This window comes from Bacillus sp. FSL R5-0286 (assembly GCF_038593245.1).
GTDB classification, from domain to species: Bacteria; Bacillota; Bacilli; order Bacillales; family Bacillaceae; genus Bacillus; species Bacillus altitudinis.
Window position 1 is genome coordinate 2699330 of the sequence record NZ_CP151977.1, and the last position, 57671, is coordinate 2757000.

The window sequence follows — 57671 nt, forward strand, 5'->3', positions numbered from 1 at the left end:
CATGACGTTAAAAGGAACGGTGGAGGTTTGACCGCTTGAGCGCTTTGGCTGTGGAGAAGACGGTTTTGGTTCTTCACGTTTTATTTCAGGCGTTTCTTCAGGTGTTTCCTCAAGCTCTTCTGCCATATCCCCGGCGATCTCTGCTTGTCCAGAGTCAGCAAATTCATCTGATGCTTCTTCAACTGGCATGACTTCATCATCTGTTAATTTTTCTTCCGGCAGAGAATCATCATCTTGCGAATCTTGTATGATCACCGGTTCTTCTTGTTCAAATGCTGCCACTGACACGTCTGCTTGACTTTCTTCTATCCATGCAGCCTCTGTTGTTTCCTCCGCAGCCTCTACTTCATTCTCTTCCAGCATCGCAGTTTCTTCTACCGGGCTTTCTATCTCCATGTCGAGTGCTGGTGATGCGCTTAAAGCTGTTTCAAATGTAAAGCTCTCTTTTTTCTCAGTATCATCTTCAAGCGGAATCATCGGCTCTTCTTGTTCAACGGTGACTGCCTGTTCTTGCTCCATCTCTAGAGGCTCGTTAGATGCTTCAGCTTGCTCCATATGTAAGGATGCTTCTCGATCGTCTTTGGTCTGTGACAAAGCTTGATCTTGATCCTCTGTCTCACTGAAAGGCTCGTCATATAAACGTTCCATCGTTGATTGAACGTGATCTTGATAAGCGAGTTCCTCTTGCAAAGTAAGCGGCGTCGTGACAGGTTGCTTCTCTGCTTGTTCTTCTGTTTGGGCTGACATCATGTCTTCCATACGTTGTTCTTTTCGTATAGACGGGATGTTCATTTGCTGTCTTACATTCCGTTCACGCTCTGCTTCTTCTGATAACAGTGTGACACGCTGTGACGTTTCTTCTGACGATTTCATTTTGACAGAAGATGTGTCTTCTTTGGCTGCTGCATGTTTAGGACGCATATCCTGGTGGTAGCCATAGATGGGTGAAGGAATTTGCTCTGGTTTAAAAGGCTTTTTATTGAGATCAGGCTGCACTGTTTGTTTTGGCTGATAGGTCGTCTGCTTTGCCTTTGGCTGACTTGGCCGCGTGCGCCTTCTTTCTTGTTGCTTTGCTGCCTCACGTGCAGGTTCATCTGGAACGAGAGGAAAGCGGAAATTGCCTTTTGGATATTCATAATACACTTTCGTATCTTCAACTTTTTTATATTCTTTATGTTGTTCAACAGCTGGCTGCTTTGGTGCAATCGGACCTGTTTCAGGCCTCTCAGCTTTTTCTTCTTTTTTTTCTTCTCCTAAAAATACACTAAAAAATTTATCTAACCAACTCATCATTTATCACTCACTTTAACTCCCCTTACGTTTTCTTGGGCGATTTTTAGTATACCATTGCTTTTTCATGCAGAAAAGCGAGAAAAGTGCTACGCTTTGCTGTTCATGCTGTCTGTAGATGAAAAAAAGTCACTAAGTACGTACTTAGTGACTTTTGGTATAACACATTCTTCGCTCATTTGTACCCGTTTATGGGAGGTTACGCTTCAAATGGTTCGCCAGCTTGGCGGCTTCCTTCTAGAACAAGGATTCCTTTTTCAGCAGGCGCATTCGGAAGATCTAATTCTTTTGCAGAACAAATCATTCCGCTTGAAGGAACACCTCTTAGTTCAGCATCTTTGATCACCAAACCGCTCGGCATCACAGCACCGACCTTTGCAACCACAACATATTGACCTTGATCAACGTTTGGTGCACCGCACACGATTTGTAAGGTTTCATCGCCAACATCTACTTGGCAAATGTTCAGTTTATCTGCATTCGGATGTTTTTCTTTTTCCTTCACATAACCGACCACAAACTTAGGTGATAGATCCACTGTTAATGTTTCACTGACACCGTTGCGGTTTAAAATTTCATTGATATCTTGAACAAGCGTTTCAGAAAGCGGTACAGATCCGTTTTCTTCAATTTTCATGTAAGTAGATGCATTGAAAATATTAAAACCTGTTGTTTCTTTTGTGTCTTGATTGAAGATTCTTACGACATCTCCAAACGTTTCATTACCTACTTCTTCTCTTGTTACATCTTTCAATGAAATAAGGAGTGTGTCGCCGACACCTTCTGCATTATAAAAAACGTTCATTCTTCAAAATTCCCTTCTACTGCTGTTTTGGTCTGCTTTTTGCAAGAATAAAGATCGGTTCAAGCTTGCCTTCGTCATATAAAAATGACAAGGCCGTAATCGGAACCGTGCCGCTGGCGAAGAAGCTCATCGACATTTGCCCTAAAATATCATAGCCTGATTCATTGCGTACATCTGCAATGATGAACACATCTTGATGGGGAACGGAAATGGCCATTTGCCCCTCTACTTTTTGCGCATATTCTTGTAAAATCGATTCATTTAAAATTCTGCTTGCATCGTACCCGTCGTTTGCACGGAAGAAATAAAAACGGTTGCCCGCCACTTCATCCATTTTCACCACAGTCTTTAGTGAACGGACGTTAAAACTTGCGGTTTCTCTGATTCGTTCTTTTGTCCAGTTTTCCTTTTGCAGCATCTTCTCGTCAATTAATCTGTAGGTGCTTCCAAGGTCAAGTGCATAGTAGATTCTTGTCTCTGCTGTATGCTCATCAAAAACGAGCGGAATCTCATCACTTGATGTTTCTGGAAAGGACGTTGAACGAATGACCGGATAAATGTGCTTCTCTTTACCTGAGATGTGCTGCGCTTCACCTTTCATAGCGCTGAGCGCCTCTTTCACATAATAAACGATCTCATCTAGTGTTTCATCAGGCTTTACTTCCCACTTTGCAATAATCGGTGGGAGCTCAAGCGTGATGCCCTTTCCTGTATGTTTATCTTCCACACGAAGCGTATCTTTTTCCCTGTCAAACTGGTGGGTCCAGCTGTCGTTCGTCAGACGGCTTTTCAATTGATTGGCAAGCTGTCTTGATGTCATTTTCGCCATGATAAGACTCTCCTTTCGTTATTTAGAAAGAGAATCTGTTAAAAATGCTTCAATCTCTTCCTTTGTCTTACGATCTTTGCTGACAAAACGGTTGATCTCTTGTCCGTTTTTAAAGACTAAAAAGCTTGGAATTCCGTAAATTTCCCACTCTGCACAAGTGTCGATGAACTGATCTCTATCCACATAGAAGTATTCAAATTCTGGATAGTTTGCTTCAAGCTCTGGCAAAAACGGCTCAATAAATGTGCAGTCCGGGCACCAATCAGCTGAAAATAGTAATACGGTTAAGTCTTCTTGAATCACTTTTTGTAATTCTTCGTTTGATTCAATTTTTTTCATGTTTGATTCCTCCAGTTTGTATACTTAAATCTCCGAATTGTATATAGCCTTTCTTTCTCATCCATTCTGATACTACCAAACTAATCACTGCCGGGCCAACGATATGCAAAAGAGCAATTGCGAGGAAAACGGATGGATGAAATCCCATGACTGTGAGAGTCATGAGCTGGCCGACAAGACCGCTCGTTCCCATACCCGCTCCTGCCGCATTATTGACCATCCCAAAGCCAATGATACCAATTGGCGCAAGAATCAGTCCTGCAATCGTCGGCGGAATGAGAATGAGCGGATTTTTCACAATGTTCGGCAGCTGTAGCTTTGAGGTTCCAATGCCTACCGCAGCAAGACCGCCAAAACGATTTTCCCTAAATCCTGCAGCAGCAAAGCCGACCATCTGCGCACAGCAGCCAATCGTTGCCGCACCAGCAGCAAGACCGCTTAAATCAAGCATCAGCGCAAGCGCAGCGCTTGAAATCGGTGAGCTAAGAGCAAGTCCAACAATGGTTGCAACCAGCATACCCATGATGAGTGGACTTTGGTCAGTCCCCCATACGATCAGCCTGCCGAGCCCTGTCATCACCGCCTGAATCCCAGGGCCGATGAAAGCAGCAGTGAGAAAACCTGTGATAATGGTCACAAGCGGCGTTAAAATAATATCAATTCTTGTCTCACCACTGATCAGTTTGCCTAATTCCACACCAATGAGAGCAGCCACGAAGCTTCCAGCAGGTCCCCCAAGCTCTGCTCCAGCGGCACCTGAAACAACACTTGCGAAAATAATTAATGGAGATGCGTTTAAGCGATAAGCAACCGCTACGCCAATTGCTGGTCCCATCAGCCCCATTGCGAGCGTTCCCATTTCCACGATGAGAGGAAATGATAACAGGCCGCCTGCTGTTTTTAAAATCAGCCCTACCACTAATGTAGCAAATAGACCTAAAGCCATATAAGAGAGTGCATCAATAAAATACACCTTTGGCGAAAGGGAAATACCCTTTCTTTTTAAATAAGTCATCAACGTCGTCTTCCTGCTTTCTCATAGGAAAGACGAAGAGGCCTGTCCTTCCCATTATATGTAGTCTTCTTACGATGAAAAATAGTCTCTACCATGAATATCATAATCATATTTTTTTTGCTTTATCAAGCACTTCTTGTGTAACATGAAAAGAAACAGGGCAAACCTTTACTAAGTTTGTGCACAAGGAGGAGATTGTTATGCAATTAACGGTTTATTTAGCTGGAGAAATCCATAGCCAGTGGCGCGATGAAATTAAGGAAAAAAGCCAGTCTTTGAAACTACCAGTGACGTTTGTTGGTCCAATGGAGAATCATGACCGATCAGATAACATCGGAGAAGATATTTTAGGCGGGCAGCCAAATGCCATCTTGAAAGACGATGCGGCTTCTGATTTGAACAATTTCCGCACCGAACTATTATTAAATAAGGCAGACGTTGTCATCGCCCGCTTTGGTGAGAAATATAAACAGTGGAACACGGCAATGGATGCTTCTTCTGCCATCGCCAAAGAAAAACCCCTTATTTTAATTCGTCCTAAAGAATTACATCATCCACTAAAGGAACTATCAAACAAAGCAAATATCACTGTCGAAACAGTGAATCAAGCGATTAAGGCGTTGTCATACGTGTTTGAACAAGAATAAGAAAAAGGGCTAAAATGAACTTGATTTTAGCCCTTTTTCTTCTTTTCAGCGTGATAGAAAACCTTTGCAGCCCTAGGAAGATCGAGTACCGGCGCGGAGCGAATTTGACATTCGTGAGCACCGGCACGCAGGACTGACAAAGAATGCGAGGGTTTGTCTACACGCTGAAGGCTGTGCTCTTAAAAGAGGCAGCCTTTTTCTTATCGTTTACACTTGTTGATAAATCGAATCCACCGTGCTTTGATCACAATTTTTCACAAGACGAACAATTAATTCTTTTGCCGCTGCATAATCATCCACATGCAAGACAGAGTGACTTGTATGAATGTAACGCGCACATACACCAATAACAGCAGACGGTACACCTTGATTTGAGATATGGACACGTCCAGCATCCGTACCGCCTGGCGATACGAAATATTGATATGGAATATTGTTTGTTTCGGCTGTATCGAGAACAAATTCTCTCATGCCTCGGTGCGTAATCATCGTGCGATCATAAATACGAAGAAGTGCACCTTTTCCAAGCTGGCCAAATTGTGATTTGTCTCCCGTCACATCATTTGCGGGACTCGCATCTAGAGCAAAGAACAGATCAGGCTGAATCATATTCGCAGCTACCTCAGCCCCTCTGAGCCCTACTTCCTCTTGGACGGTTGCGCCTGAATATAGCTGACATGAAAGAGCTTCGTCTTTTAATTCTTTCAATAATTCAATGGCAAGTCCGCACCCATAGCGGTTATCCCAAGCTTTGGCTAAAATCTTTTTCGGATTGGCCATTGGGGTAAAGACCGTTGCAGGAACGATTTGCTGCCCTGGGCGAACGCCAAGCTCTTTCGCTTCTTCTTCACTGTCTGCACCAATATCAATCAGCATATCTGACGGTTTTACTGGTTTGCTTTTTTGTTCTGGTGTCAGAAGGTGAGGAGGTGTGCTCGATACAACGCCCGGAATTGGCCCGTGATCCGTATGAACATCCACGCGCTGCGCAAGCATCACTTGACTCCACCAGCCGCCAAGTGTTTGAAAACGAATCATTCCGTTTTTCGTAATGGATGACACCATAAAGCCGACTTCATCCATATGACCAGCCACCATAATCTTCGGCGCGTTCTCTGGGCCTTTGCGGACACCAAACACTCCGCCAAGACGATCCTGTATGAGTTCATCGGAATATTTCTCAAGTTCCTTTTTCATAAAAGCACGCACATGGTGCTCATTACCTGGAGTTCCTTGTAGTTCTGTTAAATTTCGGAAAAGCGACATTGTTTCTTCGTTCATTTGACAGTTACCCTCATTTCTATGTAATGACCATATAAATTCCTATAAAAATAACACTCACTTTATACTATAAGAATTCTTTCGGTTTTCCAAGTATCTCTCCAGAAATTTTGAATATGCTTTCAAGTATTCGGATTTCTTAACATCGCTGGACAAGTTTTGTATAATGGAAAAAACAGCAATACGGAGGTGCAGCACGTTGAAGTTAAAACATGTTCTGATTGGTGCGAGTATTGGCGTAGCCGCTGCAATTGTTGCAAAGAAAGTCTTTTTCCCGACGTATATCTCGTCTGAAAAAGCGTTAAAAATTGTGAAATCCGCTTTTAAACAGCGCGGCCCGATTGATGGCTCTTGGATTTATACTGTACCAGAACCGTATACCGTAAATGGTGAAACGATTGATGTGTACAAGTCTGGCATTACACGCTCCGCTTTTGGCGAGCTGGAACAGTATGAAGTCATGATTGATGCTAAAACAGGCATGATCGTTGATGTTATTGATTCTGTTGCTTAATAAGAAAGCTTCGCAAAGACGTGTCCTTGCGAAGCTTTTTTTAGATGGCTTTGATTTTTTTGTATACAGGGTGCCACATGGCGTCTTGCACAGCCTGAATGAGATCATCAGGGGTTTCTTCCGCAATTCCTTCGTCAATCGCTGCTTGTGCCACACGGACAGCCACTGTCGCTGAAACCGTTCTGAGCTGATCAACACTTGGAAGCATCGCAGCACCCGGTTTTCCGACATTGACCATGCTCGCAATCGCTTCAGCACTCGCAACAAACATGCTGTCTGTCATGAGCCGGGCTTTACACACAATCGTTCCAAGACCAAGCCCTGGAAACACAAGGGCATTATTTGCCTGCCCAATTTCATATGTCACACCGCCATATTCAACTGGATCAAACGGGCTTCCCGTTGTGACAAGCGCACGTCCTTCTGTCCATTCAATGAGATCTTCCGGCTTTGCCTCTGAAAGAGGTGTCGGGTTTGACATCGGTAAAATCGCTGGCCGCTCTACATGTGACGCCATTTCTTTCACTATTTCCTCTGTAAATGCCCCACCTACAGTTGAGGTACCAATTAAGATCGTAGGTTTCGCCTGCTTCACGACCTCTAACAAATCAATCGAATGCTTTGGACCATTACGTGCATAATCCTTCACTTCATCAGAACGTCTTGCATACGGCTTTTGGAATGGCTGAATGTCGGGTGAATCATCTGTGAGCAATCCCGTTTTATCAATACACCAGAAATGATCATATGATTCCTCTTCTTTGACACCATCTCTCACGATGGCATCACGAATTTGCTCGGCTATACCAATCCCTGCTGTACCTGCTCCAAAGATCACGATTCGGTGATCTTTCAGCGGAACCTTCGATGCTTTTGCACAAGCCAGAACGGCAGCAAGTGAAACGGCTCCAGTTCCTTGAATATCATCATTAAACGTACAAATACGGTCCTTATATTTTTCCAAAATGGCGCGCGCATTTTTTGTACCGAAGTCTTCCCAGTGAAGAAGTGCATTTGGAAAAGTCGCACGGGCAAGCTCCACATATTGATCAATAAACTGATCATAGCGCTCTCCTCGAACGCGGGAGTGCTGATTTCCCACATAAAGCGGATCATTTAAAAGGCTTTCTTGGTTGGTTCCAGCATCAAGCACCACTGCCAGTACACGACTAGGATCAATACCTGCTGCGGCTGTATAAACAGCCAGTTTTCCGACTGAAATGGCGATTCCACCAACACCCCAGTCACCGATGCCTAAAATTCCTTCTGCATCTGTTGCGACAATGAGATCAATTGATTCATCCACTCCGTAAGATGCAAAAATTTCTTCCATTCCTTCTAGGTCATCAATGGATAAATAAATTCCTCTTGGCTTTCTATACTCGTGGCTGTAACGCTGAATCGCTGTTCCTACGGTCGGTGTGTAAACAATCGGCAGCATTTCTGCCAAATGCTCATTTAATAATTTATAAAAGAGCACTTCATTTCTGTCATGAAGCGCAGTTAAATAGACATTTTTCCCAAGTGCGTCTGGCTGTGCTTTGAACTGTTCATATGCACGCTTTGCTTGATCTTCTAGTGTTAACACCTTCGGCGGCAGAAATCCCTTTAACCCAAGCTCTTCCCGCTCTTCCTTTGTAAATGCGACCCCTTTGTTTAAATAAGGGACAGACATGACTTCGATCCCTCTTAACGGTGTCTCGATGACATCACCATGTACACGATAAAATTGATTCACCTGCACTCTTCCTTTCACAAGTTCATTTTGTCTTTATTTTGTGTGAAAGGCACAAAAACATACAGATGATCTTTTATCTTCCGGTTTCTCTTTTGACCTCATGGGTCATTGCCCCGTCTTCATCCCACTTTACAGCACGGTAGATGGCATCATGATAAAACAAGTACCATGCATTGTTTTCTTCGGCAAATGCCTGCCATTTTTGCTTCGCCGGGATCGAGGTCATTGGATAATCATCGTATGCCAACACCCAAAGCGGGTTTTTATGAGCGTGTGTCGGCATGATATCCGCTAAATGAATAGCTGTTTCTCCCTGACTTGTGAGCGTTAAGATGCTATGCCCATTGCTATGTCCACCTGTATGATGCAGGCGAATGCCTTCTGTTACTTCAATGCTATCTTCAAATGTCATGACTTGATCGGCAACAGGCTCCCAGTTTTCTTTCCAATATGTATTTCTTGAGCGGATGTTCGGCGCTCTCATTTCGTCCCATTCAATTTTGGACGTGATGATTTTGGCCTGCTGAAAAACAGACACAAGCTTATCGCCTTCACGTTTTGTCAGCCCGCTTGCATGATCAAAATGCAAATGAGTCATTAAGACGTAATCTATATCAGATGGGCGCAAACCGAGAGCCGCAAGTGATTCTTCTATTTTCGTTTCCTCTGTGACGCCATAATTGCGTTTTTGTTTCTCTGTCAGCTTCCCTGACCCGATGCCGGAATCTACTAACAGATGAAGACCGTTCCACCGTATGAGCATTGGATCACACCGTAATTCAATTTGATTTCGATCATTCACAGGGTATTTTTTTGACCATAATGGCTTTGGCACCACGCCAAACATGGCACCGCCATCCATGTGTGTATCTCCCCCATTTAACCAGAACAGTTCCATTTCACCTATTTTCATTGTCTCCATTGCTGTCATCCCTCCTTATTCTATCGTAGCAAATACAAAGGAAAATCGCATGTGCTAATCTTTTTATCAAAAAAAGCTGACCGCAATCGTTCGTTGCAGCCAGCTTTGTTCGCTTGTTATTCAGGGAATTTCACTTCTGATCGATAGATCGGTTGTCCCATGGAAGAGAATTTCTCTTCATATTCTGTCATGACATTTCCTTCGAGACCATCCTCATGTAAATCAAGGCTCACATACGTTAAAAGGAGTCCGTAAGACGAAAAGCTTTTCAAGGAATATTCAAATAGTCCGCGGTTATCGGTTTTGAAATGTAATTCACCGCCTGGACGGAGGATCTGTTCATATCGCTTTAAAAAGGCTTTAAACGTCAACCTACGTTTTTCATGCCTTGATTTTGGCCACGGATCAGAGAAGTTTAAATACACCCGGTCAATCTCATTTTCCGCAAAGACATCTGTCAGTGTCTCTGCGTTGATGTTTAGAAGCTTTACGTTTTCTACATCTGTTTCTTTGATTTTATCGACTGCCGTCACAATGACACTTTTAAATAATTCAATGCCGATATAGTTTATCTCAGGATGAAGCTTACCCATTCCGGCAATAAAACTCCCTTTTCCTGTACCGACTTCGATATGGATTGGATGATCATTTGCAAACAGCTCATGCCATTTCCCTTTGTATTGTTCAGGGTTGGCTAAAGCAATATGAGCATTTTCAGCTAAGTAATCATCCGCCCATGGTTTATGTCGCATTCTCAATTTGATACACCTCTATTTTCTTTACATTTTATCAAGATACCATGAAACATAAAGAGCCGCAAGACAGCATCTTATCCGCACATATGAAAAAGACCAGCTGCTAATTGGGCTGGTCTGCTTCATGTATAAAATCAAAGCTGAATGCACAGTTTAACCACATAAATGACACGCTTGAAAGGAGCATACGTATGGGATTAAACCGCCAACATCAGCTTCAATTAATCAAAGATATTTTAACTGATCACCAGCTGGATTGCTGCGGGACTGTTGCAGAATATGAACAGGTGGGACGCGTGATTCAATTAATGCTGGCAAAAGAAGATTTGGATGCTGACGTTCGTCAGCTACTAACAGATATTTATGATTACAGCCAAAAAGGTACCTCTGTCAGTTCAATTGATGCACATATCGAAGCGCATCAATCGCATCTATCTGACTGGGTCGAGAACATTCCACTGTCTTAATGGATGTTTAACCGTTTTAAGAGTGCATGTAGCTCGGCTTGCACTTCTTTTTGCGCCTTTTCATTTCCTTTTCTTTTATGCCAAACGACAAACGAGACGGTTTCAGCCAGCACATACCATGCCATGCGTTTTCGCAAGTTGTCGGTCAGCGGAGCACCATACATAGAGAGCCAGCTTTCCCAGTTCTCTTCTTCAACATAATGGTATAAGAGCGGTCCAAGATCAATCGCTGGATCCGCAATCATTGCCCCGTCCCAATCAATTAAATAGAGCTGGTTTTCATCTGTCAGCAGCCAATTATTATGGTTGAGGTCACAATGGCATACGACCTTATCCTCGAAATGAACTGCCTCCACATGTTTCTCTAAATACTGGATGGCGCGCGTGATATCATGTGAGTCAATCTGCTCTTTTAAGATCGATGCCTTGAGATGCATCAAGATCGATGCCGGGTCAAGCGAGTGCTTTTCTAATCGTTTCAGCATATCGAGCAGCTCTTTTGATGTATGAATTTTTCTTAGCTGCTCCGCTACAGGACGGTCATTCATGTCCTTTGGCTTCAGCTCTCTGCCGCTCAGCCAGTGCTGCGCAGTAATGACATCCCCATTTTCCATCCGTTTTGTCCAGACAAGCTTCGGCACAATGCCTTCAGCTGACAAAACCGCAAGAAACGGTGACGTATTGCGTTTTAAAAATAGCTTTTGGTCATTGTGTGTTGCGAAGTACGCATCTCCCGTAGCGCCTCCAGCAGGAGAGATGTGCCATTCGCTACCTAATATTTGTCCCAACCAGTTCATATCAATTTTCAACCCATCATTTCTTAAAATATTTTAAATCATGCTTTTTTAGTCGACAAAATTCAGCCGATTGAGATCAATTGGCTGTTTATTTTTTATTTATATGATCATAAAAACAAAAAGGACAGCTATTGAGAATGAGATGCTAAACAATAGCCGTCCTATAGATTTTATCGCTACCTTCTTATACTCGTCAAGCAAAACTAGAAAAACAGGACAAGAACCTTATGAAAAGGGAAGTCTTTTTTCATGTTTCTTTTGCTCGTGCGCACACTGGCTGCTTCTTAGCCACGTAATTTTAACGATCGCTCACTAGCCTTAACAAACACTGGAGTGGCGCCAATCACTTCTCCATCAGCGTGAAATAGGATTTTTTCATCTGCCTCCAAGTAGGCTTCTTCATGCTGAAAAAGGGTGACTCCCTCCATTACAAGGTGCTTTTTAAAAACCATTGCACTTAAAAATAAGAGGACTTTCAATGGATTCAAATCCGTGACAACGATTGTTTGAAATCCTGATTGCCTCGCACTTGCTTCCGGCGCTGCTTCCAGCCCACCTCCATAATATGGGTGATTACATACGATCACAAACCACACTTGGCGAAAAACTTTTCTCTCATTTTCAATAAAAAGAGCAAGGTCAAACGGTTTGAAAGACCATAACGAATGTAGAAAGGACAGCGGGTAGATGATAAACCCGAGTTTGAGTCGGTTGAGCCACTTTTTCCCTCTAAAATGGACCGTTCTCTTCAAGACATGCGCATCAAAACCAACACCAATATGATTGAGAAAAAGAACAGATTGCGGACTTTCTGCATGATCTTGAAAGGAACCGAGAGAAAATGTTTTCGTCAGCATCCTTTTTTGTTTTCTCACTTCTTTGATCACATCGTGACGCTGGATGCCCAGCCCCTTCGCAGCATCATTCCAATGACCTGCTGGGACAAAGCTTAGCTGCACATGATCAATTTCTTTCAAACCATTCAGTACTTCATGAAATGTGCCGTCACCGCCAATGACGATCAGCCGTTTCAATCTGTCGTCTTGCATAGCGCTAATCTGTCTCGCCAAAACTTCGGCATGTCCTTCATGCTGGGTAAGAAACGATCTGTATGAGATCTCTACCTTTTGTAATTCTTTCTCTATGCTTCTCCAAGTGCGGAGTCCTTTTCCTTGTCCTGCTGCTGGATTGACGATAAAGTACCATTCATTCATATATTAGCTCCACTCAGGTCTCATTTTTTGGTGACCTTGATATGCCTTTAATCGAGCCATTCCTGCCTTCTTTTGCTGTCTGATTCACCATAAGCGAGCAATGCCTTTGTCGCTTTGAATTGCTGGTGCTTTGTCGGCGCCGTGTTTTTCCGCTGCTTTTCAAACCAATCCTCCGCTTTCTTCTTATCGACAACCTCCATCCCGAATGGAACTTCGGGCAAATCAATATACGAGGTGCGGCTGATGAGGATTTTTTTCACAGGAAGCTCTACACCACTTTGCTGTAAAATTTTTGACACAACAGTTCCAGAGCGCAGAAGGCTTGCGCAAGGGTTTAAAACGGATTGAACAGCTTTCCCCGTCGCCCGTTTTTCCCAAAAACGTTCCTTCGATCCAATATATACACTGTCTGGCTCTGCCTCTAAGAATGATAAGCAGATGACTTCAAGCGGTGTAATGAGCACTGGACACAATTCCATCTCAGCTTTTTGAATGAGCAGCACCGGCTTGTACATCACAAAATAAGAATCTGGCAGCTGCCTTGCAAGCATCCGCAGCTTTTCATCATAGCGAATGTGATGGGAGACAGTTGAAATATGAGAGATCGTCGAGCTGGCCCATTTTAACTGAACATCGTAAAGATGATCTTTAAAAAAGTGAATCAGCTTCGTTTCATCGGTAGGAACGTTTGTAAAGACACCTTGTTCTATATCTGTTGGCTCGTTAAAAAGACTCAGGTCCCGTTCCTTTTTCATATCGGCTTCTTTTTGCTTTCTTTTTAAGGAGAATTTCTTTCTCTTTTCTTCCTCTTGTTCAGGTGCTTGCTCGATGGCTTGGTCAGCCTGCTTTTGCACCTGCTCTTTGGAAGCCTTTTTTAACTCGTCCCATCTTTGTTTTTTCAACCGAATAAACTGATTGATGTAATGATGCGGGTCTTGTTCATATCGTGATATATAATCTTGGATTTTAATAATTTGCGCCATCTGCTGCTCACTCCAACCTCTAGAATCATTTATGTAGTGTAAATTGTTTGATCGCGTGATAACGCGGGGTTTCTTTTAGACGGATTTCAAATAAAGCGATACTAGAAACCTCCATCGAATATGGTTCTTTCCGTAAGGGTGCTTGTTCTATATAGGACTGTTCCCTATTCCATTTGCGCGCAATCGTCATATGTGGATGAAAGGGTCTCTTTTCGACAGGATGACCTGCTGTCAAAACGGCTGCTTTCACTTTTTCTCTTAGATCCATCAAAGGCTTACTTTCACTAGGCTTTGCAAAAAAGACTCTCGGGCGCTCCTTTTGGCCAAATATCCCTACTTCATTCAGCTTCAGCGGGAAAGCAGACACCTCATGAGACAGCTGTGCAAGTAGCTCAGATATCTTATTTAAACGGTCCTCTGGAATCGCACCTAAAAACACAAGGGTGACATGATAATCAATGGGTGCTGTCCATTTTTGAAAAGACAGTCCGCTCCTCTTGTCTATATCCGCTTTTATTTGATGCGCAAGTTGTTCAGGGATTGGAATCCCGATAAAATAATGACGGCTTTCGGCCATATTTTCACCTGTCCTTTTTAACAAACTTTACGAATCCCCATTGATGATAGTATAACTAAAGTAATGCGGAATGAGAAGAAAGGGTGTCACATGATGAAGGTTGCACAAAATATAGCTGAATTAATAGGTCATACACCACTTGTAAAATTACAGCGCCTTCAGCCAGAACATGGCGCTGCTATTTATTTAAAACTGGAATCATTTAATCCTAGCGGAAGTGTAAAAGATCGGGCTGCTTACAATATGATCCTTGAGGCAGAAAAACAAGGAAAGCTCACAAAAGGGGCAACGATTATTGAACCAACAAGCGGGAATACAGGAATTGGCTTAGCGATGAACGCTGCTGCAAGAGGCTACAAAGCCATTCTGATCATGCCTGATACGATGACCCAAGAAAGAATCAATATTTTAAAGGCATACGGCGCACAGGTCGTCTTAACCCCAGGGGAGGAAAAAATGCCAGGCTGTATTCGCAAGGCAGAAGAATTAGCTGCTCAAATTCCTAACAGCTTTATTCCCATGCAATTTGACAATGGTGCGAACCCCGATGCTCATAGAGGAACAACGGCTGTAGAAATTATTGATGCAGTGCAACAGATTGGGCAGCCGCTTGCCGCTTTTGTCGCAACTGCTGGAACTGGCGGAACCATTACAGGCACTGGAGAGGAACTCAAAAAAGCATTCCCGGAATTGACGATACATGTGGCAGAGCCAAAGGGGTCACCTGTTTTATCAGGCGGGAAACCTGGCAAACATAAGCTTGTTGGCACAAGTCCAGGATTTATCCCACATATTTTAAACGAACAGGTGTATGATGAGATTGTGCAAGTGAGTGATGAAGATGCTTACGACATCACACGAAAGCTCGCCCGTCTTGAAGGTATTTTAGTCGGTCCATCATCTGGCGCAGCATGCTATGCAGCCATTGAAGCAGCCAAACAAATGCCAAAGGATCACATTGTCATTTGTATGACAGCAGACACGGGTGAACGTTATTTATCAAGTGATGTGTTTCAAGATTAAAAAAGGAACAGGGCATATGCTCCTGTTCCTTTCAGATTGTTGACAAAGGGCTAAAATGAACTTGATTTTAGCCCTTTGTCATCTTTTCAAAAACCTTTGCAGCCCTAGGAAGGACGAGTACTGGCGCGGAGCGAATTTGACATTCGTGAGCACCAGAGCGCAGGACTGACAAAGAATGCGAGGGTTTGTCTACACGCTGAAAGGAACAACTCAGACCGTCTTGACCTCAGTCTGTTCGCCTGTCACAAGTAAAACTTGTTCATCAGTGAGCGGGCATAAAGAGAGCGTATTTTGATCTTTCTCTATGATATGCTGCGCGGCTTCACCTAAATAAGGATTGTTTATATGCGGTACCGGATAGCTGTTGATCTCATTGAATCCTTCAAAGGAAGATAACTCTAGCGCTTTCTCCTGATCATCCATCAGTGAGATGTATTCAATGCTTGGCGCCATGATAATACTCCCCGCAGATTCTCCGATATACAGCTTGCCTTTGCCGATCTCTTCTTTCAATACACGATCGAGCCCGTGCTTCCTTAATTCTTGCAGCAAATAAAAGGTATTGCCGCCAGATACATACATGACATCATTCTTTCCAATGATCTGTGTGATTTCCTGAACCGTTTGCCCGGTCAGCTGAACAGTCTCTACACGCATTTCTAATTGATGAAAGGCTTCTTTTGCTGCATCGACATAGTGCGTGACTTCTTCCACATCACTGGCTGCCGGAATGAATGTCACACTTTTTCCTTTTAAGGTGTCGCCTGCAAAGTCAGACAAGAGAGAATAGCTATCTTTGAATGAAGAGCATAAGAACATTTTTTTCACGGTGAATCCCCTCTTCTCTTTCCTTTTTTATTTCGCCAATTCATACATGGCTTGTGCATATAGCGCAGTTGCTCGTAGTAAATCATCGATTTCGATATATTCATCCTTTTGATGTGCACAATCAGGTCTTCCAGGGAATAGAGGGCCAAAGGCAACGCCTGCTTCTAATGACCTTGCATACGTTCCTCCCCCTATTGCAATAAGGTGAGCAGGATCTCCCGTTTGTTCTTCGTATACCTTCTGTAAGGTTTTCACAAGTGGATGGTCTTTTGAGACGTGATGAGGAGGACTGTCATCAAATTTCTCAATCGCTGCCCCTTTTATTCGTTCAATCCCTTTTTTGACTTCCTCACCGTCCGCTGTTACGGGATAGCGGACATTCAGCCCAAGCTTCGCTTCTTCGTTTTGCGAATAGCGGATTGTGCCAACATTCAAGGTCAAGTCACCACTAATATCATCTTTACAAGCGATGCCGAGTTTTTGTCCTCTTGTGTCTTGATCAAATAAAGCATTTATTTGTGATGTAAAAGCGAGCCCTCTTTCATCTAATTCATGCGCACATAAGAAATTCGCCATATGAATGCCCGCATTTGTGCCATTCGCCGGCTCCATTGCATGAACTGATACACCTTTTAATGTGAATGTCAGTCCATCTGCTGTATGGTTTGTCTCACCGGTTAACTGATTTTCCGCAAGATAGGCTGCAAAAGCCGTTTTTAATGCTTCAGCATCGTGATCATTTGCTGCTGCCACAATCGCGCGAGCCTCATCTGGGACCATATTGAGACGCATGCCTGATGTGAATTGCTTAAGGATGTAACGCTTGTTTTCTTCTGATTGTTCGTATGTAAAGGATACGATGGCATCTATGATCCCTTTTTCAGCATGAATAATTGGAAAATCAGCATCTGGCGCAAACCCAATTTGCGGCATCGCCTCATGCTTGAAATAGTGATCGACGCATCTCCAATCGCTTTCTTCATCTGTGCCAATGATGATTCGAATCTTTTTCGACAGCGGCAGACCGGCATCTTTTAACATTTTCAATGCGTAAAACGCCGCCATGGTTGGCCCTTTATCATCAATGGCTCCTCTTGCAAAGATTTTATTTTCTCTTATGTCCGCTGAAAATGGCGGGGTTGTCCAGTCGTCTCCCGCAGGCACGACATCCACATGGCATAGCACACCGACGATATCTTCGCCTTCTCCATATTCAATATGACCAGCATAACCATCAACATTTTTCACTTTGAAGCCCTCGTCCTGCCCTTTTTTGAGCATATACTGAAGAGCCTCATCCACTTTTTCACCAAACGGTTTTCCTGCTATGCCGCCTTCTTCATCCAAGACACTTTCAATTTGTAAAAAAGATTGTGTATCCTGAATCAAATTGTCTTTTTTTCGTATGACTTCTGCTTCCCAATTCATTTTTCCATTCCTCCTTGAAAAAAGGTTGCAATCCACCCTTAAAACGAATATTATATTAAGTGTTTTGTAATAATGTTCGTAAATGGAGGATTTTATGTTTCAGTTAAAAGAGAACCAAACCAACATAAAGAAAGAATTACTCGCTGGTATGACGACATTCTTTACGATGGTATATATTGTAGCCGTCAATCCAGGAATCCTTTCAGATGCAGGCATTCCTTTTGACCAAGTCTTTACTGCAACCATTATCGCTGCTGTTGTCGGTACACTCTGGATGGCACTCTTTGCAAACTATCCGATTGCCATTGCACCAGGTATGGGGCTGAATGTCTATTTCACCGTCACTGTTGTCGGTGGTGGGGGTCTCAGCTATCAAACAGCATTTAGTGCGGTATTTGTTGCTGGAATACTCTTTATTATTTTATCGTTAACATCCCTTAGAAAACAACTCATTGAGGCGATTCCAGATAATTTAAAGTACGGGATTACAGCAGGTATCGGATTATTTATTGCATTCATTGGGCTAAGACAGTCTGGAATCATCACTGCTGATCCACAAAATCTTGTGAAGCTTGGCAATTTAAGCTCACCTGTTGTCATTTTGACACTCGTTGGTTTAATGATTTCTGTCATATTAATGGTTCTTCAAGTGAATGGAGCGCTGTTTATCGGCATGTTAGCAACCACGTTAATTGCACTTGCAACAGGTCAGCTTCATTTTCCTAAAGTGCTAGTGGATACCCCAGCACTGCCTGAAGGAATGCTGATTACAAATCCATTCGCTGCGTTTGGCGATGTATTTTCCCATCACTTGTATGCTGTTGTCTTCTCCTTTTTACTTGTGACGATTTTTGATACAACAGGAACAATGATCGGGGTTGCGGAACAAGCAGGTTTAATGAAAAATGGTCAGCTCCCAAAAGTACGCAGAGCCTTACTTGCTGACTCTGCTGCAACGACAATTGGCTCAATGTTTGGAACAAGCCCAACCACAGCTTACATTGAATCTTCATCAGGAGTGGCTGCTGGCGGAAGAACTGGACTGACCTCTTTAACCGTTGCTGCATTGTTTATTGTGGCTTTGTTTTTTGGTCCGCTCGTTCAAGCCATTTCGTCATTGCCGTCCATCACTTCACCTGTCTTAATCATTGTCGGCTGTTTGATGATGAATTCAGTGTCACGTATTCGCTGGAATGAGCTTGACGAAGCATTTCCTGCTTTTCTTGTGATTCTTTCCATGCCGCTGACATCTAGCATATCTACAGGAATTTCACTAGGATTTATATCATATCCACTTGTGAAGCTGGCAAAAGGAAAATGGAAAGAAGTGCATATTCTTGTGCTCATTTTTGCCGTCTTATTTTTCGTGCAGCTCTTTTTCTTAGAAGGATAACCAAAATAAAAAGACACATTTCTCATTTGAATGTGTCTTTTTTGTATGAATGATTTTTTATTTTGTAAATTTTCTGTGTTTATTTTTTGCTCTTTCTTAAGTGGCAATTTTCTTTATACGCCTTGTGTTTATTGGGTTGTAACCGGATTCAAATCATGATATATACCATAATTTCATTCATGAAGACAAGTTTAAAAACACGTAAAGTTGACTTTTTGGTGGAACTAGATGCATAATAACGTGTATAATAGAATAAAACATTAAGAAACACGAACATTTACCATTGTTGCATGTCCTTATGTCGCAGTTTTAGTGTAGTAAGTTGTGGTTAGTCAAGTCCATCCGATCTTATTGATAGGGAGTGGTTTTTTGAAACCTTCAACAAACCGTATGATGACTCGAATAAAATCAGTTTATATGTTCATTCAAGAGAAAGGTCTTGTGACGACACAAGAGCTGGTTGATGAATTCGGGATCACACCTAGAACCATCCAAAGAGACTTAAACGTGCTTGCCTATAACGATCTTGTTCATAGTCCAAGCAGAGGCAAATGGGAAACAACGAGAAAAAAAGTAAAAATATCATCATAAGCGAATAATGAACTTCCATATAACAAAAAGAACCGGCGATATGCCGGTTCTTTTCATTTTGCTGACAAAGGGCTAAAATCAAGTTCATTTTAGCCCTTTGTCTTCTTTTTTTCAGCGTGATAGAAAACCTTTGCAGTCTAGGAAGGACGAGTACTGGCGCGGAGCGAATTTGGCATTCGTGAGCACCAGCACGCAGGACTGACAAAGAATGCGAGGGTTTGTCTACACGCTGAAAGAACCGGCAAAATGCCGGTTCTTTTCTTTTTCTCTATATTAATCACGATTGATTAAACTGTCTAACTCTTCCTCCGTCAATTCACGGTATTCTCCTGGCGCCAAATCTTCGTCTAATGAAACAGCCCCCATCGAGAGCCGTTTTAAAAAGATCACTTCATTGCCCACGGCTTGTGCCATCAGCTTCACTTGATGGTACTTCCCTTCAGTAATCGTTAAACGGATTCGTGTATCTGCCTCTTGGTTGGCATCTACTTCAACCTTCGCTGGCTTCGTTCGGTAGTCGTCTAAAATCACAACTCCCTCTTCAAGACGAGTGATGTCTTGATCTCCAAGCGGGTATTTTAGATGAACTTCATACGTTTTCGGGACATGCTTTTTCGGAGATAACAATTGATGAGCAAGCTGGCCGTCATTTGTAAGGAGGAGGAGACCGACTGTATCCTTATCCAGTCTCCCCACAGGGAATGGCTCCCTTGCAATATCCTCTGGCTCTAGTAAATCAACAACCGTCTCATCTCGCAGATCCTCCGTTGCTGAAATGACACCGTCTGGCTTGTTCATCATGAGATAAATGAATTCTTTATACTCTACACGCTCTCCATGCACGAGCACTTCATCATTTGTTGGATCGACATGATCTTTCACCTGCTTCGCCACTTCTCCATTCACTGTGACAGCCCGGGCCTTGACCAGCTTCTTTACATCTTTCCTTGAACCAAAGCCGGTATTGGCCAGCAATTTATCAAGCCTCATGCTTCTCCACCTCTTCTTAACTCTTTTTTCTTAAAAATGATGGCATCCGGCTGCCAAGTACACGCTCTAACAATCCAACTTTATAAGATAAGAACATATACACACCGCCGCCAGTGATCATTGAAATCAAAATAACAATACCCGCTTGTATGATTCCGCCTTCATATGAAATGACTTGACTCACAAGCTGACATGTCACATAAGCCACTACAGCCATGATTGCCGTTAAAATACCAATTAAAATAAACCGTTTGAAAATCCTGCGGAACGAATAGCCTGCATGGCGCTTGATCATGATGAACATATACAAAATCGAGGCACTGTAGCCTAATGCCGTTGCAAGCACAGAACCGTTTCCTTGCAGCCAGCTAATCAGCGGGATATTGAGAACCGTTTTAATGATAATCCCTAACAAAAGACTGACGATCGCAAATTTTTGTTTGTTAATCCCTTGTAAAATCGCTGCGTTAATGGTGAATAGAGAAAACAGTAACGCAACAGGTGCATACCAAAACAAAATAGAAGTCCCAATCTCAGGATGCACAGACGGATAGAAAAACCAATAAACTGGTCCAGCCAATGCCGAAATACCAAATGAAGCAGGCAGAACGAAGAATAAAATGACCTGCATCGTTTGATCAATTTGTCGATTCAGCAGCTTGTAATTTCGCGCTGTAAAGGATTCCGTTATGGTAGGAATCAATGTTAAACCAAATGCAGTTGCAAGTGACACAGGAATCATGACAAGCTTCGGTAAATATAACGTCACAATAGACAGAACCGCTGTACTAATATCCTGATGTCCTGATGCAATCATCGCTCTGTTAATTGTATTTGTATCAATATAAGAATAAATCGGAATGGCAAGCCCAACAAACACATAGGGTGCTGCATAACTGAACAGCTCTGTAAACATTTGCTTATAAGATAATCCAGAATAGTCCCCTGTATTCGGCTGCATTGCCAAAAGCCGATCTTTCCGCTTCAGCCAATATAAATAAAGCGTAAATAGACCGCCAAACGCACCAATGAGTGCGGCAAATGTGGCATAACCAACCGCAATAACAAGACCGCCGTCAAGCACTTTTAAAATGATAAACGTCGCTGTTAATAGGAAGATGATTCTGACAAGTTGTTCGATGACTTGGGAAACAGCTGTCGGGCCCATCATCGAGTGCCCTTGGAAAAACCCTCGCACAAGACTCATAATGGGTACAACCAATAGACCCAAACTGACCATCCGAATCACATAAACCACTTGATCGACCGTCAAACCGCCCGTTTCATTCGATCCTCCAAGCTGAATCTTGGCAAAGATCGGTGCGGTCAAATATAAAATAGAAAAGGCGATAATACCGGTGACAAGCATGACCGACATACCCGCCCTGAACATTTTTCTTGTTGTCTCATAATCGCCGATTGCATTATATTTAGAGACGAATTTCGATACCGCTGTTGGAAAACCGAGCGTAGCAATACTTAAAAAGATCGTATACTGATTGTATCCATATTGGAATAGCGCACCACCAGTCGCTCCGACCATTGCGCTAAATGGAATTAAGTAAATCATACCAAGAATACGAGAGAGATAAGTCCCTATCGTTAAAACCAACGTACCACGAAGCAGTTTATTAGACATGCGCTTAACCACCATTTTTCTAATGAATATTCAACTTAACTATTTTAACACATCATTTCATCGCACAGGTAACAAATCCAATACAGAAGTCACAAAACCAATCAATTCATATTTCAGCCTTCCCCAATCTTCGTTATAATAGAGAAATGACTGAAAGTAGAAAGAGGAATGTAACATGAAACATTATGATGTCATTGTCATTGGCGGTGGACCTTCTGGACTGATGGCCGCGATTGCATCGGCAGAACACGGTGCATCGGTTCTGTTAATTGACAAAGGAAACAAACTTGGCAGAAAGCTCGCCATTTCTGGCGGTGGACGCTGCAATGTGACCAATCGCCTTCCAGTAGAAGAAATCATCAAGCATATTCCCGGAAACGGCCGTTTTCTATATAGTGCATTTTCTGAGTTCAATAACGAGGATATTATTTCGTTCTTTGAAAATCTAGGTATTGAACTAAAAGAAGAAGACCATGGACGTATGTTCCCTGTCTCAAACAAAGCACAATCTGTTGTGGATGCCCTATTAGATAGGCTCCGCGTGCTCAATGTGACCATTCGAACGAATGAAAAGATTAAAACCGTTCTGTATCAAGACGGACAAGCAGCTGGAATTGTTACAAATAATGATGAAAAAATTTCAAGTCATGCCGTTGTCATTGCTGTTGGCGGGAAAAGTGTGCCGCATACAGGCTCTACTGGCGATGGCTATGCATGGGCAGAAGCCGCTGGTCATACCATTACAGAGCTCTTCCCAACCGAAGTACCCGTCACGTCAGACGAGCGTTTTATTAAGGACAAAGTGCTTCAAGGTCTTTCATTAAGAAGTGTTGCCGTGAGTGTTTTAAATAAAAAAGGAAAACCCGTCGTCACTCATGTCATGGATATGATCTTTACACACTTTGGCTTATCAGGTCCTGCCGTTCTGAGATGCAGCGGATTTGTTGTGAAGGAACTGAAAAAGCAACAGGCCGTCCGTCTTCAAATTGACTTATACCCAAAGCTCAATGACGAGGAGCTTTTCCAAAAACTTCATCGTGATTTAAAAGATGAACCAAAAAAAGCCATTAAAAATGTCCTGAAATCTTGGATGCAAGAGCGCTATTTATTGTTCCTTTTAGAACGAAATGGCATTGATCCGCAGGAGACATTTTCTGGTCTCGCTAAAGATAAACTGCGCGCTTTTGCTCATGATTGTAAGCATTTCATCGTCCATGCAAATGGGACGCTTTCTTTAGATAAAGCCTTTGTTACAGGTGGCGGCGTTTCTGTCAAAGAAATTGAACCGAAGAAAATGGCATCCAAAAAAATGGCCGGTCTTTATTTCTGCGGAGAAATTTTAGATATTCACGGTTACACAGGCGGTTACAATATTACGTCAGCACTTGTGACAGGCAGGTTAGCTGGCATGAATGCCGCACTAGAACTAAAGGAGAGATTTCAATGATTAGACGCGCACTTCCGATTGTCCTTGCAGTTGTCATTAGTTTAACAGCCGCTTTCTTTATGAAGCTGTCCATTACCCCGTTAAAAGTCGCCATTGTTTTAGCGTTTACGATTTTCGCTGTTTGTTTAAAAGAATATGTCTACCGTCTGCGCAAACGAATTGAAGAAAAGTCATCTTCACATATCGATGGTTGATAAATGGAAGCAAAACATGTTACGGTAAAATAGAGGTCGAGTGAGAAACTCGCCTCTTTTTGTTTGAAAATAGTTGAGACAGGGGATATTAAATTAAATCCTCTGCTTAAACGTGTAGAACAACAGGAGAGTGAGATGGTGTGAAAAACGTATCAAGTGTATTTTGGATTGTGATTGCTATCACATTTATTGCCGTTCTATGGGGAGCCCTTTCTCCAGATACGCTGCAAAATGTGACAGATCAAATTCAAACATACATTACAAATGACTTTGGCTGGTATTATTTATTAGTCGTATCGCTGCTAGTCGGCTTTTGTCTATTCTTTATCTTTAGCCCTATCGGAAAAATTACGTTAGGAAAGCCAGGTGAAGAGCCTGAATTTGGTCTTTTTTCTTGGTTTGCGATGCTATTTAGTGCTGGAATGGGCATTGGGCTTGTTTTTTACGGAGCCGCTGAACCGATCAGCCACTTTGCCATTCAATCCCCAACAGGCGAGACGGAAAATGCACAAGCCTTCCGTGATTCCCTTCGTTATACCTTTTTCCACTGGGGACTTCATGCATGGGCCATTTATGCAATTGTCGCCCTTTGCATTGCATACTTTAAATTTAGAAAAGATGCACCTGGATTAATCAGTTCCACCTTATACCCAGTATTCGGAAACAGAATTCATGGATGGATTGGAAAAACCATTGATTGCATCGCAGTATTTGCAACGGTGGTCGGTGTAGCTACTAGTTTAGGACTAGGTGCCGCACAAATTAATGGCGGATTAAACTATTTATTTGGAATTCCAAATAACTTCCTGACTCAGCTCATCATTATTGCAATCGTCACGGTCCTGTTCCTTCTCTCTGCTTGGAGCGGTATTGGTAAAGGGATTAAATATTTAAGTAACACAAACATGATTCTTGCTGCATTACTCATGATCTTTTTACTTATTGTTGGACCAACTGTGTATATTTTAAATTCATTTACTGATTCAATCGGACAATACTTATCAAATATTGTACAGATGAGCTTTAGATTATCACCAAATGATCCTGAAAAGAGAGAATGGATTAATGGATGGACCATCTTCTATTGGGCATGGTGGATCTCTTGGTCGCCATTTGTCGGTATTTTTATTGCAAGGGTTTCACGCGGGAGAACCATTCGAGAATTTTTAATTGGTGTCTTAGTGGCTCCTTCCATCCTCGTGTTCCTTTGGTTCTCGATCTTTGGTGTATCTGCAATGGACTTACAACAGAACAATATCGTCGATGTTGCAAACATGTCTACTGAAACGATGCTGTTTGGTGTTTTAAATGAATATCCACTTGCCATGATTACTTCCATTCTGGCACTGATCTTAATTGCGGTATTCTTTATCACATCAGCAGACTCAGCTACATTCGTTCTCGGAATGCAGACAACCTATGGATCATTAAATCCAGCGAATAGTGTAAAGATCAGCTGGGGTATTATCCAGTCAGCAGTTGCGGCAGTGCTCTTATTTTCAGGCGGTCTTGAAGCCTTGCAAAACACAGCCAAACTTGCTGCTTTGCCGTTCTCTGTTGTCATCATTTTAATGATTGTTTCACTGTACAAGTCATTAAATGAAGAACGAAGAGCGATTAAACAAGCAAATAAGTACAATAAACCAAGAAGTCCAAGAGTAAAAAAAGCATAATCATCACAAGAGAAAAGTCGTTCCTCATCCGAACGGCTTTTTTTCTCGTTGAAATAATTGAAGATTGTCATGACATCGTGTATTCCGATAAAATAGTGTTGAATCATCACTTTTCTACATAATGGAGGTTTATATGACGTTACCTACGTTCAAGTACAACCCAGACCCAGTTTCATTACATGTGATTAAAAAAGAGCAGACGATATGCCCCGTTTGTGAGAAAGAACGAGATTATGTATATCATGGTCCTTTTTATTCTGTTGAAGACGTTTCTGGCATTTGTCCTTGGTGCATTAAAGATGGATCAGCTGCTCAAACATATAATGGAATGTTTCAAGACGATGTGAGTTGTGATGACGTCGATCATGAAGAATATATAGATGAACTGATCTACAGAACGCCGGGTTACCGCGGATGGCAGCAGGAATATTGGTTAAGCCATTGCGGGGATTTTTGCGCGATTGTGCAGTATGTTGGATGGAAAGAGATTGAGCATTTAGAGGAAGAACTCTCAGAGGATATTGAAGAGATTTGCAGCGGTGGACATTTCACAAAAGAGAACCTGAAACAATGGCTCGTGAACGGAGGAGACTTGCAAGGCTACCTCTTTCAATGCGTTCACTGCAAAAAGCATCGTTTACATATTGATGCTAGTTGATCATGTCAAAAGGACCTTTATTTGAGCCCTTTTTCTTCTTTTCAGCGTGATAGAAAACCTTTGCAGACTAGGAAGGACGAGTACTGGCGCGGAGCGAATTTCACATTCGTGAGCACCAGCACGCAGGACTGACAACGAATGCGAGGGTTTGTCTACACGCTGAAAGGACCTTTCAGCAGGTCCTTTTATTTTTTATATAAAATGAGCGCTGAAAAACAGTAGAGCTGCTCTCCTCCTTGCTCACAGATCACCGCCACATTGTATTTGATGTCAATAATTTGGTCGTCGTCCATTCCTTTTAAAAAAAGATTGATTTCGCTTTGCAAATCTTTCTCGTGTTCTTCATCAAATACAGCTACCTTCAGCACATATGCCACTCTCCCTTCTCTTGCTACTCTATTTTTATGCAAATAGAGACGGACATATGAACAAAAAAAGCCTTCCATCTTGTCGATGAAAGGACTTCTTTTTACAGCTTCGGTTTTGTTTCTCCTGTCCATGCAAGCATGCCGCCAACGACATTGGTTGCTTGATAGCCTTGGTCTTCTAAGAAATAGCAGACATTCTCACTGCGTTTACCAGAACGGCAAATAATATAATACTCTTGCGTCTTATCAAACGCATCTAGCTTCTCAGGAATATCGCCCATTCGAATATGGACTGCCTCTGGAATCATGCCTTCTGCTACCTCTTCATCCTCACGCACATCGACGAGTTGAGTGGCTTCTTCTTGCTCTAGCTTTTGCTTTAATTCTTCTATTGAAATTTCTTTTACTGACACGACTCTCATCTCTCCTTTTATTCACGGTGACACCATTATAGCAAATCATACACATCACTGCGTATTCACCCGCTTGGATTGAAGGAAAGACGGGAAGCGTTTCTTCACATCAACTGCCGGCTGCTCGCTTTCAAACTCTATCTTTTTAAACACTTGATAGGCTAGCCACATGTGGCCATATGCGAGAATGCTGATGCTAAAAAACGGTACGATCCCTGGCAAATAAGCAAATAGGATAAAGAGAACAGACGAGAAAACGAGCATAGAGAGCGTATATTGCAAATACGAGATGCCAAGCAGAAGGGAAAATTTCAAATAAAGACGCTTTTTCCACTCATAATGAGCCAGCAGCGGAAAGATATAAAACAAGCTGACAATAAACAGAAAACCAAAGATATAGATCGCAAAGCGAAGCACGTGTAAAAACCAACTCGTTGGATAAATATAAGCAAGGTCTACATAAATAATTGTCCCGATGATGACCAGCACCACTCCAATGACATTAGAGCGTACAAATTCTTCGCGGTATACTTTCCAAAAGGTTTGAAAGACGCTGACTTGCTCATGCCCTTGTATCCACTTTCTCATCACAGAAAATAACGCTGTTGTTGCAGGCATGAAGCCAAAGATTCCAAGCCCAAGTAAAGTGAACAAAAGCCATAACAAATTCGTATAGGCAAGTCTCATCACCCACTCACACATGCGCAACATTCTGCTCATTGATCCATCATGATCCATCTCTCTTCCCTCCTCTCTTTCTCGTTACACCGTCTCTTTTTGAAACAATTCTTCTATTTCAATCGGACGTTTTTCTGCAACTGAGCGCCACATGCCTTCGCCAAGTGCAATGGAATAAGCCCCCGCCTCTGCTCCTGCCGAAATGTCATAAGGAATGAGCGGATCTTTTCCTAAAAATAAATCTGCTAATAATAGCGGATCTCCGCCTCCATGACCTCCTGATTGCTTCACAACTTCAATCGTTTCTTTTCCACCAAACATCGGGTAGTATGCAATTGTCTGTTCAGGGAATTGAAAAGGGATTCTCGATGGCACATGAAACTCATTTGTTTCAATCCGTCCCTTCGTCCCGTTAATCGCAAGCCGGTAGCCTTCATATGGCGCTGAAAATTGAATCGAGTAACTTAACAAAGCCCCCTGATCATAAGCCACTGACGCCACATACGTATCCTCAATATCAATTTCTTGATCAAAAATACAGGCATCCGGGCGATAATTTGAGTATTGCTTTGACTGCTGCTCACCCGATTCAATATGGTCATCCTCCACCTTTGTGCGCTCTACCCGCGGATTCCACCTTGCTTCATAATGACAGGTATCTCTTACATAACAGGTTCCACAATATCGATTCTCTTCACCCTGCAAAGGATTCCAAGGACTTCCATCCCCATAATAATTCAATGCGCCATAGGCAAATACTTGCTTCGGCTTTTGATCAATCCACCAGTTGACCAAGTCAAAGTGATGGGTCGATTTATGAATAGACAGACCGCCTGAATATTGACGCGAGCGGTTCCACCTTTTAAAATAACTGGCTCCGTGATACGTATCAATGAGCCAGCTTAACTCAACAGACGTGACCCTTCCAATCTTTCCATCTAAAATGAGCTCTTTTATCTTTCGATGGAATGGATTGTAGCGATAATTAAAGGTGACGGTGACCTTCCCTTTGCTTTCTGCCTCTTTTTCCATCACCTGTTTGGCGTCTTTTGCTGTTGTGACCATCGGCTTTTCCGTTATGACATCCAGATCATGATCCAGTGCCTGCAGGATATATGTGACATGTGTATCATCTCGCCCCGCCACAATGACGATATCTGGTCTTGCTTCCTTCACCATCTGACCAAATGCATCCTCATGAAAAAATGAGACGCCCCTTAGTGATGGAAAACGCTCCTGACAAAGTGTATACCGCTTCTCATCTACATCTAAGAGCCCTGTAATCCTGTAATGCTCGTTGAAATCCTCGGTGAGCGGTTTGATAAACATATTGAAAGCACGGTGACTGAGCCCGCAAACGGCGACCCTTTTCACATTCCCCCACCCCTTTTTCTAATGGTTTTCACGAAGCTGTTTCATGAGAGACAGTGCCTCTTTAGATTTCTCCGTATACACAGGAATAAAGGCGACCATATCTCGGTGTAATCGAAAGGTATAGCCATTTAGCTGCTTTGTTCCTTTCTTGATTTGGACCGCATAATCGACTGTATTTCCCGTCTTTGCATCTTCCACCGTATATGGTCCTGCCCCTTCGCCATCTACCCGCATCTCTTCAAGCAGCTGAAAGCTTTCAGGATCATCATATGTTCTAAACATTTCTTCCGGGACAAACATCACGTCCCCCTCTTTTGCAGTTATTTCAACAAGAAGTTTTTCAGGAATTGCAGGGAAGATGTGAACGTCGTATGTCTCCTGATTTGGTTGAAAAGCTTTCTCCACTAATTGGTCTTTCATTGCTTTTGACATGTCAGAAAAAATAAGGACATCAATCCCCTCTGTTTTCCCCTGACAGGCGGACAAATAAAAGGCAGCGATGAAGCTGAGGAGCCATGCCGCAGCCCTTTGATGCCGCCTCATACCTTTTGAAACACAGACAGCTTTTCTAGTTCAGTTAACGCCATAATAAAAGCGCCTGCTCCATGCAAATCATTCGTGCTCCGCTCTCTGCCAACGTAATAGTCATAAAATCCCGCAGATGTTCCAATACAAATATCGTTCACCGTAAAATCGCCGTTGTCTTTTTCCTCCGTTTTATACTGAATCAATCCTTGATACGCTTTGACCACATGATCAACATATCGAAGACTGACATATCCTTCATTCATGGCTTTTGCCATCGCATATATGAATAGACATGACCCTGAGCTTTCAAGCCAATTGTCGCTATGACTTCCTTTATCAATGATTTGATGCCATAGACCCGTTTCGTCGTCCTGATATTTTGCCACACTTTCCAGCATATCTGTCAGTGTGTCCTTCCACACTTTTCGTCCTTCATGTCCTTCTGGTAAATCTTCGATCATATCGGCTAACGCAAGGACATACCAGCCAAAGGATCTTGCCCAAAATTCTGGGGAACAGCCCGTCTGTTGATCAGCCCATGGCATCACTTTCCGTTCATCCCATGCGTGATAGTAAAGGCCCGTTTTTTCATCTTTGGTATGCTTTCTCATGAGATGCTCTTGATGGATGACCATGTCCACCAGCTCCGATTCTCCTGTCAACTGGGCATACTTTAAAGCAAAAGGCCCACCCATATAAAGACCATCTAGCCACATTTGATAGGCATAATTGTCTTTATGCCAGAAACCGCCCTCAGACGTGCGATTCAGCGTCCGATAAAGCCCCCGAAGCTTTTCTGCTGCCTTCACATACCGCTTCTCTCCTGTTCTTTCAATCAGCGGGAATAAAATGAGCCCTGCTTGAATGGCATCAAGCTCGTCTCTGCGGAATAACAGATTCCCATGGTCATCAATGAGTGAGTCAGCATAATTTTTCACATAATCAAAGTACGCCTCGTTTTCTGTTGCTTCGTACAGCTTCATCACTCCGCAAAGGAAAACCCCTTGATGATAGTGCCACCTTCCAGCTGGCGGAAGTTCAATTGGTGTATACGCTTTCATTATTGTTTGTGCTAATTTCTCTGCATGCTCAAGCGGTGATCCCTTTTCAATCGATAATGTCATTGGTCTTCATCTCCCCTTTTAATAAATCCCTTCTTCTCCAAACTTCTTCGCTAAACGGTTTGCCATCATGACCAAAATAAGTCCAACGGCTGCTTTAAATAAACCAACAGCGGTACTATAGCTGAATTGTCCTTGCTTCAGACCAGCTGTATACACATACGTATCAAAAATCTCTGCAACTTCCCTGTTGGTCGCATTGAGTAATAAATAGACATGTTCAAATCCAAGCTCTAATGTATCACCAATTTTTAAAATGAGCAGTACAACAATGACACTTTTAATCGCAGGAAGGGTGATGTGCCACATTTGTCTGAGTCTGCCGGCTCCATCCATTTTTGCTGCTTCATATAGCTGCGGATCTACTGCTGTAATCGCTGCAAGATAAATAATGGTTGACCAACCCGCTTCTCTCCAGATTACCTGCAAAATGTACATGGGTCTAAACCATTCTTGACTAAGAAGGAAGTTAATCTTTTCTCCTCCGAAGAAAGCAATCAATTCATTGATTAACCCGCCATCTACCGTTAACAAAACAAAAGATAAGGACACGACAATCACCCATGACATGAAGTGAGGAATATAAATCATTGTCTGAACAAATTTCTTAAACAGTGCCAACCTGACCTCGTTTAAAAGAAGGGCTAATAAGATTGGAATCGGAAAGAAAATCACGACATTCATGGCAAATAAAATGAGCGTATTTTTTAATAAGATGAAAAATGTTGGTTCTGTAAATAAGCGAATAAAGTGTTTGAAACCAACCCACTCACTGCCAAGAATTCCGAGAAACGGCTGGTAATCTTGAAAGGCAATGATCAGCCCCCACATAGGGACATATTTAAAGACAAGAAAATAAAGGAGCCCTGGCAAAATCATTAAATACAGAAATTTTTGACTAAGTAATTGGTTAAGTAAGCGCTTTCTCTTTTCTTTTTTCAAAGCTGCCGCAGGCACACCCTTGGCAGTGACATCCTGTGTTTTCACAGATAAAGCCTCCCCTCATGCTGATGCATGTGTTAACTGTATCTTAAGGATGAAAAATCCGTCTACAATCATATCATCAGATCATATTTACTCAGGGGAAGCTACTCAAAACGTTACATAAAACATAAGAAAATGATCCTAATCTCAGAAAATGATTATTGACAAACCTACCAGATTTTTGGATTAATAAACTAAGGGGAAAAGATTGTTTCGTTTGAAATGGGGGGTTTTATGAAAAGAAAGCAGTATAAATTTTATTACAAGCTGGTGACGTTTTTTTTCGTGCTTAGTACAATTCCTGTTATTATTGTCGGTATTTTTTCTTATCAGCATTCGCAAAAAACTGCACTCGAAAATATTTCAAATGAAAAGCTGGACAGCGTCAAACAAACGCAATCCAATATTGAGCATATTTTAAAGACAGTAGATCATTCTCTCACTCACTATGTCAGTTCGCCGCCTCTCCTTCAAACACTGGCAGAACCTTTAAATCCAGACCAATTCCAACTTTATAATCAAGTCCAGCAAGAACTGAATTACCTGCAAACCTTCGACACCGATCTCTCCAATATTACACTTGTTAGTAAAATGGAAGATTGGTATATGAACAATTCTGGTCTTTATCATGTCTCAAACGGAGATCAAGAGAAAGCGTTAACCTCTTACCTCAATATTCCGAGTCATTCCAGCTGGGCACTTGAAGAAAATAATCCACTTGTCTCAACAAAAGAAGGAAAGACATCCTTTTGCAAATACAATGTGAATTTAATCAAGCAGCTTCCGATGAATAGTGTCCAAAAAAAGGGGATCGCCGTCGCCAGCATTCCAAGCTGCGTGATTGCTGACAACATGCCTGACTTCTCTCAATCTGATAGTATGTTTGTCATTGATACAAACGGAAAAGTGCTGCTACATAATCGAAAAGAACAAATTGGTGACTCGTTAAAAAATCAAGATTTCGTCAAACATGTCCTGTCACTTGAAGAACGATCCGGACAATTTGATATGAAAATCGATGAACTAAACTATCAAATTACGTTTCAAAAATCAGATTATAACGAATGGACATACTTATCCTTTGTCTCCATTCCAGAACTAAAGCAGCAAACGAAATCAATCGGGTGGATCACCTTTATTATTTGCTTTATTTTGTTAGCGCTTTCATTATTATTTTCATGGTTTGGCTCTAGACACTTTTATAAACCGATTCGCTTATTATACGAATCCTTTGCACGTAATGAGTCGTTTTTGCATAAACAGCCTTTCCAAAATGAATTTGAGCTCATCGAATCGAGCATTAAACAAATGAAAGATCAAAACAATGATCTAGAGGAACGGATTGAGCAGCAAGTGACCCACTTACAGCAATACTTTATGGTGCGGTTGCTGCTTGGCAAACTGACGGAAGAAGAGATTCACAACCGATTTCAAAGTCTAGGCTTTCCTCGTGACTGGTCCCATTTGTCCATGCTTGTGACCCAAATCGATACACTAAAAGGAACGCCGTATGAAAAAAAGGATGCAGACTTGCTTTTATTTGCGATAAATGGACTGATTGAGCAGATTATTCCGCTAGAGGAGCACCTTCAGCCGACCGTTGTCAATCAGCATCAAACGACGATTGTCCTCAATCAATCGAAGTCAGAAGAGGAATTTACTGAATATTTAAATCAATTAGCTGAAACAATTCAGCAGCGGATTGAGGAAGAGCTGGGCTTATCGATCAGCATTGGGATCAGTCGCTCATTTAAAGAGCTCTCTATGGCCAAACATGCTTATATTGAGGGAAAAGAAGCCTTAAAATATAGGCTCAAGGCAGAGAAAAAATCCATTCTTTTATACGAGCATATTCAGCAAGGAAAGACGTTTAAGACTCACTTCCCAAAACAGCTGCAGCATGATTTATTTGATGCCATTAAAGCAGGCGATCAAGGCAAGGCAGATCACTATTTACATGTGCTTCTGCAATCCATTTTTTCTAAAAATGCTGGACCACATGAGTACCAGATTGCTCTCGCTCGTTTTTTAAACAATCTCATCGAGCTGATGCATTTACTAGGCATTGAATTGTTTGAAGTCGAAGATAATAAAATGCTCTATGATACGATCTTTGAGTTTAAAACGTTTGAAGATACAGAAGCGTGGCTGAAACATGAGATCATTCGACCCATCATTGATCAGCTCGGCGCGCGTGAAGACTCTCAATATAAAAATATCTCAGAGAAAATCATTCATATCATTCATCAAGAATTTGACTCAGATCTGACATTGGACGAAATCGCTACACGCCTGCACTACAACCCAAATTATTTAAGCAGTATTTTTAGAAAAGAAATGGATATCTCCTTTAGTGAATATCTCTCGTCTTACAGACATCATGTCGCCAAAAACTGGTTGGTGGAGACAGATATGTCGGTGAAAGAAATTTCGGAAAAGCTAAAATATAAAAATCCGCAAAATTTCATCCGCTCCTTTAAAAAGCTGGAAGGCACAACACCTGGGAAGTACCGTGATCAGAAAAAAGGCATATAAAGCAAAGTCCCGCTCTCACAAGAAGCGGGACTTTTTTATTTAAACTGTTCATTTAGAATACTGTCTTCCAGCACTGAAAGCGGCTCGCCATACACTCGTTCAATATGGGCTGCCCCCCAATCACATAACGCATTCAAAATTCGCTCAAGTGACTGTCCGTATTCACTTAATTCATACTCCACTTTAGGCGGCACTTGTTCATATACAATGCGGTTAATCACACCGTCATTTTCAAGCTCTCTCAGCTGCTGTGTGAGCATTTTTTGCGTGATATTTGGCATGAGGCGCTTCAGTTCACTCGTCCGCTTTTTCCCATGTGTTAAATGACATAAAATGACACACTTCCATTTCCCGCCGATCACTTCAAGCGTTGCCTCCACAGAGATATTATATTTCTTCTTTTCCAACGTCTCTTCACTCCTTTTGATGCTGTACAGGCACTTTTTAGTACCTATATTACAAAAAAGTACGTACTTTTTTTTCTGTCATCTATGTTAGATAATAACTCTTGCCGATCGGCTTCGTCTATTAAAATGTCATGAAAGAAGGATGTGAATCACTATGCAAAACAAACAAAATCACTTTGCCCTTCTCGCACTAGCGATTAGTGCATTTGCTATAGGTACAACTGAATTTATCTCTGTAGGTCTCCTACCGATGATCTCAGAGGACTTTGGCGTGAGTGTCAGTCAGGCCGGCTGGACCGTTTCTTTATATGCGCTCGGTGTTACCTTTGGCGCACCAATTCTAACCTCTCTGACTTCCGCTATGAACAAAAAGACATTGCTTTTGCTCATTATGCTCGTCTTTCTCATTGGAAATACACTTGCCACGATTGCCCCGACTTTTTCTGTGCTCTTAATCGGACGAGTGATTTCAGCCCTATCACATGGCGTATTTATGTCGATTGGCTCGACCATTGCCGCAAGCCTTGTGGTGAAAGAAAAGCGGGCAAGCGCTATTGCCTTTATGTTCACTGGTTTAACAGTCGCTACTGTGACCGGTGTGCCATTCGGTACGTTTCTTGGTCATGAGCTCGGCTGGCGGACGTCATTTGGTGTGATTGTCATGATTGGCCTAATCGCACTGATTTCTAACTATTTCCTTGTTCCGTCTCAATTGAAACAGGGTGTGAAAACAACGTTTAAGGATCAAGCAGCCTTATTAAAGACGAAAAGAATTTTGCTTTTATTTGTCATTACTGCTACAGGGTATGGAGGAACTTTTGTCGTCTTCACCTATTTATCCCCTCTCTTGCAGCATGTGACAGGTCTTGCGCCTGGAACAGTTGCCTTGATCCTGCTGTTATACGGGATGACCATCGCCGCTGGGAATGTCATTGGCGGAAAAGCAGCGAATAAACAGCCAATGAAAGCACTGATTTATATGTTTATCATTCAAAGTCTCATCTTGTTTATCCTTAGCTTTACTGCTGGATTTATGACACTCGGGATTGGAACTGTGATGCTGATGGGACTGTTTGCTTTCATGAATGTACCCGGCCTTCAAGTTGCCGTCGTTGATTTTGCAGAAAGGTATACACCTGGAGCTGTCGATGTTGCTTCCGCTCTGAATATCGCTGCCTTTAATGCAGGTATCGCCATTGGTTCATTTTTAGGCGGTATCGTGACAGATACCCTTGGGCTTGTGCATACCGGCTGGGTTGGGGGCATCATGGTGCTCATGGCGGCCATACTCACGATGGTGAGTCATCAAATCGAACAAAAAGAATACAAACAAACCATTTAAAGGAGTCTTTCATATGAACGATTTACAAAGTACAAAAACATTAAACAACGGCGTCCGCATGCCAGGATTTGGTCTTGGGGTCTTTCAGGTTGAAGAGGGAACGGAATTAATTGAAGCTGTTAAAACAGCCATTCAATTAGGATATCGCAGTATTGATACAGCTTCTATTTACGGCAATGAAGAAGGTGTTGGACGAGGCATACAACTTGGTCTAGCAGAAACAGGCCTTCGCCGCGAAGACATCTTTGTGACATCCAAAGTGTGGAATGCCGATTTAGGATATGAAGCGACACTAAAAGCATACGAAGACAGCCTGAAAAAACTTCAGCTTGATTACCTTGATCTGTATTTAATTCACTGGCCAGTTGAAGGGAAATACAAGGAAGCCTGGCGCGCGCTTGAAACGCTGTACCGTGAAGGAAAAGTTAGAGCCATCGGTGTGAGTAACTTCCAGCCGCATCATCTAGATGAATTATTGAAAGATGCGGACATCATTCCAGCGATTAATCAAGTCGAGTTTCATCCAAAACTCACGCAGGAAACGTTGTTTACGTATTTGAAAACACATGGTATCCAAATGGAAGCCTGGTCACCACTTATGCAGGGAGAGCTGCTGCACCACCCGCTGATCACGGAGCTTGCGGGCACATACAGCAAAACACCTGCTCAAATTATTTTGCGCTGGGATGTGCAAAAAGGCGTCATTACGATTCCTAAATCAACGAAAGCCCATCGTTTAAAAGAAAATGCCGATATTTTCGATTTTGTCCTATCTGATGAGGATATGAAGCGCCTGTCTGCCTTAAATGAAAATAAACGAATTGGTCCTGATCCAGACAACTTCGACTTTTAATGAAAACACCCCCGCTTTTTACTAAGCGGGGGTCTTCATGTTCATCATTTTGATTTTTTAAAGGAAGCTTCATATTCTTCTATGATTTTATTTCCACCATTTGATTTCCACTTCTCTACATCTTTCTTAAATTGTTCTTCGTTGATATCACCAAGAATGAACTTATAGGTCGCATCATCGATGATTTTCTTCAATTCATTTCCTCGCTCTGATGCTGTTTCTGAATACAGGCTTTCAGCAGGGTTAGCGACAATGATGTTTTTATTGTCTTCTTCTAGTTCTTCATATTTTGTACGAACTGCATCGCCTTTATTTTTCAAGTAACGTTTATCAATCCCTACGAGGCTGACAAGCGGCTGTACATCTGTCTGCCAGCTTTTCACTTGGCTTTCTTCCCTCACAAATGTATTTCCATCTTGTTTGTTATAATGCTTTCCATCAATCCCGTACGTCATGAGACCATACACGTCTTCTTCTGCAATGCGGTCAAAGAAAGCCAAAATTCTCTTTAACTCTGCTTCTGATTTGACGCTTGTTTTAGGGAAGGCGAAGATGCCATTATGGCCGCCTGATGCCCATACACGTTCTTTGCCATCTGGGCCTTTGATTCGGTTGATAATATCCACTTCCATGTTCTTATCTGTTGCATCATCTCTTAAGTTCACTGCATCTACCATATTTCCAACATAGATACCCGCTTTTCCTTGTGAGAACAATTCTTGCTGCTGCGTTTTGCTTGTGACTGGGAAGTCTTTGTTTATATAGCCATTGTCACGCAACTTTTTCATATATTTCATTGTATTCATATACTCATCTGTCATAAAGTCTGGCGTAAATTTGCCGTTTTCTTCTTTCCAATCTGTTGGCATTCCTTCATAAGAACCGAGCGTTTTAAATGCACCGTAAATCAAATCGTTACGGTCTGTAAAACCAATTGTATCGTCCTTACCATTTTTGTTCGGATCTTTTTCAGTAAATGCCTTGGCTACTTCATAAAGGTCATCCAGCGTTTTTGGTGTATCCAAATTTAAATTTTCAAGCCAATCCTTTCGAATGACAATCCCTTGTCTTGAAAGTGGTCTCTCTCTATAAATGCCATAAAGCTTCCCATCGATAGAGGCATTTTTATTAATCAGTTCGTTCATCTTACTTAAATTTGGATAATCCTTTAAGTATGGACCGATTTCCCAGAACATGCCTGATCTAAACGCATTGATAGCAGATGAATTCTTAATGTCTTGAATCGTCACAATTTGCGGGAGGTTCCCTGCGGCAAGTGCTGAATTTAAACGGTCTTCTTTCACCGCATCAGGCACCCACGTAATATCAAGCTCTGTATTTGTGAGCTTCTCAATCTCTTCTAACACTGAATCTTTCGGCGGCTGCTGATGATATAAAATCGCCATCCATGTCAGCTTCACCTTTTTGTCTAAATCAACCTTTTCATCTGATGAACTTGCCCCTTTACTTGAACAAGCTGACAGAATACCACTTGCGGCAAATAACAAAACAAAGGCAATCAGCCATAATTTCTTTCTCCCCATAAGATCCCTCCGTTATTCCATCTTTTTAACCCTTTACAGAACCTAGTAATGCCCCTTTGTTGAAATGCTTTTGAATAAATGGATAGACAAGCAGAACGGGAATGGTCGCCACGACGATGACCGCCATTTTAATGGTTTGGTCTGGCGGCGGTGTTGATGAGCCCATATCTGACATATCTCCCTGCATACCGCTTGATACAATGACGATTTGTCTTAACAGGACCTGAATTGGCCATTTCACCGAATCGTTTAAATATAAAATGGCTGTCATGTACGTATTCCAATACGTCACGGCATAAAAAAGTGAAATCGTCGCAATAGCTGGCAAAGAAAGTGGCAGCACGATTTTAAAGAAGATCCCTAAATCGTTACAGCCGTCCATCTTCGCTGATTCTTCAAGGCTAGCCGGTATGTTTTGAAAGAAGTTTTTCAAAATGATCAAATTGAATGCATTGATGGCCACTGGCAGAATGAGTGACCAGTAAGTATCAAGCAGCCCAAGTGTTTTCACGACGATAAACGTCGGAATCATCCCTCCGCTAAACAGCATCGTAAAGACAACGAGAAACATGAGGGTTCTTCGGCCCTTTAGCTCCTGACGAGACAGCCCATACGCCATGAGTGAGGATAAAAACATGCTGACCGCTGTTCCAACGAATGTCACAAGAATGGATACAATCAGGCTGCGATACACAATATCTGTAGAAAAGATATAGCGATAGGCCTCTAGAGAAAACGTCGTTGGAAACAAAATAAACTTCTTTGAGATGACCTCTTCTACTGTCGCAAAAGAGGCGGCAATGACATGGATGAACGGGAGCACACATATTAATGCGAACATGAGTAGAAAAGAGTAATTAAATACATTGAACAATCGGCCTTTAATAGAACGATCTATGTTCATCACGCCCTTTCTTTGTAAGCGTTATCATTTCGTCTGAACATAAGCTGCAGCCTTTGACGATATCGTGATTAAAATGTAACAAACGGGGGAAGAAAGCGTCTATAATCATCATGACAGACCACAGAGATGATCATGCCATTCGTGCTTTTAGCCTCATCAATGAAAAGAAAAAGATCATCAGCTAATGTCATGATTATGCCCTATGCCTGATCACTTTCTTTCAGAATTTCTGCCGTATTGACATCTGGCCTGTAGCCTAACTCCTGCTTCGCTTTCTCAGTAGACCAAGGTTTTCCTTCATTTTCTGATACGGCATAATAAGTCCCGAATGGAACGTCCGTTTCGATGGCAGCCTTGATCATGCCGAAAAGGTCTTCATGTGAAAGAAGCGTTCGTTTCGTTCTTTTTTTGGTGTGCAATCCTTCCATCTCATCTGTCACGACGGTTCCAATTCTCAAATTGATGACAGACATACCTGTTTGATCGTGAAACAAACGCCCAAGCTGTTCGGAAGCAAATTTTAAAATGCCATACACATTTTTCGTTGCTGGTACATCATCAGTCGTAATTTCTCGCCCTAGTAAGGAGTGCCCATCTTTTTCATAGCGATCTGTCACATGGTTACTGCTTGCAAAAATGACTTTTGGAATGCTTAACCTGGCCGCTGAACGAAACATATTATACGTGCTTATCCAAAACACCTCATTCATTTTTGCAAACTCCTTTTCATTCATCACATCATGCGTCATGTCTATGTTTAAAAGATGAATGATCACATCTGTATCTCTTGGAATGGCTTGAAACAACTCCTCATCATTCGCCGCATTTGCAAAAATGACTTCTTCTACACATCTTGTTTGATCAATGATGGTCAGGTCATACTCCGAAGAGAGCTCTTTAGTTAATAAACGTCCGATGACACCACATCCGCCAATCATGGTGATTTTTTTCATCTGTTTCCTCCTTCATCTCTATCGGAGTAGTATGTCCATGCCGTCTATTGATTACAGCCACTTTTTCAAAAAACGTGTAGCCTCGTGGCGCATAGCAGCCGTTTCAAAATGACCTGCATGTAAACCTACAAGCTGATAACGTTCCTTTAAGGAAGCAGCTTGATAGGCTTGACTTAATGTCTGTTGAATTCGTCCAACACCTTCAGCAGGTGTAAGCTGATCATGCTTTCCAACTAAGCTTAAATGCGGTCTTGGGAAAATCATTTCTTGGATGTCAGCTGCTGTAAAGTGCTTAGCTAAGCTCGGTACATAATAGTAAAAACCGTGTCTATCTAAATGATTTGTTTCAATCAATGTGTGATGATCAACCTGTGCGCAAAGATCCACACACACACTGACCCTCTCATCAAGTGCTGCCGTCCACCATGAAAGAAGGCCGCCCATTGACATCCCAAAAACAGCTAAACGCTCTGGAAGCACATCAGAGCGGGACAGCAAATAATCAATTGCACACATGCTCTCATACAGCATCATGCCCCACATCACTTTTCCTGTTAACAGCATTTCTTTGAAAATTTCACTTTCTGTTCTTCCCCTTCTTTCACCAAATCCCGCGTGATCAATCGCCAACACACTATAGCCCTTTGAAGTGAATTCTTTTGCGTATGAAGGCGTTTGCAAATAATGAGCCCCCTTCAATAACTCTTCTTTCCCATCCACATAATTCCCACCATGAGAATGCTGAAACAAGACAACAGGCCTTTTTTTTACTGTATCTTTCGGCTTCACAAAATAAGCCGGAACTTCCTCCACCCCATGAATAGAGAGAATGAGTGTTTCTACTAAGTACGATTCACGTTCCTCAATCTTTAACGTATACGCCTCCACACGATGGCGCTCCGGCATTTCCCCTAATAAACTGAGCAGTTGTTCACGTTTGCTTTCCTTTTCCATTGACGTCACTCCTCATTTTCTTGATCAACTTGTTAAATACGAGATTGATGGAGGAATTACCTTGTTTTCGACAAAATTATGTCCCGGGAAATAAACAACACCCATCGGCTGATACCGATGGGTGCGTTCATTAGTTTGCGACAATATTGACAAGTTTTCCAGGAACCGCAATCACTTTGCGGATTGTTTTCCCTTCAAGCTGTTCTTTTATCCGTGCATCATTTTTCGCAAGCTCTTCTAGCTGCTCTTTTGTTGCATCAGCAGGGACCGTTAATTTTGCTTTCACTTTTCCATTTAGCTGTACGACAATTTCCACTTCATCATCGACAAGTTTTGACTCATCATATTGCGGCCATGCTTCATAAGAAATAGACCCTTCATGACCAAGTTTGTTCCAAAGCTCTTCCGCTACATGCGGTGCAATCGGAGAAAGAAGTTTCACAAATCCTTCTGCATATTCTTTCGGCAGTGTGTCAGCCTTGTATGCATCGTTGATGAACACCATTAATTGTGAAATCCCAGTATTGAAACGTAAGCCTTCATAATGATCCGTTACCTTCATGACGGTTTCATGGTAGCTGCGCTCTAATGCGCCGCCAGATTGCTCTGTCACTTTATCACTGATGGAGCCATCTTCATTTGTAAACAGACGCCATACACGATCTAGGAAACGACGAGCACCATCAAGACCTGTTTCAGACCAAGCAATCGATGCATCTAAAGGTCCCATGAACATTTCGTACAGTCTTAATGTATCTGCACCATGAGATTCTACGATATCATCTGGGTTGACAACATTCCCTTTTGATTTACTCATTTTTTCATTATTTTCACCAAGAATCATTCCTTGGTTGAACAATTTCATGAACGGTTCTTTTGTTGGAACAACACCAATATCATACAAGAATTTATGCCAGAATCGTGCATATAGCAGATGAAGCACAGCATGTTCTGCTCCACCAATATACACATCAACCGGAAGCCATTTCTTTAGCTTTTCAGGCGATGCAAGTTCTTCTGTGTTATGTGGATCAATATAACGTAAGAAGTACCAGCAGCTACCTGCCCATTGTGGCATCGTATTGGTTTCACGGCGTCCTTTTTTACCTGTCACTGGATCGACGACCTCTACCCAATCTTTAATATTCGCTAAAGGTGATTCACCTGTTCCGCTTGGCTTAATCTCAGTCGTCTTAGGCAAAATCAGTGGAAGCTCTTCCTCTGAAACAGCTGAAGATGTTCCGTCCTCCCAATGAATAATTGGAATTGGCTCTCCCCAGTAACGCTGACGGCTGAACAGCCAGTCTCTTAAACGATAAGTGACTTTCTTTTCACCTTTTTGATGTTCTTCCAGCCATGCAATCGCTTTTTCAATTGCTTCTTCTTTCCCTAAGCCGTTTAAGAAATCAGAGTTGATGTGCTTTCCATCACCTGTGTAGGCTTCTTTGTCAATGTCTCCACCTTCGACAACCTCTTTGATTGGAAGATCGAATGTTTTGGCGAATTCATAATCACGTTCATCATGAGCAGGAACTGCCATGATCGCTCCAGTGCCATATGTGGCTAACACATAATCTGCAATCCAGATCGGCATCTTTTCCCCATTCAATGGATTGATGGCATAAGCACCTGTGAAAATGCCCGTTTTCGTTTTAGCAAGATCTGTTCGCTCTAAGTCACTCTTAGACTGAATTTCTTTGATATATGCTTCAACAGCTTCTTTTTGAGCAGCTGTTGTAATTTTTTCAACTAGTGCATGCTCTGGTGCAAGAACGGCATATGTTGCACCAAATAGTGTATCAGGACGTGTTGTAAACACAGTAAACTGTTCGTCATGTCCTTCTACTTCGAAGTGAACATGTGCACCTTCAGAACGTCCAATCCAGTTGCGCTGCATGTCTTTGATGCTTTCAGGCCAATCAATGTCTTCTAAATCTTCTAACAGCCTGTCCGCATATGCTGTAATTTTTAGCATCCATTGCTTCATTGGACGTCTTTCAACAGGATGCCCTCCGCGCTCACTTTTCCCATCAATGACTTCTTCATTTGCAAGGACTGTACCGAGTGCTGGGCACCAGTTTACAGGTACTTCATCAATATACGCCAATCCTTTTTCGTACAATTTCAAGAAAATCCACTGGGTCCATTTATAATAATTCGGATCTGTCGTGTTAATTTCTCGATCCCAATCATATGAGAAGCCCAATGATTGAATTTGGCGGCGGAAATTATTAATGTTCTCTTCTGTAAATGCAGCTGGATCATTTCCTGTATCCAGCGCATATTGTTCCGCTGGAAGACCAAATGCGTCCCATCCCATTGGATGAAGAACATCGTATCCCTGCATACGTTTCATACGTGATAAAATATCCGTTGCTGTGTATCCTTCAGGATGCCCTACATGAAGCCCTGCTCCTGATGGATAAGGAAACATATCTAGCGCATAAAACTTTGGTTTATCTTCCGAGTCAGATGTGGCGAATGTTTTATGTGTCAGCCAATAATCCTGCCACTTTTTTTCAATTTCCCGATGCTGAAAACTCAATGTGAAAACCTCCTTTAATATGTACGGCTTTATCTGCTCAGATGACCACTGCAAGAATTCAGATTTTTCTAAAATCAACAAAAAACCCTCATCCCTGGAAAGGGACGAGAGATTTTTTGGTTCCCGCGGTACCACCCTTGTTAGCGTCATGAACTGTTCATACGCTCACTTAATATCTTTAACGCAGACATGCGACAGAAGCTTTAACGCAACTGCAACTCTGAGGCGAGTTCAGAAGCAGATTTGATTGACTTTCACCAGCCGTCAATTCTCTAAAGACAAATGCTGCTTTCCTACTACTCCTCTTCACTGTTCTTATCGTAACCGTCATCTAAGTAGTATTTTATAGAATTATGATCATAAGTGCAAGCAGGTTTGTATACAATGGGAATGTACCCTAGACTAGGGTAAAGTGAGGATATTATTCGTGTGGAGATCGGTTATGACGGTTGGAGCCTGCATCCTGTGAACGTTCTTCTCTCACAAAATCGAAGCTTCGCAGAACTGCTTCTCCTCCGTAACCTGAAATAATGGATAAGATGATCAAGTGCAGACTAGATTCGGGATTTGAGGATAAGACAAGCAGTGTAGCAGCAATCATCCCAACGAGCCAATCTTCAATAAACCCTAGATAAATAAACTTCTTTGTCATTCTGGGCTTCTCTAGCCTGCCTTTTTTCTTTACGTGACCGAGAATGCCCATGACCCCTCCAATGGCGCAAGCAATAATGACTTGTTGCAGCATTTTCATCACCTTCCTAAAGCCCTTAGAATAGTAAAGCGACTTCAGGCTGTCCAGCCCCCTGTAATGCCATTCTGCTGTTCCGTCATAATCCATGTAAAAGGTCTATTCTCTCTAACGAAGAAAAAAAGCTTGTTTCTTCCATTATATGTGAATGACCCAAAAACAATCTTGATGCATTGGAATCATTTTTACCTAATCCATATTAACTATTTTTGTCATTTTATGAATTATCCTCAAATGATCCCTTCTTTTTCTAATGAAAAGTCTCCTTACTTACTCTATTCTAATGGAGGACAAACTATGATGACAAATTTAACAAAGCGATTGCAATCATTGAAACAGAACATATGTTATGTTACGTTTAAAAAGAATTCATTTGGTTTTAAAAAAACCATCTTAAATGTCTGATAGCAGCAGCAAAGGAGGGTAATATGGTCAGCTCGAACATCTTCGGCTTGCAAAAACAGCTTGAACTCATAAAAAAAGCGCTGGATCATGCGCGGATTGGTGTTGTCATTACAGACCCTTCTTTAGAGGATAACCCTATCGTTTATGTGAATCATGGCTTTACACAAATGACTGGATATAAACCAGATGAGATTCTTGGACGTAATTGTCGATTCCTCCAAGGAAAAGACACAAATCAAGAGCAACTTGCCTTAATACGTCACGGAATTCAAAACAAAACACCTATTACCACACAGCTCAAAAATTATAAAAAAGACGGTACTTTTTTTTGGAATGAACTCAATATAGATCCTCTATACATTGAACAAGATGACAAAACATTTTTTATTGGCTTTCAAAAGGATATTACAAAGCAGAAAGAATATGAACAACTCCTAGAAGATTCCTTACAGGAAGTCACCTCTCTGTCGACGCCAATTGTCCCAATCAAAAATGGTGTTTCCGCTCTTCCACTCATCGGAAAATTATCAGAAGAACGCTTTGATGCTATCGTCGCGAAGTTAACTTGTATATTAGAAGATTCAAAGGATGATTATTTAATTGTCGATCTTTCTGGTTTAATTGATGTCGATGATTCCGTTGCAGCGCGAATTTTCAAACTGCATCACCTGCTGAACTTAACTGGAACTGAACTCATCATCACTGGGATCAAACCACAGCTTGCGATGAAAATGAAAGACTTAGATACAGACTTTCAGAATACGATCACTTATTTAACGGTAAAAGAAGCAATCAAAGGATTAGCATTAGCTGAAAACCCTGTTTAAACAGGGTTTTTTTAATTGAACCGCTCCCCGAAATGGAAAAATGAGGTATGATAGGTATAAATAGCGATATAGGGGGGCTGCCAAATGATGATGTTACTCATCATAGGTCTTTTATGTATTTGTTTCGCCATTGGATATGCCGTCAATTTCTTATTACTTAAACACCAAAATCAACAAATCTTTTCAAAAAAACTCTTCTATCCTTTTTTGACCATTGGTCTTGTTTTTTCTATTATGTCATTACCGTTTGCCGGCACAGGTGCTCCGAAAGCACAAGCAGATCCATCTTCTGAACAGCTGCTGAAAGAGCAAAAACAATTAGCATCTGACATTTCTCGTCTAAAGGAAGACAAAGAAACGCTGACGGCCTCTTTAGAAGACGTGACCAAAGAAAAAGAAAAGCTATCCAAGAAATTAGAAACCATCACCTCCGAAAAGAAGACAGTCAAACAGCAAGAAAAAACCATCCATGAGCTTGAAGAGAAAATAGACAAGCTCACCTCTACAAACGAAACACTCAAAAAAGAACACCAGAAAGTAAACAAAGACACCACGTCATCGGCCCAGCGATCTGCTCCTAAAGATGATGGGTCGAATACTGGCGGTCATGAGTCACAAAAAGAAACAAAAAAAGAATCTGCCGCCTGTAATATTAAAGGAAGTGTCAACGGCATATATCACACACCGAGCAGCAGATACTACTCACGGACAAAAAACGTGACCAAAATGTTCTGCTCCGTAGAAGAAGCTGAGCGTGCAGGGTACCGGGCACCAAAACAATAGACATCTTTTGACGATAAAAAAACCTCCTGTCAGCCCAATATAGGTACAGGAGGTTCTTCTTTAAATTTCTCTTCTTAATGCTGTTAATACATTCGTTTTTGTCGCCTTACGTGCTGGATTGAGTCCAGAAATAATGGCGACTCCTGCACTAATCACTGTTGCTGTGACCACAAGGCTTAGCGGAATATAGGAGAAGGTGATCGAGAATTGATCACTGGATCCCCCTTCAGACATAGAAGACAAAATCGCTGGAATGATTAAATTCACTGCAAAACTAACGATGTACGAGATGATGATCCCGATGATCGATCCAATCACCCCAATATAAGCACTTTCCATGAGGAACATTCGCTTAATAATGGAAGGATTCGCACCGATGGCTTTCATGATCCCAATCTCTTGTGTCCGCTCTGTTACGGCCATTGTCATCGTATTGAAAATGCCAATCGCCGAAATAATTACCGCAATACATCCAACAAAGATGAGTCCAATTTTAAAGACTGTAAAGAACATATCCATTCCTTCAAGCTGATTCGTCACAGAGATGACTTGATAGCCGTCATCTGTCAGCTTATCTGTGAGCGCACCGACATTGTCGAACTTATCAGCATAGACAGACGTCATTTTTTCGACATTTCCTGCATCAGGAGACAGATCGAGCACTTGACTAAATTCTTTTTCATAAGCATTCGGAATAAGAATTTTATGATCTTGCTGCCACTCCAAATTCGGTTTCTTCAATACACCGACGACACGGAAATCGAACGTCTTTTCTTTCACCACTTCATTTTTTTCATTAAATTTTGGTACCTTGATTTGAATGACTTTGTTTAAAATTTCCTTCGTATAGCCTTTTGGCTCTTCCGGTGTCTCTTCACCATTTGATATCTGATTCATTTCTTTTTCATAGTCTTTTCGTTCTTTTTCCGTCCAAAGTTGTTCTGCCATATGATACCCAACTACAATTTCATTCGCCGATGTTGGGACTTTTCCACGGTCTAGTTCAAGGCCTGCCTCTTTTTCTTCTTTCATATCTGTCAGTACAGCCTGCGTATCACCTGAGCGATTATCGAGCTCGACGTGAACCGATGGAATGATTGACGTTCTTGCAACGACAGATTTCGCATGATCATATTTCTTTAAATCGTCGACCTTGACGTCACCTTTTTCTTTGCCTAACACTTTAATTTCTGTAATAATTTGTTGTTTCATGATTTCATCTTGAGCCGATTTTTGCAGACCAAAACCAACCGACGCTAGAACGATTAAGAAAGAGCATGCCATTGTCGTTGCAAGTATGGTCATAAACACACGCAATCTATTTTTCTTCATATTTCTTCTGATGAATTTGACCTGATCTCTAAATTTCAATGGACTGATCCCCTTTCTTTAATACACCATCATGAAGCTGGAACGTTGTGTCTGCGATTGAAGCGACTTCATCGTCATGTGTAATGATGACAAATGTAATTCCTTTTTCACGATTAAGCTGCTGGATAAAAGCTAGAATTTCTCCTTCAGTTTCTGAATCCAGACTGCCTGTTGGTTCATCTGCTAAAATAATAGACGGATTAAGGATCAAGGCTCTTGCAATACTCACACGCTGCTGCTGTCCACCTGATAGTTCATTAGGATAATGTCCTGCGTGATGTTCAAGACCAACTCGTTTCAGCATTTCCTTTACTTTCACTTTTCGCTCAGACGGCTTCACACCTTTTAAAGTGAGCGGAAGTTCAACGTTCTCATATGTTGTTAAACTCCCGATCAATTGAAAGCTTTGAAAGATAAAGCCAAAATGATCTAACCGAAAGTCTGCCCATTCTTTCTCATTAAAGCCGGTCACATTGGTGCCATCAACGATAATTTGTCCGCTTGTTGGCGTAATATATCCCGATATTAAATTCAGTAAAGTTGATTTCCCCGAACCGCTTCGTCCGACGATACATGCAATTTCGCCTCTTTTAATAGACAAGTCAATGTCTTTGAGCACAGGAATCTCGTTCTCCCTGCCCTTTTTCCCAATTTTAAACACATGATCTAACGATTGAATTTGAATCATCTCTACTCCCCTGCTCTCTGTTTATCTTTTTCGATAGATTAAAAAATAACTCGTCAGTGCACCTACAGCTCCACCGATGCACATACCAACAAAATATCCAATTAATGAATCTGAGGAGAAACCAACCCAGCCAAACCCTAAGACGCCAAACACGATCACCATAATTTGAATTGGGCGATCCATTATTGAATAAAGGAAGAATCGGCCATTTCGTTCAATTGGATGTTTAATAAAGCTAAACAAGCCAATAAGGTAAAATAGCAACATCATGACAATTGGAACGATGTATTCTTCACCATTGAACCAAAGCGGATATTCCTGATAAAAACTGTTAGCTGTAATATAAGTAATGGGGGAAATGGGCGTGATCAAAAAATTAAAGATTTTATCCAGCCACATCCCGCTTGTTTTAAAGATAAAATCTAAATGAAGGATTGGTAAACCAATCACTAAGTAAGGTAAAATAGCTGTACTAAATCCAACGATTGCTTGAGAAATAGCACTCCCTGTTAAAGCACCTGCTGCAAAAAACAAACTATAGATCATCAAGGCTGACAACAGTGCAGAAACATAAAGACTGTTAAATCCAGGTGTCTCTATTGGCCCAAGACCTAATTTTAATAAATAAATGAGAAGGTATGAAACAGCATGAACACTTGTAATGATTCCTGCACCTAAGAAAAACTTTGTATGAAAGATGGAACTTCTACTAAACGGCAAGGATACGGTAAAGTCCATCTGCCCTTTATTTCTTTCAAATCCTAGCTGAATCACAGCAAAAAATATTCCCATGACCCATGAAAGTGAGAGAAATGCGTCCGTCTTAAAAATATAAGTGAATGTTGTTGTATCCATTAGACAGTCTCGGTTATTCAAACAATCTTGAAAGGTTGAGTACTCCATTAAGAGGGATAATGGCGTCGCAAAGACCGCAACAAGCATCACTAAAATGAAAGTCAGCTCAGACTGCTTCCATTCCTTATATAACAATTGCCGCTTTACCATCTACGTTTCCCTCCAAACTTCGCAATGAATACTTCTTCTAAATTCACAGGCAGTTCATGCCAAACTTTTGGTTCAAGCGATTTCAAATACTCTTTTGCTTCTTCATCTGTTTTGAGTACAAGTGCTGTATAGAACACACCTGCTTGATCTAAAATGGCAACGCCTTTTTTTCTAATACTTAAGTTCATATCCTCTTCAAATGCCATCTGGATTTTAACGTAGTCATTCTTTAATTCATCTAAATCCATAACACTTGTGAGCTGATTTCCTTCCAAAAACCCGATTCGGTTACACATACGCTCAATATCCTCTAAACGGTGAGATGTAATTAAAATCGTTGTTTGTCGTTCTGCCACCTCGTCAATCATCAGCTGAAGAACGTCATTTCTTGTGACTGCATCAATCCCGTCTGTCGGCTCATCTAACAAAATGACTGCTGGTTTGATGGCAAAACTTAAAATGAGAGACAGCTGTTTCTTTAAACCTGTCGACAATTCACGGTATTTCACTTTTTCCGGAATCTCATACCGGTTCACAAGCTCATTGGCATATGTCACGTCAAACTTTGGATACAGTTGTTTTAACAGCTTCACAAGCTGTCCATAATTGTACCGGTCAAAGTAGGGATTTACGACTGGCATATACACAATATTTTGCTTCACTAACGGGTGGTCTTTTACGAGTACATCTTTAAAATAAATCTCTCCTTCATCTGGAAGAAGAATTTGCTGAATCAAGCGAAGAAGTGTTGTTTTACCAGAGCCATTCCGGCCAAGCAGACCAAAGATCTCTCCTTCGCCTATCTTGAAGGAAACGTTGCTGAGTACTTCGCGTCCATTTAATTTCTTTGATACATTTCTGACCTCAATCAACTTGTTTTCCTCCTTTTAGACTTGAGCCGATCTCCTCCAGCCACTCTTTGAGTTGATGAATATCAATACCGGCATAATGAGCTTCAATAATGAGTTGCCTTAATTGCTCCTTCATCTCTAACACCTTCCCTTCATTCAGCTTTAACTGTGCACCTTCTGTCACATACGTTCCACGGCCTCTTAATGTTTCAATAATTCCTTCCCGTTCAAGCTCTTTATACGCTTTGCTGACGGTGTTTGGATTCGCAATAATAATGGTGGCAAGCTCTCTCACAGAGGGCAGTTTGTCACCTGGTTTCATCACGCCTTTTAAGCACAAAATTTTTAACTGCTCAATGATTTGTTCATATATTGGTGCAGCGCTTCTTGGATCTATTTGAATCATGATGGCTCCCTCTTTTCTCATTCATGCTTTTGCAGTCCTATCGCTTGATCATGTCCTTGCATTAAAGGGACCGAATTTGGAATAAAATCTTTTTGAACTTCAAAACCAATGAAAACGAGAACGAAAAAAAATGTACATGCTAACGCAACAGCCAGCACCATCCACTTTAAATTGATTGGTTTTTTTTCTTTTTTCATGGTTAAACACCTTTCTTCACGTTTAAGTGTCTATAGTGTATTAGTTGATGTAGTACACTTAATACAATATAGACACTTGATTGAAAAGTCAAGGGACTCTAGAAAAAAATAGGCAGACGAACCAGATAAAATTTACGAAACTACTCAAAAGCATTCGTGAAGTCAGGTTTTCTTCTGATTTAGGGTGTTCAACACGTTAATAACTTTCATAATCGCCTGAAAAAGTGGATGGAGCGTTTTAAGGAGTTGCAACAAAATATTCGGAAAACTACCTCTGCTGGTTCCGATGGCTTGATAAGGAAAAGAATGTAGCATTTGAAAAACGAGTAGAGCAAATGCTTGTTTTAGCGTGTCAAAGTGCATAATAAAAGACCCCGAATATTGAGGTCTCTACAATGTTTTAATTAGATACTATTACTTTGTTTTTGGACTTGCTTTTGAACAGGATTAGCACCCACCATACTAATAAAAATATATAGCCTATAACTGTAAAGATAGACCAAACTGCACCCTGTCGCAATTGACTAAATAAGTGTTCAAATTCATTCATTCCTTCTACTCTACCAATGCTATTTATCAGGCTAATAATCGGAATTGTAACAGTAAATACAATGGTTAGAATGGACAATCCCCTATGTTTATTTTTCACAACACTGAATATTGCGGTTCCTAATGTTGCTAAGAAAAACAAGTAATATAATGCCCAAAACCAATCAGGAAGAGTCTCCCACATTTCTTCTACCCCCTTGAAGATATTTGCAATTTCTATATATAACATACTTTAACAGAATAAAAACCTATTTATCCAAAAACAACTTTGCGAAAACAGCCAAAAAATAAAAACAGACCCTTAAAAGAAGGATCTGTTCATCATTCGTTCTCGTATGAAATACCTAAAATCATTTGGTTTTGCAGACTTTGAATTTGTACACGCGTTCTGTCTAAACGTTCTCTTTGCTGATCATTGGCGACATCTTTTAACTTTTCTAATTCATTCACCGCATCCTCAAGCATGAGCTGCGCTTTTGAAAATTCTTCTACGTTATAATGTTCTTGGCGAGAGCTCAAATCAAACTGTTCGCTTGCAAACTCAAGAGTCTCAGTGCTTTTTTGGACAAATTCATCGATTGATTTTCTAGTTGCCATCTAGCCATCCCTCCATTTCATCATTGCTCTCGCCTATTTTGCCCACGTAAAGCTTTTTCACTAAAGAAAATGTTGGACAGATTCAATTGTCCTCTTTCGTGATTTTTGTTAAACTTTATGGATGCCTATTATTATGCAAGGAGGTTACTGACTTGGATCAGCATAACCCTTTTTTATATTCAAACAGCGAAAAACGTTATCACACATGGAATTATCATTTGCGTGAGCACTTTGGTCATAAAGTATTTAAAGTCGCATTAGACGGCGGCTTTGATTGTCCAAACCGTGATGGTACTGTCGCACATGGAGGCTGCACATTTTGCAGCGCAGCAGGATCTGGTGATTTTGCAGGGAACCGGGCGGATGATCTCATCACTCAATTTAATGAAATCAAGGACCGGATGCATACAAAATGGAAAGATGGAAAATACATGGCGTATTTCCAAGCTTACACAAACACACATGCGCCGCTTCCTGTTTTAAAAGAAAAATACGAAACCGTCATGAATCTGGATGGAGTGGTTGGTTTATCGATTGCCACAAGACCTGATTGTCTGCCAGATGACGTCGTGGAATATTTAGCTGAGTTAAACGAACGGACATATCTATGGGTTGAACTTGGTCTACAAACTGTACATGAGCGGACAGCGATGCTCATCAACCGTGCCCATGATTATGAATGCTACGTAGAAGGTGTAGAAAAACTGCGAAAACATGGCATTCGAGTCTGTTCACATATCATCAACGGTCTTCCTCTTGAAAACCGAGATATGATGATGGAGACAGCAAAAGCTGTCGCTGATTTAGATGTGCAAGGAATTAAAATTCATCTACTTCACCTGTTAAAAGGAACACCGATGGTAAAGCAATATGAGAAAGGCAAACTAGAGTTTCTCAGCCAAGAGGAATATGTCCAGCTTGTCTGTGATCAGCTGGAGATCCTGCCCCCAGAAATGATTATTCATCGTATTACAGGCGATGGTCCCATTGAATTAATGGTAGGTCCAATGTGGAGTGTGAATAAATGGGAAGTGCTCAATGCCATTAATGCTGAGCTTGAAAGACGTAACAGCTACCAGGGCAAACGCTTCGTCAGATTGGAAGAAGCGGCAAAATGATTTTAAAACGGATGCTCCCTTTTAGTAAAGAACTGTTAGAACGTGCTTGTCAAAAAGGCGATATTGTCATTGATGCAACGATGGGAAATGGCCATGATACACGCTATTTAGCTGACCTTGTCGGGAGAGATGGACAAGTTTTCGCATTCGATGTACAGAAGGAAGCCATTGAGCAAACAAGCAAAAGACTTGGTGAGCACTATCCAAACGTTCACCTGATCCATGACGGACATGAACAACTTGCTGAGCATCTGCCAGCGGATGCTTATGGTCACATATCTGGTGCAGTGTTCAATCTTGGGTACTTACCAGGAGGCGATAAAACCGTCACAACTCAGGCCCATACAACCATTGAAGCGATCAAACAGCTCATGGATTGGCTTAAGCCTGGAGGTCTGATCGTTCTTGTGATTTACCACGGGCACCCCGAAGGAAAAAAAGAGAAGGACATCCTTCTTGATTATTGCAAAACACTCCATCACGAAGAAATACAGGTGATATCTTATCAATACATGAATATTCAAAACGATCCGCCCTTTGTGGTAGCCATCGAAAAAAAACTCAAATCCTCTTAATGGATTTGAGTTTTATTATTTAATAAGCGTATTGGTCAATGATTTCTTCAAGCACTACTTCTAGCTCTTCTGCATCTGCAAGCTCTGATCGAGTAAAGCGGACACGTACAAGCTGTTCTCCGTCATTATACATTTCTTCCAGCCAGCCACGCAGCCCTCTTGCTCTGCGGTCAACTTCAAAAATGATATCTAGCCCCTCTTTATCAATGAAGAAAATCACCTCTAACTCATCAAGCATTTGACGATAATAATCGGAAGTCGGTATGAACTCAAACTCTTGAACAAAGGGAAGGCGGCGCCTGAAATAAGGTGCTTCTTCACAGTCTGCTTCATGAAGGTGAAAGCCTAAGTTTCCAACAGCTTCAAGCACACGTTTCACCCACGGGTGCGCGCTTACAAAAATGCGGTCATGATCAGATTTATCAATACCACCTTGAATATCAAGGTCTGTCACAACAGCCACCTCTACTTTACCTACAGTCATTGGTGTATCAAGAGGAAGGTGAAACGAGAATGTAAACTGATGAGCTTCCGCAGGCTGAATCGTGAATGATTCAGTCACTCGGACAGAATGGATGGTTGTGTGTTTTCGTTGCTCTTCATCATCTTTTACAATGGTGTACCATGTTTTCAACTTTAAATCAATATAGCGAATATCTTGAGGCACTTTTCCGCCCTTCACATGGACTGTTCCCTTTACTTCTTCTCCCGGTTCATACGCATCTTTCTCCAAAATTGTATCCACTTTTGCTGCACCGATTCCTACACTTGCTACAAACTTTTTAAAAAACGACATATTCGACCTTCCCCTTTTTTAAGTTTTTCAACAAATATACGTCATAAGGAGTAGATACGATTCATTCAATTCATACTTTTCTCCTATTTTTCGTACACTAAGAATAATATCGGCAGCAAATAAGAGGATTGTAATCATAAAAGAACTGTACATGTTCCAAAGCGAAACAGTTCAAAACAAAAAAGCTTGTAGAAAAACATTTTCTACAAGCTGATGAGCTTATTTTATACGTTAAGAAGATTTCATCCAAGGCATTTTCTGATAGGTTCGATAGGCTCTGCCATTGATATAGAAAAAGAACGATGTTTTCCCGCTTGATTTGATCAACCGCTTTGCCAACTTGTTCATCTCTTTTTGAGCTGTCACTTTTTCATCAGACAAATAGACCGCAAGTAACCCTCTATTGATTAGTTTGTGAAAATTCTCGTGTGGAATACCTTTCAGCTGTTCATCCGCTTTTTCAATAAAATGCTGTAGTCTATCCATCATCTCATGATGAGAGTTGTAGTACGAGCAAAAATTCAAATCGCCTTCCAGCCTGTCCTCTTCTTGGTCGATTAAATAGTCCAGTAAGATGTGCAGACCTTGAATATAAGGGAAATAGCTTTCGTAAATTTGCTTCGCCTGCTTCTCTGTAAAATCAGGCTGCAGTGCATAAGCCACAAGACAGAAAATGCCCAGCGTTGATCCTGCACATGCGGAAAACTCATACCACTCCATCTTCGGTAAATCCTTTTCATACTGGCGGAACCATGACTCTAATCGAGGTTCACGCTCATGAGGAACCACATGCTTATGTACTTGTAAATCACTATAATAATCACACAGCGTATGTAAATAGGGCTGAATGATCGGATAATGTGCTAGACGTGACAGCACATCTTGGCACGTCCTGACTAGCGCATGCAGGTACCCATGATCCTCTTGATCATCACGGAATTGATAATACGGCTTAAGCTCCGCATGAATATCGAGTGCATCTCTCATCGCTTGATGCAGCATATGAAAATCCTTTGGATCAAGTGATGTACTGCGGTCACACAAATTATCTAAGTAATCGCTAATCGTTTGGTACGCCACAATGAATTCAATACACGTTTCCTTCGCTTCACCTGCAAGAAGAGATAAAATTCCCCCGCCTTCACAGTGGAAGGTTTTACTGGATATGCTCGCTAGTGCCTGCGTTCTCAGTTCTTCGTTTTCAATCATTTCTGCATGAGCCCGCCACTTTTTTAGCTCCTGATGAACTAGCGGAAAAATATCTTTATACACCTTCGTCATCAGTGCAAAAGGACGTTCTGGTACTGACAAATCAATCCACCCCCAACTTAAGCTCACAATCAAATATATTGATCAGTAAAGGCTCTTGCCGCCTTAAACACATCTTCTCGCTCGGGCTCATTAAAAATTTCATGATAAAGCCCTTCCCATTCACGGTATGATTTATTGGTTGATTCAATGCCATTGAACCATTTCATCACTCTTGTTTTATCTACAATCTTGTCATCGCCTGCCTGCATGAGCAGGAGTGGAATCGACCGAAAAACATTCGTAGGCTGCATCGCCGCATCGATATTTTTCACCAGTTCTCGATACCAGCGAACCGACACCTTCGTCACATAAAGCGAATCATTCGAATCTGCCTCTATCACATCTTGATTCCGTGTGGCAAGTTCAATCGACAGCCCAGATTCGACTTTAAAAGACGGCGCCAGCACATTTAGCCCTTTTGACGCAAAATCCATCAGCTTCTTCGGTTTAAATTGCAGACCTAAACAAGGTGATGATAAAATAAGGCCATCAATCTTCGTATGGGTATACTGCTTGAACCATTCAATCGAAATCAGTCCCCCCATACTATGTCCAAGTAAAAATGTCGGAAGTCTGAACGACTTCGCATGTTCAATCCATTCATCGACTGTATCAATGTATTCTTGAAAAGAACGAATGTGGCCTCTCGCACGTGTCGATGTCCCCTGCCCAGGCAGGTCACCCATGACGACGTGATAGCCTGCATTTCGCCACATTTCGATCAGCCATTTATATCGGCCATGATATTCACTAGCACCATGTACAATGACAATTGTACCAACCGGTCTTTCAGCATGCCAAGTCCACAAAGTAAACACCTCACAAATGTTGTATTAAGAAAGGAAGTCGAAAAAGTGATTTATCCATATCATCAGTTTACACCTGAGATTCATGAATCGGTCTTTGTTGCAGAAAACGCCACCATTACAGGTGATGTCACAATTGGAGAATATTCAAGCGTTTGGTTCCAAACGGTCATTAGAGGCGATGTAGCTCCTGTCAGAATTGGAAAAAACGTCAACATTCAAGACTTATCCTGTCTGCATCAAAGTCCTGGAAAAACACTTCTTATTGAAGATGGTGCTACCATTGGACACCAAGTCACATTACATAGCTCTATCATTCGAAAAAATGCCCTCATTGGCATGGGATCCATCATTCTCGATGGTGCGGAAATTGGCGAAGGAGCCTTTATTGGTGCAGGTAGCCTTGTCCCGCAAGGAAAAGTCATCCCAAAAGGTTCACTTGCTTTTGGCCGTCCAGCCAAAGTCGTTCGCCAGTTAACAGATGAAGATATCCAAGACATGGATCGTATCCGCAGAGAATATGTAGAAAAAGGACAATACTATCGTTCCCTTTTATCGCGTTAACATCATACATGTATCTTCACTTTATCATGTTTTTTTCAGGATATTAAGCAATAACTGTGTACCGCTTGTTATTTTACCCTTTTCCACTACTTTCTATCATGACAAAAAAGGTTTTCAGCACAAAGCTGAAAACCTTTTTCATTAGCTAAAAATAACTTCTTTCGGCTGGTGATTCAACTGCTCTGGATCAATGCTGCGCTCTACATAGATGCTATGCCAGATCATAAAGATCAGGACAGTCCAAATCTTACGACTATGATCTGCTTTTCCAGCACAATGATCATTTAATAAATCAAGAACATATGCCTTGTTAATGTATTCATCTGTCTGACTGTTTTTAATGATATCTTTCGCCCAAGCGTTCATCTCATTTTTCAGCCAATGACGAATTGGCACAGGGAAACCTAGTTTTTTACGGTTTAACACATGGTCCGGCACAATGCCTTCTGCTGCTTTACGCAATAAATATTTCGTTGTACCGTCTTTCGTTTTCAACTCTTCTGGAATTTTAGAAGCTGCTTCAAATACGACCTT

The 57671-nt window shown here is 41.6% G+C and carries 61 protein-coding genes, 1 pseudogene and 1 other annotated feature (2 of these 63 running past the window's edge); of the genes and pseudogenes, 19 read left to right on the forward strand and 43 right to left on the reverse strand.

Annotated elements, in window-relative coordinates; translation table 11 throughout:
* The 5 genes from NST24_RS13850 to NST24_RS13870 all read right to left on the reverse strand — a co-directional run.
* Positions 1 to 1293, reverse strand: the start of a protein-coding gene (locus tag NST24_RS13850) for a DNA translocase FtsK (RefSeq protein ID WP_342461901.1). Its footprint begins 1461 nt before the window's first position; only the first 1293 of its 2754 coding nucleotides appear in the window; it begins with the start codon at positions 1291 to 1293; the stop codon falls past the left edge of the window.
* A gap of 196 nt (positions 1294 to 1489) precedes the next feature.
* Positions 1490 to 2095 carry a YtpR family tRNA-binding protein gene (gene ytpR / locus NST24_RS13855; protein WP_342461902.1) on the reverse strand — a complete coding sequence of 202 codons (606 nt, stop codon included), beginning with the start codon at positions 2093 to 2095 and terminating at the stop codon, positions 1490 to 1492.
* A gap of 16 nt (positions 2096 to 2111) precedes the next feature.
* Positions 2112 to 2924: a DUF1444 domain-containing protein gene (locus NST24_RS13860; protein ID WP_008343044.1), complete on the reverse strand. Its 813-nt coding sequence runs from the start codon at positions 2922 to 2924 to the stop codon at positions 2112 to 2114.
* Between the two features lie 18 nt (positions 2925 to 2942).
* The gene (locus tag NST24_RS13865) at positions 2943 to 3263 is read right to left on the reverse strand and encodes a thioredoxin family protein (protein WP_003217665.1); all 321 of its coding nucleotides are present in this window, start codon (positions 3261 to 3263) and stop codon (positions 2943 to 2945) included.
* Complete coding sequence (locus NST24_RS13870) at positions 3250 to 4278, reverse strand: PTS sugar transporter subunit IIC (RefSeq protein ID WP_019743715.1); 1029 nt, start codon at positions 4276 to 4278, stop codon at positions 3250 to 3252. Before NST24_RS13870 ends, NST24_RS13865 begins: the two co-directional genes overlap by 14 nt.
* Positions 4279 to 4478: 200 nt before the next feature.
* Here NST24_RS13870 and NST24_RS13875 point away from each other — a divergent pair, with 200 nt between their 5' ends.
* On the forward strand, positions 4479 to 4925 hold the full coding sequence (locus NST24_RS13875; RefSeq protein WP_342461903.1) for a YtoQ family protein: 447 nt from the start codon (positions 4479 to 4481) through the stop codon (positions 4923 to 4925).
* Positions 4926 to 5132: 207 nt separating this feature from the next.
* Here the strand turns inward: NST24_RS13875 and NST24_RS13880 are convergent, their stop codons facing one another.
* Complete coding sequence (locus NST24_RS13880) at positions 5133 to 6206, reverse strand: M42 family metallopeptidase (protein WP_017358321.1); 1074 nt, start codon at positions 6204 to 6206, stop codon at positions 5133 to 5135.
* Positions 6207 to 6405: 199 nt separating this feature from the next.
* On the opposite strand from NST24_RS13880, the gene NST24_RS13885 reads away from it, so the two are divergent.
* Positions 6406 to 6720, forward strand: a complete 315-nt coding sequence (locus NST24_RS13885; protein ID WP_003217759.1) for a PepSY domain-containing protein — start codon at positions 6406 to 6408, stop codon at positions 6718 to 6720.
* Between the two features lie 40 nt (positions 6721 to 6760).
* Here the strand turns inward: NST24_RS13885 and NST24_RS13890 are convergent, their stop codons facing one another.
* From NST24_RS13890 to trmB, 3 genes are all read right to left on the reverse strand, one after another.
* Complete coding sequence (locus tag NST24_RS13890) at positions 6761 to 8458, reverse strand: NAD-dependent malic enzyme (protein WP_035391093.1); 1698 nt, start codon at positions 8456 to 8458, stop codon at positions 6761 to 6763.
* A 73-nt stretch (positions 8459 to 8531) separates the two neighbouring features.
* A complete protein-coding gene (locus tag NST24_RS13895) occupies positions 8532 to 9380 on the reverse strand; it encodes an MBL fold metallo-hydrolase (RefSeq protein WP_024719284.1) in 849 nt (282 codons plus the stop codon).
* Positions 9381 to 9496: 116 nt separating this feature from the next.
* Positions 9497 to 10138, reverse strand: a complete 642-nt coding sequence (gene trmB, locus NST24_RS13900; RefSeq protein WP_342461904.1) for a tRNA (guanosine(46)-N7)-methyltransferase TrmB — start codon at positions 10136 to 10138, stop codon at positions 9497 to 9499.
* A gap of 188 nt (positions 10139 to 10326) precedes the next feature.
* Here trmB and NST24_RS13905 point away from each other — a divergent pair, with 188 nt between their 5' ends.
* A complete protein-coding gene (locus NST24_RS13905; RefSeq protein WP_024719286.1) occupies positions 10327 to 10602 on the forward strand; it encodes a YtzH-like family protein in 276 nt (91 codons plus the stop codon).
* On the opposite strand, the gene NST24_RS13910 is transcribed toward NST24_RS13905, so the two are convergent.
* The 4 genes from NST24_RS13910 to thpR all read right to left on the reverse strand — a co-directional run bounded on the left by NST24_RS13910 (position 10599) and on the right by thpR (position 14173).
* On the reverse strand, positions 10599 to 11399 hold the full coding sequence (locus tag NST24_RS13910; protein WP_025207816.1) for a phosphotransferase family protein: 801 nt from the start codon (positions 11397 to 11399) through the stop codon (positions 10599 to 10601). The genes NST24_RS13905 and NST24_RS13910 overlap by 4 nt on opposite strands.
* A gap of 284 nt (positions 11400 to 11683) precedes the next feature.
* Entirely contained in the window at positions 11684 to 12613 is a 930-nt protein-coding gene (locus tag NST24_RS13915; protein ID WP_007501831.1) for a YegS/Rv2252/BmrU family lipid kinase, read from the reverse strand.
* 47 nt (positions 12614 to 12660) lie between these two features.
* Complete coding sequence (locus NST24_RS13920) at positions 12661 to 13596, reverse strand: hypothetical protein (RefSeq protein ID WP_024719289.1); 936 nt, start codon at positions 13594 to 13596, stop codon at positions 12661 to 12663.
* A 25-nt stretch (positions 13597 to 13621) separates the two neighbouring features.
* Positions 13622 to 14173 (reverse strand): RNA 2',3'-cyclic phosphodiesterase, encoded by a 552-nt coding sequence (gene thpR, locus NST24_RS13925; RefSeq protein WP_045034206.1) that lies wholly within the window; start codon positions 14171 to 14173, stop codon positions 13622 to 13624.
* A gap of 90 nt (positions 14174 to 14263) precedes the next feature.
* Between thpR and cysK the strand changes: the two genes are divergently transcribed.
* Positions 14264 to 15196 carry a cysteine synthase A gene (gene cysK, locus NST24_RS13930; protein WP_161630746.1) on the forward strand — a complete coding sequence of 311 codons (933 nt, stop codon included), beginning with the start codon at positions 14264 to 14266 and terminating at the stop codon, positions 15194 to 15196.
* Positions 15197 to 15406: 210 nt separating this feature from the next.
* Here the strand turns inward: cysK and NST24_RS13935 are convergent, their stop codons facing one another.
* Both NST24_RS13935 and pepV read right to left on the reverse strand, forming a co-directional pair.
* Positions 15407 to 16024, reverse strand: coding sequence for a Type 1 glutamine amidotransferase-like domain-containing protein (locus tag NST24_RS13935; RefSeq protein WP_342461905.1), 618 nt, complete (start codon positions 16022 to 16024; stop codon positions 15407 to 15409).
* A gap of 27 nt (positions 16025 to 16051) precedes the next feature.
* Positions 16052 to 17452 carry a dipeptidase PepV gene (gene pepV, locus NST24_RS13940; RefSeq protein ID WP_342461906.1) on the reverse strand — a complete coding sequence of 467 codons (1401 nt, stop codon included), beginning with the start codon at positions 17450 to 17452 and terminating at the stop codon, positions 16052 to 16054.
* A gap of 94 nt (positions 17453 to 17546) precedes the next feature.
* On the opposite strand from pepV, the gene NST24_RS13945 reads away from it, so the two are divergent.
* Positions 17547 to 18845, forward strand: a complete 1299-nt coding sequence (locus tag NST24_RS13945) for an NCS2 family permease (protein WP_017358329.1) — start codon at positions 17547 to 17549, stop codon at positions 18843 to 18845.
* 369 nt (positions 18846 to 19214) lie between these two features.
* Positions 19215 to 19436 (forward strand): DeoR family transcriptional regulator, encoded by a 222-nt coding sequence (locus NST24_RS13950; RefSeq protein WP_008356419.1) that lies wholly within the window; start codon positions 19215 to 19217, stop codon positions 19434 to 19436.
* A gap of 273 nt (positions 19437 to 19709) precedes the next feature.
* Here the strand turns inward: NST24_RS13950 and NST24_RS13955 are convergent, their stop codons facing one another.
* Positions 19710 to 20426 carry a pseudouridine synthase gene (locus tag NST24_RS13955; RefSeq protein WP_017367874.1) on the reverse strand — a complete coding sequence of 239 codons (717 nt, stop codon included), beginning with the start codon at positions 20424 to 20426 and terminating at the stop codon, positions 19710 to 19712.
* A gap of 16 nt (positions 20427 to 20442) precedes the next feature.
* On the reverse strand, positions 20443 to 22065 hold the full coding sequence (locus tag NST24_RS13960; protein WP_017358331.1) for a polysaccharide biosynthesis protein: 1623 nt from the start codon (positions 22063 to 22065) through the stop codon (positions 20443 to 20445).
* A 175-nt stretch (positions 22066 to 22240) separates the two neighbouring features.
* Between NST24_RS13960 and NST24_RS13965 the strand changes: the two genes are divergently transcribed.
* From NST24_RS13965 to NST24_RS13980, 4 genes are all read left to right on the forward strand, one after another.
* Entirely contained in the window at positions 22241 to 23512 is a 1272-nt protein-coding gene (locus tag NST24_RS13965) for an NAD(P)/FAD-dependent oxidoreductase (RefSeq protein ID WP_144667093.1), read from the forward strand.
* A complete protein-coding gene (locus NST24_RS13970; RefSeq protein ID WP_019743705.1) occupies positions 23509 to 23706 on the forward strand; it encodes a hypothetical protein in 198 nt (65 codons plus the stop codon). Before NST24_RS13965 ends, NST24_RS13970 begins: the two co-directional genes overlap by 4 nt.
* A 140-nt stretch (positions 23707 to 23846) precedes the next feature.
* Positions 23847 to 25379, forward strand: coding sequence for a BCCT family transporter (locus NST24_RS13975; protein ID WP_079919390.1), 1533 nt, complete (start codon positions 23847 to 23849; stop codon positions 25377 to 25379).
* Between the two features lie 133 nt (positions 25380 to 25512).
* Positions 25513 to 26037 (forward strand): CbrC family protein, encoded by a 525-nt coding sequence (locus NST24_RS13980; RefSeq protein ID WP_017358334.1) that lies wholly within the window; start codon positions 25513 to 25515, stop codon positions 26035 to 26037.
* Positions 26038 to 26222: 185 nt separating this feature from the next.
* Here NST24_RS13980 and NST24_RS13985 read toward each other — a convergent pair whose 3' ends face one another.
* The 7 genes from NST24_RS13985 to NST24_RS14015 form a co-directional block, all read right to left on the reverse strand.
* Entirely contained in the window at positions 26223 to 26405 is a 183-nt protein-coding gene (locus NST24_RS13985; RefSeq protein WP_003217582.1) for a sporulation protein Cse60, read from the reverse strand.
* A 101-nt stretch (positions 26406 to 26506) separates the two neighbouring features.
* The gene (locus NST24_RS13990) at positions 26507 to 26818 is read right to left on the reverse strand and encodes a rhodanese-like domain-containing protein (RefSeq protein ID WP_342461907.1); all 312 of its coding nucleotides are present in this window, start codon (positions 26816 to 26818) and stop codon (positions 26507 to 26509) included.
* A gap of 54 nt (positions 26819 to 26872) precedes the next feature.
* Positions 26873 to 27556 carry a YesL family protein gene (locus NST24_RS13995; RefSeq protein ID WP_342461908.1) on the reverse strand — a complete coding sequence of 228 codons (684 nt, stop codon included), beginning with the start codon at positions 27554 to 27556 and terminating at the stop codon, positions 26873 to 26875.
* A gap of 24 nt (positions 27557 to 27580) precedes the next feature.
* Positions 27581 to 28870 carry a Gfo/Idh/MocA family oxidoreductase gene (locus tag NST24_RS14000; RefSeq protein WP_342461909.1) on the reverse strand — a complete coding sequence of 430 codons (1290 nt, stop codon included), beginning with the start codon at positions 28868 to 28870 and terminating at the stop codon, positions 27581 to 27583.
* 18 nt (positions 28871 to 28888) lie between these two features.
* Entirely contained in the window at positions 28889 to 29413 is a 525-nt protein-coding gene (locus NST24_RS14005; protein WP_249855645.1) for a lipoprotein YteS, read from the reverse strand.
* On the reverse strand, positions 29410 to 30522 hold the full coding sequence (locus tag NST24_RS14010; RefSeq protein WP_039168377.1) for a glycoside hydrolase family 105 protein: 1113 nt from the start codon (positions 30520 to 30522) through the stop codon (positions 29410 to 29412). Before NST24_RS14010 ends, NST24_RS14005 begins: the two co-directional genes overlap by 4 nt.
* An 18-nt stretch (positions 30523 to 30540) precedes the next feature.
* Positions 30541 to 31506 (reverse strand): sugar ABC transporter permease, encoded by a 966-nt coding sequence (locus tag NST24_RS14015; RefSeq protein WP_008343019.1) that lies wholly within the window; start codon positions 31504 to 31506, stop codon positions 30541 to 30543.
* Between the two features lie 231 nt (positions 31507 to 31737).
* Here NST24_RS14015 and NST24_RS14020 point away from each other — a divergent pair, with 231 nt between their 5' ends.
* Positions 31738 to 34038 (forward strand): helix-turn-helix domain-containing protein, encoded by a 2301-nt coding sequence (locus NST24_RS14020; protein WP_144680029.1) that lies wholly within the window; start codon positions 31738 to 31740, stop codon positions 34036 to 34038.
* Positions 34039 to 34073: 35 nt separating this feature from the next.
* Here NST24_RS14020 and NST24_RS14025 read toward each other — a convergent pair whose 3' ends face one another.
* On the reverse strand, positions 34074 to 34445 hold the full coding sequence (locus tag NST24_RS14025) for a helix-turn-helix domain-containing protein (RefSeq protein ID WP_008343017.1): 372 nt from the start codon (positions 34443 to 34445) through the stop codon (positions 34074 to 34076).
* 154 nt (positions 34446 to 34599) lie between these two features.
* Between NST24_RS14025 and NST24_RS14030 the strand changes: the two genes are divergently transcribed.
* Together NST24_RS14030 and NST24_RS14035 are read left to right on the forward strand one after the other, a co-directional pair.
* Positions 34600 to 35787 (forward strand): MFS transporter, encoded by a 1188-nt coding sequence (locus NST24_RS14030; protein WP_024719303.1) that lies wholly within the window; start codon positions 34600 to 34602, stop codon positions 35785 to 35787.
* Positions 35788 to 35800: 13 nt separating this feature from the next.
* Positions 35801 to 36640: an aldo/keto reductase gene (locus NST24_RS14035; protein WP_039168372.1), complete on the forward strand. Its 840-nt coding sequence runs from the start codon at positions 35801 to 35803 to the stop codon at positions 36638 to 36640.
* 44 nt (positions 36641 to 36684) lie between these two features.
* Here the strand turns inward: NST24_RS14035 and NST24_RS14040 are convergent, their stop codons facing one another.
* The 6 genes from NST24_RS14040 to NST24_RS14065 form a co-directional block, all read right to left on the reverse strand.
* On the reverse strand, positions 36685 to 38184 hold the full coding sequence (locus NST24_RS14040) for an extracellular solute-binding protein (RefSeq protein ID WP_008343015.1): 1500 nt from the start codon (positions 38182 to 38184) through the stop codon (positions 36685 to 36687).
* Positions 38185 to 38209: 25 nt separating this feature from the next.
* Entirely contained in the window at positions 38210 to 39070 is an 861-nt protein-coding gene (locus NST24_RS14045) for a carbohydrate ABC transporter permease (RefSeq protein ID WP_113767071.1), read from the reverse strand.
* A gap of 218 nt (positions 39071 to 39288) precedes the next feature.
* Positions 39289 to 40041 carry an NAD(P)-dependent oxidoreductase gene (locus NST24_RS14050; RefSeq protein ID WP_326377511.1) on the reverse strand — a complete coding sequence of 251 codons (753 nt, stop codon included), beginning with the start codon at positions 40039 to 40041 and terminating at the stop codon, positions 39289 to 39291.
* Positions 40042 to 40092: 51 nt separating this feature from the next.
* A complete protein-coding gene (locus NST24_RS14055) occupies positions 40093 to 40995 on the reverse strand; it encodes an alpha/beta fold hydrolase (RefSeq protein WP_160757435.1) in 903 nt (300 codons plus the stop codon).
* Between the two features lie 130 nt (positions 40996 to 41125).
* A complete protein-coding gene (gene leuS / locus NST24_RS14060) occupies positions 41126 to 43540 on the reverse strand; it encodes a leucine--tRNA ligase (RefSeq protein ID WP_017367888.1) in 2415 nt (804 codons plus the stop codon).
* Positions 43541 to 43637: 97 nt separating this feature from the next.
* Positions 43638 to 43859 (reverse strand) — a binding site (T-box leader).
* Positions 43860 to 43961: 102 nt separating this feature from the next.
* Positions 43962 to 44291 carry a DUF4257 domain-containing protein gene (locus NST24_RS14065; protein ID WP_008343006.1) on the reverse strand — a complete coding sequence of 110 codons (330 nt, stop codon included), beginning with the start codon at positions 44289 to 44291 and terminating at the stop codon, positions 43962 to 43964.
* A 425-nt stretch (positions 44292 to 44716) separates the two neighbouring features.
* Here NST24_RS14065 and NST24_RS14070 point away from each other — a divergent pair, with 425 nt between their 5' ends.
* Together NST24_RS14070 and NST24_RS14075 are read left to right on the forward strand one after the other, a co-directional pair.
* Complete coding sequence (locus tag NST24_RS14070; RefSeq protein WP_041507632.1) at positions 44717 to 45520, forward strand: STAS domain-containing protein; 804 nt, start codon at positions 44717 to 44719, stop codon at positions 45518 to 45520.
* Between the two features lie 84 nt (positions 45521 to 45604).
* Positions 45605 to 46303: a m protein repeat family protein gene (locus NST24_RS14075; RefSeq protein WP_046344266.1), complete on the forward strand. Its 699-nt coding sequence runs from the start codon at positions 45605 to 45607 to the stop codon at positions 46301 to 46303.
* A 60-nt stretch (positions 46304 to 46363) separates the two neighbouring features.
* Here the strand turns inward: NST24_RS14075 and NST24_RS14080 are convergent, their stop codons facing one another.
* Genes NST24_RS14080 through NST24_RS14105 form a run of 6 tightly spaced genes read right to left on the reverse strand, consistent with a single transcriptional unit; the run spans position 46364 to position 50821 of the window.
* Entirely contained in the window at positions 46364 to 47674 is a 1311-nt protein-coding gene (locus NST24_RS14080) for an ABC transporter permease (RefSeq protein WP_045034182.1), read from the reverse strand.
* Positions 47664 to 48362, reverse strand: a complete 699-nt coding sequence (locus NST24_RS14085) for an ABC transporter ATP-binding protein (RefSeq protein ID WP_017367892.1) — start codon at positions 48360 to 48362, stop codon at positions 47664 to 47666. The genes NST24_RS14080 and NST24_RS14085 overlap by 11 nt, the downstream gene beginning before the upstream one ends.
* Positions 48363 to 48383: 21 nt before the next feature.
* Complete coding sequence (locus NST24_RS14090; protein ID WP_342461910.1) at positions 48384 to 49367, reverse strand: ABC transporter ATP-binding protein; 984 nt, start codon at positions 49365 to 49367, stop codon at positions 48384 to 48386.
* Positions 49361 to 50239, reverse strand: a complete 879-nt coding sequence (locus NST24_RS14095) for an ABC transporter ATP-binding protein (RefSeq protein WP_007501894.1) — start codon at positions 50237 to 50239, stop codon at positions 49361 to 49363. Before NST24_RS14095 ends, NST24_RS14090 begins: the two co-directional genes overlap by 7 nt.
* Entirely contained in the window at positions 50232 to 50624 is a 393-nt protein-coding gene (locus NST24_RS14100) for a GntR family transcriptional regulator (RefSeq protein WP_019743690.1), read from the reverse strand. Before NST24_RS14100 ends, NST24_RS14095 begins: the two co-directional genes overlap by 8 nt.
* Before the next feature lie 17 nt (positions 50625 to 50641).
* The gene (locus tag NST24_RS14105; protein ID WP_008342991.1) at positions 50642 to 50821 is read right to left on the reverse strand and encodes a hypothetical protein; all 180 of its coding nucleotides are present in this window, start codon (positions 50819 to 50821) and stop codon (positions 50642 to 50644) included.
* A gap of 186 nt (positions 50822 to 51007) precedes the next feature.
* Between NST24_RS14105 and NST24_RS14110 the strand changes: the two are divergent.
* Positions 51008 to 51186, forward strand: a pseudogene (locus tag NST24_RS14110) (IS1595 family transposase); the annotation flags it as partial.
* Between the two features lie 35 nt (positions 51187 to 51221).
* On the opposite strand, the gene NST24_RS14115 reads toward NST24_RS14110, so the two are convergent.
* Both NST24_RS14115 and NST24_RS14120 read right to left on the reverse strand, forming a co-directional pair.
* Positions 51222 to 51554, reverse strand: a complete 333-nt coding sequence (locus NST24_RS14115) for a hypothetical protein (protein WP_058337251.1) — start codon at positions 51552 to 51554, stop codon at positions 51222 to 51224.
* Between the two features lie 137 nt (positions 51555 to 51691).
* Entirely contained in the window at positions 51692 to 51967 is a 276-nt protein-coding gene (locus NST24_RS14120) for a YtzC family protein (RefSeq protein WP_017367895.1), read from the reverse strand.
* A 152-nt stretch (positions 51968 to 52119) separates the two neighbouring features.
* Here NST24_RS14120 and NST24_RS14125 point away from each other — a divergent pair, with 152 nt between their 5' ends.
* Together NST24_RS14125 and NST24_RS14130 are read left to right on the forward strand one after the other, a co-directional pair.
* Entirely contained in the window at positions 52120 to 53085 is a 966-nt protein-coding gene (locus tag NST24_RS14125; protein ID WP_017358356.1) for a TIGR01212 family radical SAM protein, read from the forward strand.
* Entirely contained in the window at positions 53082 to 53660 is a 579-nt protein-coding gene (locus tag NST24_RS14130) for a class I SAM-dependent methyltransferase (protein ID WP_342461911.1), read from the forward strand. Before NST24_RS14125 ends, NST24_RS14130 begins: the two co-directional genes overlap by 4 nt.
* Positions 53661 to 53679: 19 nt before the next feature.
* On the opposite strand, the gene NST24_RS14135 is transcribed toward NST24_RS14130, so the two are convergent.
* From NST24_RS14135 to NST24_RS14145, 3 genes are all read right to left on the reverse strand, one after another.
* Positions 53680 to 54456, reverse strand: a complete 777-nt coding sequence (locus NST24_RS14135; protein ID WP_342461912.1) for a sporulation protein — start codon at positions 54454 to 54456, stop codon at positions 53680 to 53682.
* Between the two features lie 231 nt (positions 54457 to 54687).
* A complete protein-coding gene (locus tag NST24_RS14140) occupies positions 54688 to 55767 on the reverse strand; it encodes a tetraprenyl-beta-curcumene synthase family protein (protein WP_017358359.1) in 1080 nt (359 codons plus the stop codon).
* 29 nt (positions 55768 to 55796) lie between these two features.
* Complete coding sequence (locus NST24_RS14145) at positions 55797 to 56576, reverse strand: alpha/beta hydrolase (RefSeq protein ID WP_019743683.1); 780 nt, start codon at positions 56574 to 56576, stop codon at positions 55797 to 55799.
* A gap of 45 nt (positions 56577 to 56621) precedes the next feature.
* On the opposite strand from NST24_RS14145, the gene NST24_RS14150 reads away from it, so the two are divergent.
* On the forward strand, positions 56622 to 57137 hold the full coding sequence (locus NST24_RS14150; protein ID WP_008342977.1) for a gamma carbonic anhydrase family protein: 516 nt from the start codon (positions 56622 to 56624) through the stop codon (positions 57135 to 57137).
* Positions 57138 to 57278: 141 nt separating this feature from the next.
* On the opposite strand, the gene asnB is transcribed toward NST24_RS14150, so the two are convergent.
* A protein-coding gene (gene asnB / locus NST24_RS14155; protein WP_342461913.1) for an asparagine synthase (glutamine-hydrolyzing) crosses the window boundary here: on the reverse strand, positions 57279 to 57671 show its 3' end. 1506 nt of this gene lie beyond the right edge of the window; the window shows 393 of its 1899 coding nt (coding positions 1507-1899); its start codon lies off the right edge, out of view — the gene reads right to left on this strand; its stop codon occupies positions 57279 to 57281.

Excerpts from the sequence above, each read along its gene's own strand:
- ytpR (WP_342461902.1), bottom strand. The coding sequence starts at position 2,095 with ATGAACGTTTTTTATAATGCAGAAGGTGTCGGCGACACACTCCTTATT.
- NST24_RS13860 (WP_008343044.1), bottom strand. The coding sequence starts at position 2,924 with ATGGCGAAAATGACATCAAGACAGCTTGCCAATCAATTGAAAAGCCGT.
- NST24_RS13865 (WP_003217665.1), bottom strand. The coding sequence starts at position 3,263 with ATGAAAAAAATTGAATCAAACGAAGAATTACAAAAAGTGATTCAAGAA.
- NST24_RS13870 (WP_019743715.1), bottom strand. The coding sequence starts at position 4,278 with ATGACTTATTTAAAAAGAAAGGGTATTTCCCTTTCGCCAAAGGTGTAT.
- NST24_RS13875 (WP_342461903.1), top strand. The coding sequence starts at position 4,479 with ATGCAATTAACGGTTTATTTAGCTGGAGAAATCCATAGCCAGTGGCGC.
- NST24_RS13880 (WP_017358321.1), bottom strand. The coding sequence starts at position 6,206 with ATGAACGAAGAAACAATGTCGCTTTTCCGAAATTTAACAGAACTACAA.
- NST24_RS13895 (WP_024719284.1), bottom strand. The coding sequence starts at position 9,380 with ATGGAGACAATGAAAATAGGTGAAATGGAACTGTTCTGGTTAAATGGG.
- NST24_RS13905 (WP_024719286.1), top strand. The coding sequence starts at position 10,327 with ATGGGATTAAACCGCCAACATCAGCTTCAATTAATCAAAGATATTTTA.
- NST24_RS13910 (WP_025207816.1), bottom strand. The coding sequence starts at position 11,399 with ATGAACTGGTTGGGACAAATATTAGGTAGCGAATGGCACATCTCTCCT.
- NST24_RS13915 (WP_007501831.1), bottom strand. The coding sequence starts at position 12,613 with ATGAATGAATGGTACTTTATCGTCAATCCAGCAGCAGGACAAGGAAAA.
- NST24_RS13920 (WP_024719289.1), bottom strand. The coding sequence starts at position 13,596 with ATGGCGCAAATTATTAAAATCCAAGATTATATATCACGATATGAACAA.
- thpR (WP_045034206.1), bottom strand. The coding sequence starts at position 14,173 with ATGGCCGAAAGCCGTCATTATTTTATCGGGATTCCAATCCCTGAACAA.
- cysK (WP_161630746.1), top strand. The coding sequence starts at position 14,264 with ATGATGAAGGTTGCACAAAATATAGCTGAATTAATAGGTCATACACCA.
- pepV (WP_342461906.1), bottom strand. The coding sequence starts at position 17,452 with ATGAATTGGGAAGCAGAAGTCATACGAAAAAAAGACAATTTGATTCAG.
- NST24_RS13945 (WP_017358329.1), top strand. The coding sequence starts at position 17,547 with ATGTTTCAGTTAAAAGAGAACCAAACCAACATAAAGAAAGAATTACTC.
- NST24_RS13955 (WP_017367874.1), bottom strand. The coding sequence starts at position 20,426 with ATGAGGCTTGATAAATTGCTGGCCAATACCGGCTTTGGTTCAAGGAAA.
- NST24_RS13960 (WP_017358331.1), bottom strand. The coding sequence starts at position 22,065 with ATGTCTAATAAACTGCTTCGTGGTACGTTGGTTTTAACGATAGGGACT.
- NST24_RS13965 (WP_144667093.1), top strand. The coding sequence starts at position 22,241 with ATGAAACATTATGATGTCATTGTCATTGGCGGTGGACCTTCTGGACTG.
- NST24_RS13970 (WP_019743705.1), top strand. The coding sequence starts at position 23,509 with ATGATTAGACGCGCACTTCCGATTGTCCTTGCAGTTGTCATTAGTTTA.
- NST24_RS13980 (WP_017358334.1), top strand. The coding sequence starts at position 25,513 with ATGACGTTACCTACGTTCAAGTACAACCCAGACCCAGTTTCATTACAT.
- NST24_RS13995 (WP_342461908.1), bottom strand. The coding sequence starts at position 27,556 with ATGGATCATGATGGATCAATGAGCAGAATGTTGCGCATGTGTGAGTGG.
- NST24_RS14005 (WP_249855645.1), bottom strand. The coding sequence starts at position 29,413 with ATGAGGCGGCATCAAAGGGCTGCGGCATGGCTCCTCAGCTTCATCGCT.
- NST24_RS14010 (WP_039168377.1), bottom strand. The coding sequence starts at position 30,522 with ATGACATTATCGATTGAAAAGGGATCACCGCTTGAGCATGCAGAGAAA.
- NST24_RS14020 (WP_144680029.1), top strand. The coding sequence starts at position 31,738 with ATGAAAAGAAAGCAGTATAAATTTTATTACAAGCTGGTGACGTTTTTT.
- NST24_RS14030 (WP_024719303.1), top strand. The coding sequence starts at position 34,600 with ATGCAAAACAAACAAAATCACTTTGCCCTTCTCGCACTAGCGATTAGT.
- NST24_RS14035 (WP_039168372.1), top strand. The coding sequence starts at position 35,801 with ATGAACGATTTACAAAGTACAAAAACATTAAACAACGGCGTCCGCATG.
- NST24_RS14040 (WP_008343015.1), bottom strand. The coding sequence starts at position 38,184 with ATGGGGAGAAAGAAATTATGGCTGATTGCCTTTGTTTTGTTATTTGCC.
- NST24_RS14050 (WP_326377511.1), bottom strand. The coding sequence starts at position 40,041 with ATGAAAAAAATCACCATGATTGGCGGATGTGGTGTCATCGGACGTTTA.
- NST24_RS14055 (WP_160757435.1), bottom strand. The coding sequence starts at position 40,995 with ATGGAAAAGGAAAGCAAACGTGAACAACTGCTCAGTTTATTAGGGGAA.
- NST24_RS14065 (WP_008343006.1), bottom strand. The coding sequence starts at position 44,291 with ATGAAAATGCTGCAACAAGTCATTATTGCTTGCGCCATTGGAGGGGTC.
- NST24_RS14070 (WP_041507632.1), top strand. The coding sequence starts at position 44,717 with ATGGTCAGCTCGAACATCTTCGGCTTGCAAAAACAGCTTGAACTCATA.
- NST24_RS14075 (WP_046344266.1), top strand. The coding sequence starts at position 45,605 with ATGATGATGTTACTCATCATAGGTCTTTTATGTATTTGTTTCGCCATT.
- NST24_RS14085 (WP_017367892.1), bottom strand. The coding sequence starts at position 48,362 with ATGATTCAAATTCAATCGTTAGATCATGTGTTTAAAATTGGGAAAAAG.
- NST24_RS14090 (WP_342461910.1), bottom strand. The coding sequence starts at position 49,367 with ATGGTAAAGCGGCAATTGTTATATAAGGAATGGAAGCAGTCTGAGCTG.
- NST24_RS14100 (WP_019743690.1), bottom strand. The coding sequence starts at position 50,624 with ATGATTCAAATAGATCCAAGAAGCGCTGCACCAATATATGAACAAATC.
- NST24_RS14105 (WP_008342991.1), bottom strand. The coding sequence starts at position 50,821 with ATGAAAAAAGAAAAAAAACCAATCAATTTAAAGTGGATGGTGCTGGCT.
- NST24_RS14115 (WP_058337251.1), bottom strand. The coding sequence starts at position 51,554 with ATGTGGGAGACTCTTCCTGATTGGTTTTGGGCATTATATTACTTGTTT.
- NST24_RS14120 (WP_017367895.1), bottom strand. The coding sequence starts at position 51,967 with ATGGCAACTAGAAAATCAATCGATGAATTTGTCCAAAAAAGCACTGAG.
- NST24_RS14130 (WP_342461911.1), top strand. The coding sequence starts at position 53,082 with ATGATTTTAAAACGGATGCTCCCTTTTAGTAAAGAACTGTTAGAACGT.
- NST24_RS14135 (WP_342461912.1), bottom strand. The coding sequence starts at position 54,456 with ATGTCGTTTTTTAAAAAGTTTGTAGCAAGTGTAGGAATCGGTGCAGCA.